The 54,133-nt window shown below is 60.9% G+C and carries 63 protein-coding genes, 3 pseudogenes and 3 riboswitches (1 of these 69 cut by a window edge); of the genes and pseudogenes, 33 read left to right on the top strand and 33 right to left on the bottom strand.

The genetic code is table 11. The annotated features are described in order from the left end of the window. Positions 1-140 precede the first annotated feature (140 nt). Entirely contained in the window at positions 141-290 is a 150-nt protein-coding gene (locus Q8O80_RS00515; protein ID WP_305575807.1) for a hypothetical protein, read from the top strand. A 125-nt stretch (positions 291-415) separates the two neighbouring features. Here Q8O80_RS00515 and Q8O80_RS00520 read toward each other — a convergent pair whose 3' ends face one another. Beyond that, complete coding sequence (locus Q8O80_RS00520) at positions 416-1,510, bottom strand: tyrosine-type recombinase/integrase (RefSeq protein ID WP_305575809.1); 1,095 nt, start codon at positions 1,508-1,510, stop codon at positions 416-418. 124 nt (positions 1,511-1,634) lie between these two features. Between Q8O80_RS00520 and Q8O80_RS00525 the strand changes: the two genes are divergently transcribed. The 7 genes and pseudogenes from Q8O80_RS00525 to Q8O80_RS00550 all read left to right on the top strand — a co-directional run bounded on the left by Q8O80_RS00525 (position 1,635) and on the right by Q8O80_RS00550 (position 5,100). Next, on the top strand, positions 1,635-2,591 hold the full coding sequence (locus tag Q8O80_RS00525; RefSeq protein WP_371136060.1) for a DUF1403 family protein: 957 nt from the start codon (positions 1,635-1,637) through the stop codon (positions 2,589-2,591). An 8-nt stretch (positions 2,592-2,599) separates the two neighbouring features. Further along, positions 2,600-3,271, top strand: a complete 672-nt coding sequence (locus tag Q8O80_RS00530) for an SMC-Scp complex subunit ScpB (RefSeq protein WP_305575813.1) — start codon at positions 2,600-2,602, stop codon at positions 3,269-3,271. A gap of 170 nt (positions 3,272-3,441) precedes the next feature. Continuing rightward, complete coding sequence (locus Q8O80_RS00535; protein ID WP_305575815.1) at positions 3,442-3,876, top strand: hypothetical protein; 435 nt, start codon at positions 3,442-3,444, stop codon at positions 3,874-3,876. A 26-nt stretch (positions 3,877-3,902) separates the two neighbouring features. Continuing rightward, positions 3,903-3,992, top strand: a pseudogene (locus Q8O80_RS00540) (transposase); the annotation flags it as partial. A gap of 63 nt (positions 3,993-4,055) precedes the next feature. After that, positions 4,056-4,301: pseudogene (locus tag Q8O80_RS21480) on the top strand (LysR substrate-binding domain-containing protein); the annotation flags it as partial. Positions 4,302-4,366: 65 nt separating this feature from the next. Continuing rightward, positions 4,367-4,714: a LysR substrate-binding domain-containing protein gene (locus Q8O80_RS21485; RefSeq protein WP_371136061.1), complete on the top strand. Its 348-nt coding sequence runs from the start codon at positions 4,367-4,369 to the stop codon at positions 4,712-4,714. Positions 4,715-4,839: 125 nt separating this feature from the next. Next, the gene (locus Q8O80_RS00550) at positions 4,840-5,100 is read left to right on the top strand and encodes a hypothetical protein (protein WP_305575817.1); all 261 of its coding nucleotides are present in this window, start codon (positions 4,840-4,842) and stop codon (positions 5,098-5,100) included. 117 nt (positions 5,101-5,217) lie between these two features. Here the strand turns inward: Q8O80_RS00550 and Q8O80_RS00555 are convergent, their stop codons facing one another. From Q8O80_RS00555 to Q8O80_RS00600, 10 genes are all read right to left on the bottom strand, one after another. Further along, complete coding sequence (locus Q8O80_RS00555) at positions 5,218-5,535, bottom strand: hypothetical protein (RefSeq protein ID WP_305575819.1); 318 nt, start codon at positions 5,533-5,535, stop codon at positions 5,218-5,220. After that, positions 5,532-6,494 carry a 2-hydroxyacid dehydrogenase gene (locus Q8O80_RS00560; protein ID WP_305575821.1) on the bottom strand — a complete coding sequence of 321 codons (963 nt, stop codon included), beginning with the start codon at positions 6,492-6,494 and terminating at the stop codon, positions 5,532-5,534. Before Q8O80_RS00560 ends, Q8O80_RS00555 begins: the two co-directional genes overlap by 4 nt. A 19-nt stretch (positions 6,495-6,513) precedes the next feature. Continuing rightward, on the bottom strand, positions 6,514-7,287 hold the full coding sequence (locus tag Q8O80_RS00565; protein WP_305575823.1) for an amino acid ABC transporter ATP-binding protein: 774 nt from the start codon (positions 7,285-7,287) through the stop codon (positions 6,514-6,516). Between the two features lie 30 nt (positions 7,288-7,317). Beyond that, a complete protein-coding gene (locus tag Q8O80_RS00570) occupies positions 7,318-8,115 on the bottom strand; it encodes a transporter substrate-binding domain-containing protein (protein WP_305575825.1) in 798 nt (265 codons plus the stop codon). A 36-nt stretch (positions 8,116-8,151) separates the two neighbouring features. Next, a complete protein-coding gene (locus Q8O80_RS00575; protein WP_305575828.1) occupies positions 8,152-8,808 on the bottom strand; it encodes an amino acid ABC transporter permease in 657 nt (218 codons plus the stop codon). Between the two features lie 9 nt (positions 8,809-8,817). Beyond that, positions 8,818-9,489, bottom strand: a complete 672-nt coding sequence (locus Q8O80_RS00580) for an amino acid ABC transporter permease (protein ID WP_305575830.1) — start codon at positions 9,487-9,489, stop codon at positions 8,818-8,820. A gap of 60 nt (positions 9,490-9,549) precedes the next feature. After that, positions 9,550-10,614, bottom strand: a complete 1,065-nt coding sequence (locus Q8O80_RS00585; protein WP_305575832.1) for a LacI family DNA-binding transcriptional regulator — start codon at positions 10,612-10,614, stop codon at positions 9,550-9,552. 79 nt (positions 10,615-10,693) lie between these two features. Beyond that, entirely contained in the window at positions 10,694-11,056 is a 363-nt protein-coding gene (locus Q8O80_RS00590) for a hypothetical protein (protein ID WP_305575835.1), read from the bottom strand. Beyond that, a complete protein-coding gene (locus Q8O80_RS00595; protein ID WP_305575837.1) occupies positions 11,053-11,406 on the bottom strand; it encodes a hypothetical protein in 354 nt (117 codons plus the stop codon). Before Q8O80_RS00595 ends, Q8O80_RS00590 begins: the two co-directional genes overlap by 4 nt. Before the next feature lie 538 nt (positions 11,407-11,944). After that, positions 11,945-12,178, bottom strand: a complete 234-nt coding sequence (locus tag Q8O80_RS00600; protein WP_305575839.1) for a hypothetical protein — start codon at positions 12,176-12,178, stop codon at positions 11,945-11,947. Positions 12,179-12,399: 221 nt separating this feature from the next. On the opposite strand from Q8O80_RS00600, the gene Q8O80_RS00605 reads away from it, so the two are divergent. From Q8O80_RS00605 to Q8O80_RS00620, 4 genes are all read left to right on the top strand, one after another. Further along, complete coding sequence (locus Q8O80_RS00605; RefSeq protein WP_291359101.1) at positions 12,400-12,966, top strand: hypothetical protein; 567 nt, start codon at positions 12,400-12,402, stop codon at positions 12,964-12,966. Continuing rightward, on the top strand, positions 12,963-13,670 hold the full coding sequence (locus Q8O80_RS00610) for a hypothetical protein (protein WP_305575841.1): 708 nt from the start codon (positions 12,963-12,965) through the stop codon (positions 13,668-13,670). Before Q8O80_RS00605 ends, Q8O80_RS00610 begins: the two co-directional genes overlap by 4 nt. Continuing rightward, positions 13,670-14,395, top strand: coding sequence for a protein phosphatase 2C domain-containing protein (locus Q8O80_RS00615; protein WP_305575843.1), 726 nt, complete (start codon positions 13,670-13,672; stop codon positions 14,393-14,395). The genes Q8O80_RS00610 and Q8O80_RS00615 overlap by 1 nt, the downstream gene beginning before the upstream one ends. Positions 14,396-14,471: 76 nt before the next feature. After that, positions 14,472-14,645: a hypothetical protein gene (locus Q8O80_RS00620; protein WP_305575845.1), complete on the top strand. Its 174-nt coding sequence runs from the start codon at positions 14,472-14,474 to the stop codon at positions 14,643-14,645. A gap of 382 nt (positions 14,646-15,027) precedes the next feature. Here the strand turns inward: Q8O80_RS00620 and panC are convergent, their stop codons facing one another. The 14 genes from panC to thiC form a co-directional block, all read right to left on the bottom strand. Beyond that, positions 15,028-15,882, bottom strand: a complete 855-nt coding sequence (gene panC / locus Q8O80_RS00625; RefSeq protein ID WP_305575847.1) for a pantoate--beta-alanine ligase — start codon at positions 15,880-15,882, stop codon at positions 15,028-15,030. Then, on the bottom strand, positions 15,879-17,090 hold the full coding sequence (gene coaBC / locus Q8O80_RS00630; protein WP_305575850.1) for a bifunctional phosphopantothenoylcysteine decarboxylase/phosphopantothenate--cysteine ligase CoaBC: 1,212 nt from the start codon (positions 17,088-17,090) through the stop codon (positions 15,879-15,881). Before coaBC ends, panC begins: the two co-directional genes overlap by 4 nt. Then, positions 17,083-17,853, bottom strand: a complete 771-nt coding sequence (locus tag Q8O80_RS00635) for a type III pantothenate kinase (RefSeq protein WP_305575852.1) — start codon at positions 17,851-17,853, stop codon at positions 17,083-17,085. The genes coaBC and Q8O80_RS00635 overlap by 8 nt, the downstream gene beginning before the upstream one ends. After that, positions 17,846-18,664, bottom strand: a complete 819-nt coding sequence (gene panB / locus Q8O80_RS00640; protein ID WP_305575854.1) for a 3-methyl-2-oxobutanoate hydroxymethyltransferase — start codon at positions 18,662-18,664, stop codon at positions 17,846-17,848. Before panB ends, Q8O80_RS00635 begins: the two co-directional genes overlap by 8 nt. A 42-nt stretch (positions 18,665-18,706) precedes the next feature. After that, positions 18,707-19,444: a 7-carboxy-7-deazaguanine synthase QueE gene (queE, locus tag Q8O80_RS00645; RefSeq protein ID WP_305575856.1), complete on the bottom strand. Its 738-nt coding sequence runs from the start codon at positions 19,442-19,444 to the stop codon at positions 18,707-18,709. Continuing rightward, positions 19,441-19,797, bottom strand: coding sequence for a 6-carboxytetrahydropterin synthase QueD (gene queD / locus Q8O80_RS00650; RefSeq protein WP_305575952.1), 357 nt, complete (start codon positions 19,795-19,797; stop codon positions 19,441-19,443). The genes queE and queD overlap by 4 nt, the downstream gene beginning before the upstream one ends. After that, a complete protein-coding gene (queC, locus tag Q8O80_RS00655) occupies positions 19,797-20,495 on the bottom strand; it encodes a 7-cyano-7-deazaguanine synthase QueC (protein WP_305575859.1) in 699 nt (232 codons plus the stop codon). Before queC ends, queD begins: the two co-directional genes overlap by 1 nt. A 114-nt stretch (positions 20,496-20,609) precedes the next feature. After that, positions 20,610-21,413: a bifunctional hydroxymethylpyrimidine kinase/phosphomethylpyrimidine kinase gene (thiD, locus tag Q8O80_RS00660; RefSeq protein WP_305575861.1), complete on the bottom strand. Its 804-nt coding sequence runs from the start codon at positions 21,411-21,413 to the stop codon at positions 20,610-20,612. Next, the gene (locus Q8O80_RS00665) at positions 21,410-22,387 is read right to left on the bottom strand and encodes a HesA/MoeB/ThiF family protein (RefSeq protein ID WP_305575863.1); all 978 of its coding nucleotides are present in this window, start codon (positions 22,385-22,387) and stop codon (positions 21,410-21,412) included. Before Q8O80_RS00665 ends, thiD begins: the two co-directional genes overlap by 4 nt. A gap of 1 nt (position 22,388) precedes the next feature. Next, positions 22,389-22,988, bottom strand: a complete 600-nt coding sequence (locus tag Q8O80_RS00670) for a thiamine phosphate synthase (protein WP_305575865.1) — start codon at positions 22,986-22,988, stop codon at positions 22,389-22,391. After that, positions 22,985-23,755 (bottom strand): thiazole synthase, encoded by a 771-nt coding sequence (locus Q8O80_RS00675; RefSeq protein WP_305575867.1) that lies wholly within the window; start codon positions 23,753-23,755, stop codon positions 22,985-22,987. Before Q8O80_RS00675 ends, Q8O80_RS00670 begins: the two co-directional genes overlap by 4 nt. A gap of 3 nt (positions 23,756-23,758) precedes the next feature. Beyond that, positions 23,759-23,956, bottom strand: a complete 198-nt coding sequence (gene thiS / locus Q8O80_RS00680) for a sulfur carrier protein ThiS (protein WP_305575869.1) — start codon at positions 23,954-23,956, stop codon at positions 23,759-23,761. Further along, positions 23,940-24,935, bottom strand: coding sequence for an FAD-dependent oxidoreductase (locus Q8O80_RS00685; protein WP_305575872.1), 996 nt, complete (start codon positions 24,933-24,935; stop codon positions 23,940-23,942). The genes thiS and Q8O80_RS00685 overlap by 17 nt, the downstream gene beginning before the upstream one ends. A gap of 7 nt (positions 24,936-24,942) precedes the next feature. After that, the gene (gene thiC, locus Q8O80_RS00690; protein ID WP_305575874.1) at positions 24,943-26,772 is read right to left on the bottom strand and encodes a phosphomethylpyrimidine synthase ThiC; all 1,830 of its coding nucleotides are present in this window, start codon (positions 26,770-26,772) and stop codon (positions 24,943-24,945) included. A gap of 52 nt (positions 26,773-26,824) precedes the next feature. Continuing rightward, positions 26,825-26,940: riboswitch (TPP riboswitch) on the bottom strand. A 68-nt stretch (positions 26,941-27,008) separates the two neighbouring features. Continuing rightward, positions 27,009-27,188, top strand: a riboswitch (cobalamin riboswitch). A gap of 42 nt (positions 27,189-27,230) precedes the next feature. Here thiC and bluB point away from each other — a divergent pair. After that, positions 27,231-27,941, top strand: a complete 711-nt coding sequence (bluB, locus tag Q8O80_RS00695) for a 5,6-dimethylbenzimidazole synthase (protein ID WP_305575876.1) — start codon at positions 27,231-27,233, stop codon at positions 27,939-27,941. Between the two features lie 811 nt (positions 27,942-28,752). Then, complete coding sequence (locus Q8O80_RS00700; RefSeq protein ID WP_305575878.1) at positions 28,753-28,998, top strand: PilZ domain-containing protein; 246 nt, start codon at positions 28,753-28,755, stop codon at positions 28,996-28,998. 353 nt (positions 28,999-29,351) lie between these two features. On the opposite strand, the gene Q8O80_RS00705 is transcribed toward Q8O80_RS00700, so the two are convergent. The 3 genes from Q8O80_RS00705 to Q8O80_RS00715 are packed head-to-tail and all read right to left on the bottom strand — an operon-like array spanning position 29,352 to position 31,819. Then, the gene (locus Q8O80_RS00705; protein WP_305575880.1) at positions 29,352-30,707 is read right to left on the bottom strand and encodes a sensor histidine kinase; all 1,356 of its coding nucleotides are present in this window, start codon (positions 30,705-30,707) and stop codon (positions 29,352-29,354) included. Then, a complete protein-coding gene (locus Q8O80_RS00710) occupies positions 30,704-31,369 on the bottom strand; it encodes a response regulator transcription factor (protein WP_305575882.1) in 666 nt (221 codons plus the stop codon). The genes Q8O80_RS00705 and Q8O80_RS00710 overlap by 4 nt, the downstream gene beginning before the upstream one ends. After that, positions 31,370-31,819, bottom strand: a complete 450-nt coding sequence (locus Q8O80_RS00715; protein WP_305575884.1) for a PepSY domain-containing protein — start codon at positions 31,817-31,819, stop codon at positions 31,370-31,372. It lies immediately after the preceding gene. 170 nt (positions 31,820-31,989) lie between these two features. On the opposite strand from Q8O80_RS00715, the gene Q8O80_RS00720 reads away from it, so the two are divergent. The 6 genes from Q8O80_RS00720 to queF all read left to right on the top strand — a co-directional run bounded on the left by Q8O80_RS00720 (position 31,990) and on the right by queF (position 36,584). After that, on the top strand, positions 31,990-32,409 hold the full coding sequence (locus tag Q8O80_RS00720; RefSeq protein WP_305575886.1) for a hypothetical protein: 420 nt from the start codon (positions 31,990-31,992) through the stop codon (positions 32,407-32,409). A 184-nt stretch (positions 32,410-32,593) separates the two neighbouring features. Further along, positions 32,594-32,742, top strand: a riboswitch (FMN riboswitch). A 136-nt stretch (positions 32,743-32,878) separates the two neighbouring features. Further along, on the top strand, positions 32,879-33,847 hold the full coding sequence (gene ribD / locus Q8O80_RS00725; protein WP_305575888.1) for a bifunctional diaminohydroxyphosphoribosylaminopyrimidine deaminase/5-amino-6-(5-phosphoribosylamino)uracil reductase RibD: 969 nt from the start codon (positions 32,879-32,881) through the stop codon (positions 33,845-33,847). 9 nt (positions 33,848-33,856) lie between these two features. Continuing rightward, the gene (locus Q8O80_RS00730) at positions 33,857-34,468 is read left to right on the top strand and encodes a riboflavin synthase (protein ID WP_305575890.1); all 612 of its coding nucleotides are present in this window, start codon (positions 33,857-33,859) and stop codon (positions 34,466-34,468) included. Beyond that, the gene (gene ribB / locus Q8O80_RS00735; protein WP_305575892.1) at positions 34,444-35,643 is read left to right on the top strand and encodes a 3,4-dihydroxy-2-butanone-4-phosphate synthase; all 1,200 of its coding nucleotides are present in this window, start codon (positions 34,444-34,446) and stop codon (positions 35,641-35,643) included. Before Q8O80_RS00730 ends, ribB begins: the two co-directional genes overlap by 25 nt. Positions 35,644-35,652: 9 nt before the next feature. Next, complete coding sequence (ribH, locus tag Q8O80_RS00740) at positions 35,653-36,129, top strand: 6,7-dimethyl-8-ribityllumazine synthase (protein WP_305575894.1); 477 nt, start codon at positions 35,653-35,655, stop codon at positions 36,127-36,129. Continuing rightward, entirely contained in the window at positions 36,126-36,584 is a 459-nt protein-coding gene (gene queF, locus Q8O80_RS00745; RefSeq protein WP_305575896.1) for a preQ(1) synthase, read from the top strand. Before ribH ends, queF begins: the two co-directional genes overlap by 4 nt. A gap of 78 nt (positions 36,585-36,662) precedes the next feature. Here queF and Q8O80_RS00750 read toward each other — a convergent pair whose 3' ends face one another. Beyond that, positions 36,663-37,304 (bottom strand): hypothetical protein, encoded by a 642-nt coding sequence (locus Q8O80_RS00750; protein WP_305575898.1) that lies wholly within the window; start codon positions 37,302-37,304, stop codon positions 36,663-36,665. Positions 37,305-37,418: 114 nt separating this feature from the next. Here Q8O80_RS00750 and Q8O80_RS00755 point away from each other — a divergent pair, with 114 nt between their 5' ends. From Q8O80_RS00755 to Q8O80_RS00795, 9 genes are all read left to right on the top strand, one after another. Then, positions 37,419-38,978: an ISL3 family transposase gene (locus tag Q8O80_RS00755; protein ID WP_305575900.1), complete on the top strand. Its 1,560-nt coding sequence runs from the start codon at positions 37,419-37,421 to the stop codon at positions 38,976-38,978. Between the two features lie 168 nt (positions 38,979-39,146). Next, a complete protein-coding gene (locus tag Q8O80_RS00760; RefSeq protein WP_305575902.1) occupies positions 39,147-39,377 on the top strand; it encodes a hypothetical protein in 231 nt (76 codons plus the stop codon). Positions 39,378-39,701: 324 nt separating this feature from the next. After that, the gene (locus tag Q8O80_RS00765; RefSeq protein ID WP_305575904.1) at positions 39,702-40,805 is read left to right on the top strand and encodes an amidohydrolase family protein; all 1,104 of its coding nucleotides are present in this window, start codon (positions 39,702-39,704) and stop codon (positions 40,803-40,805) included. Between the two features lie 22 nt (positions 40,806-40,827). Next, positions 40,828-42,045 carry an NAD(P)/FAD-dependent oxidoreductase gene (locus Q8O80_RS00770; protein ID WP_305575906.1) on the top strand — a complete coding sequence of 406 codons (1,218 nt, stop codon included), beginning with the start codon at positions 40,828-40,830 and terminating at the stop codon, positions 42,043-42,045. Positions 42,046-42,072: 27 nt separating this feature from the next. After that, positions 42,073-43,545, top strand: coding sequence for an NAD-dependent succinate-semialdehyde dehydrogenase (locus Q8O80_RS00775; protein ID WP_305575908.1), 1,473 nt, complete (start codon positions 42,073-42,075; stop codon positions 43,543-43,545). Positions 43,546-43,576: 31 nt separating this feature from the next. Then, positions 43,577-44,320, top strand: coding sequence for a sulfite exporter TauE/SafE family protein (locus Q8O80_RS00780; protein WP_305575954.1), 744 nt, complete (start codon positions 43,577-43,579; stop codon positions 44,318-44,320). Between the two features lie 59 nt (positions 44,321-44,379). Beyond that, entirely contained in the window at positions 44,380-44,949 is a 570-nt protein-coding gene (locus Q8O80_RS00785; protein ID WP_305575910.1) for an amino acid synthesis family protein, read from the top strand. Further along, positions 44,946-46,295 carry an amidase gene (locus tag Q8O80_RS00790; protein WP_305575912.1) on the top strand — a complete coding sequence of 450 codons (1,350 nt, stop codon included), beginning with the start codon at positions 44,946-44,948 and terminating at the stop codon, positions 46,293-46,295. The genes Q8O80_RS00785 and Q8O80_RS00790 overlap by 4 nt, the downstream gene beginning before the upstream one ends. Next, entirely contained in the window at positions 46,295-47,212 is a 918-nt protein-coding gene (locus Q8O80_RS00795; RefSeq protein WP_305575914.1) for an ABC transporter substrate-binding protein, read from the top strand. Before Q8O80_RS00790 ends, Q8O80_RS00795 begins: the two co-directional genes overlap by 1 nt. On the opposite strand, the gene Q8O80_RS00800 is transcribed toward Q8O80_RS00795, so the two are convergent. Then, entirely contained in the window at positions 47,213-47,968 is a 756-nt protein-coding gene (locus Q8O80_RS00800) for a GntR family transcriptional regulator (protein ID WP_371136064.1), read from the bottom strand. A 16-nt stretch (positions 47,969-47,984) separates the two neighbouring features. Continuing rightward, on the bottom strand, positions 47,985-48,659 hold the full coding sequence (locus Q8O80_RS00805) for a DUF4286 family protein (protein WP_305575918.1): 675 nt from the start codon (positions 48,657-48,659) through the stop codon (positions 47,985-47,987). 352 nt (positions 48,660-49,011) lie between these two features. Here Q8O80_RS00805 and Q8O80_RS00810 point away from each other — a divergent pair, with 352 nt between their 5' ends. The 4 genes and pseudogenes from Q8O80_RS00810 (at position 49,012) to Q8O80_RS00825 (ending at position 53,262) form a co-directional block, all read left to right on the top strand. Continuing rightward, positions 49,012-49,989 carry an ABC transporter substrate-binding protein gene (locus Q8O80_RS00810; RefSeq protein WP_305575920.1) on the top strand — a complete coding sequence of 326 codons (978 nt, stop codon included), beginning with the start codon at positions 49,012-49,014 and terminating at the stop codon, positions 49,987-49,989. Between the two features lie 22 nt (positions 49,990-50,011). Next, complete coding sequence (locus Q8O80_RS00815; RefSeq protein ID WP_305575922.1) at positions 50,012-50,806, top strand: ABC transporter ATP-binding protein; 795 nt, start codon at positions 50,012-50,014, stop codon at positions 50,804-50,806. After that, positions 50,803-51,624, top strand: coding sequence for an ABC transporter permease (locus Q8O80_RS00820; RefSeq protein WP_305575924.1), 822 nt, complete (start codon positions 50,803-50,805; stop codon positions 51,622-51,624). The genes Q8O80_RS00815 and Q8O80_RS00820 overlap by 4 nt, the downstream gene beginning before the upstream one ends. Positions 51,625-51,811: 187 nt before the next feature. Further along, positions 51,812-53,262 (top strand): annotated as a pseudogene (locus Q8O80_RS00825) (ISKra4 family transposase). Positions 53,263-53,510: 248 nt separating this feature from the next. Here Q8O80_RS00825 and Q8O80_RS00830 read toward each other — a convergent pair. Then, entirely contained in the window at positions 53,511-54,029 is a 519-nt protein-coding gene (locus tag Q8O80_RS00830) for a PAS domain-containing protein (RefSeq protein WP_305575926.1), read from the bottom strand. A gap of 45 nt (positions 54,030-54,074) precedes the next feature. Next, a protein-coding gene (locus Q8O80_RS00835; protein ID WP_305575928.1) for a PAS-domain containing protein crosses the window boundary here: on the bottom strand, positions 54,075-54,133 show its end. The gene runs 397 nt beyond the window's last position; 59 of the gene's 456 nt are visible here — the last part of the coding sequence; its start codon lies beyond the right edge, outside the window — the gene reads right to left on this strand; the stop codon is at positions 54,075-54,077.

Raw genomic sequence — 54,133 nt, forward strand, 5'->3', positions numbered from 1 at the left:
CGCGCAATTGTATCCACGCACTTCATCCCCGCCACCCATCCTCAATCCGAGACGGGCAGTCTGCTCAAACCAAACATCAGGGGGTCAATATTGGACGCCGATAACCCCGCTTAGGGGGTCAAAATTGCACGCCGAAACACATGGAGGCGCTTACGGCCCAGTTCGGATTGCCAAAGCAAAGCGACAATACGCCGTTTGGCGGTTCGGCCTACTGGTTCTCGGATGGCTATGAGATCGCCTTCACCCAGGTGGCGAGTGGCGCCATGGTCAATATCAGCGTCCAGAACTAATCGCGCAGAATTAGGTATTTTAGCATCAGTGCGGGGAGGAGGGCTGCCCCACAAACTGACAGGTACACCGCCATTGATCCGGCAGGTGGAGATATTGCGTCCGTTTCGATGAGTAGGGCAGGGGGCTACAGGCCCGCAGCCTTGGTGAGGTTGACGCGGAATCGGTCGCGCCGGCGTTGATAGCGACGGGTCATCTCGGCTGACACGTGTCCGAGCTGCTTTTGCACATAGCGCTCATCGACCTCGGCCGAGGAGGCGAGACCGGCTCGCAGAGAATGGCCAGCGAACAAGGCGCCCCGCGCATCTTCTGAAAGATCGCCCCGCACGCCAGCCGCGAGTGCGGCCGCCTTGACCAGGCGGGCAACCTGCTTGTCGTTCAACTGATCGGCGCCGACGGCCTTGCCCTTCCCCGTGACCCGGCGAAACAACGGACCGTGGGCGATCCTGGCCAGCTTGAGCCAGGTTTCAACGGCAACGACGGGGCAGGTGGCATCCGATGACCCTCGGCCGATTTCGACCTCACGCCAGCCAGTCTTGCCACGAATATTCAGGACCATGCCCTTGTCGAGGATTTCGATCCAGCCGCGGCTGTCCTCGCTCTGGGCTTCACCGACGTCAAGCCCGACGATTTCCGAGCGCCGAAGACCGCCAGCAAAACCCAACAGCAGCATCGCCCGGTCGCGAATGCCGCGCAGGCAGCCGCGATCCAGGGTTTCCAGCATCGCCAGGAGATCCTCCGGCAGGATTGCCTCCTTCTGTCGCGGCGGCTTGCCGTGGGTGTTGCGAATACCGGCCATGACCGTCGCAATATGGCGATCCGTGCGGTCAAGGACCTGACCACGGTGTGCATAGTTCCAGGAAAGCGCGGAAAGGCGGCGCTCGATGGTGCCAACGGCGTTTGGAGTGCCTGTGGCCTCACCGGTAGCGCAGGCGGTAATGTAGAGGCCCACCGTTTGCGGATCGGGCGGCAGCATGTCGAGGCGCTGACGGCGACACCAGCCAGAGAAGTGCTTCCAATCCGAGGCATAGGCCAGCCTGGTGTTGGCTGAGCTGGCGGCTTCGACATAGTCCCGGGCGCGATCAGCCAGGCCACGCAAATGAACCATTTCGGCGACGGGAACCGACACGGCGGAATTGCCGACGGGTGCCGCCGCTGCAGCAGAGGGCAGGGGGGCGTTGCCGGCGTCGTTTTGAGCGATTTCGTCGGGTTTTGGGGTCATTCTCTCTATAATGAGCATTACGTCCGATAATGCAAGATTATCGGTCATATATATCTGCCGACGGGCGGGGCGCATAATTGCGCATTTGGTCGCTTTAAGCGCCGCAGCGTGTTAGCCTCCGGCTATGAATTTGCGCGCTGATTTGCTCCCTACCGACTCTCTGTCGGTGCCAAAGGTGCCGGTGTGGGTACGACCACGCGGTCTGGTGTTGCACGATGTCGATGCTGCTTATGCGGCGGGGGCAGCATTGAATTCCTTGGATAATCTGGTGCGTCAGGATTTTTCTTGGGCCGGCGCCTGGCGTCAGCGTCTGGCCCTGCAGTGCGCTGCCGCGGCGGTAAACCTGATCGGTCGACGAGAGGACGAATCCGCGTTGCGCGACGCCCATTGTCTACGCGGCATGGGCGACGATCCTGGCCCCTCCGGTCACCTTCTGATGGCCTGGCGCCGATTGGCCAGCCGCACGACCAGTTGCGATGAGCAATCCGTGCGCCCGGTCGCCGAACAGCATTTTGCTCTGCGTTGGGATGACGCCCTCGCCGAGGTGGTGGCCAATGCGGAGGATATCGTGGTGTCGTCGCGGCCGGCGCCAATACTGGCGGCCGAAATCGCCGCTGCCGTCTATCGGGCGCGGCCCGATGCCGAGCTGCTGGCCTTCTGGCTTGCCGACATGCTGCTCGTCCAGAAGTTCAGATGGCCCGTTCCGGTGCCGCTGCTTATGGGGCAGGTGTCTTCGCCGGTCTTCAAATCGGGCGAACACCGCAAGCGAATCCGGCCGGGAGGCGAAGGCTGGGGCAGGGCCGTATTCTTAGCCTACGCGACGGCTGCGGCGGAGGCTTGCGATCTCGGGATTGAGCTGGCGCAGCGCGCGGCAACACTGACTGCGGTGGCGCCGAAGTTGCGCGCCAAGGGTTCTGGCGACGTCATCCAACTGCTGCTGTCGGATGACGCGGTGCCGGGGTCCTGGTCGAGCTCAAAACTGTCGGCGCGCGGGGCCAGACGGCTGTTCGATCGGCTGGGTGAATTGGGCGCCGTGCGCGAGCTCAGCGGCCGGCCGACGTTTCGGCTGTATGGGTTGTGAGGGCGCGCATGGCCAGGCGCAAACGGACAGATGCGGAACCACCAATCTTCGATGCCGAACTGGTCGATATGCCGGCCGAGCTGCGCTGGCGCGAATGGATGAATCGCGTCGAGGCGGTGCTGTTCGCGGCGCCCAAACCGGTCGAGCGGGAGGCGCTGGCCCGCGTCATCGGTCGCGACGCCAACATTGATCTGCTGATCGATGACATCCGCGAAGCTCTGCGCGGCAAACCCTATGACGTGGTCGGTGTCGCTGGGGGCTGGGCGTTCCGCACCCGAACGGCCTATGCTGATGCGATTGCCACTTCTGCTGCTGTGCTGGACCGTGGGGTTGATCTGACCCAGAACGAGGCCATGGTGCTGGTATCGATCGCCTATCACCAGCCGGTGACGCGGGCAGGGGTGTCGGAAATCCTCGGGCGCGAAGTGTCGCGCGATGTGATCGGGGCGCTGCGGGACAAGAATATGATCACCGCAGGACCGCGCAGCCCGACGGCGGGGGCGCCGTTCACCTATGTGACCACCAAGGGATTTTTGGAGCATTTCGGATTGGAAACGCTGCGGGACCTTCCGGAAATCGAGGCGCTCAAAGATGCTGGTTTGCTTAGCGCCCCCACTCCCGACAGCACAAGTGACCAGAGTCCCTCTTTTGGTTTTTCCGCGGACAAGGATGAAATTTAGCTGCGGATAGATTGACCAGAGGCGTCAACCTTTGTGGTGGATCTATACGCTCCCATAGGTGCATTTCTCGCACTGATCGCGACCTTCGGAGAAAGACAATGCCTAGATTCGCTGCGGGTCGTCTGATCTGGAAAGAGCCAGACACATGGAGAGCACGGGTCGGAGACTGGTTGAAACCCACGCTCCACGCGACCCGATTGGCCAAACTTCTGAAACGTGGGCCACTGAATAATCTCTCGGACGATCCGGAGTGGCTAGATCTTCTTTCTTCGGTGTCGAGCGTGGATTTTGAGTCCTCAGCAGAAGAGTTGGGGGATGCACTTATTGAATCGACGCTCCGGACCTATCATGGGTGTCGCGTCGTCGACGCTGGCGTTTTTCACCGTGAAGGGCTGCGGCTCAACGATCCAAATATCCTCGCCGAGCAGGTTCGTCGGCTTGTTCATGAAGACGATCGCTTAGCGTGGTTGCGACCAGATATAGAGGAGCGGATATCGAATTTCGACTCCCGGGAGCGTGACACTGGGAGGCTCTATGTTTGTGCGGATGACAGGCCTCAGTTGGATAACATTGGGCTGCTGCCGGTTTTGAGGACACCGAGTTAAGGTGTTTTTGGAACTGGAGAGTTTTGATGGAAAGACGCAAGTTCAGCCGGGAGTTTAAGCTCGAGGCTGTCAGGCTGGTCAGGGAACGTGGCGTTGCGGTGGCGCAGGCGGAGCGCCTGCTTCAGAGTTTGGAACCCCACTTTGAAGAAATTCGAATTGAGTTGGCAGCTCTAGCTGAAATGAAAGACAGCCCTTCGGGCACAATTCGGATCACCGCAGGCGAGCACCCGGCTATTTCAGTCTTGCAGCCGGCCCTACGGAAATTTCTTCTAGCCAATCCTGATGTGCATGTCGAAATTATCGTAGATTACGGCCTTACCGATATCGTCGCAGAGCGCTACGATGCCGGTGTCCGGCTGGGCGCGCAGATCGCTCGTGACATGATCGCGGTGCGTATCAGTCCCGATATCACGATGGCCGTCGTTGGAGCGCCCGGATATCTTAAGCGCTATCCCGCTCCAATTCGACCTGAAGATCTGACCGCGCATAATTGCATCAACATCCGATTGCCAACCCTCAAAGCCTGTTTCCCTGGGAATTCGAAAAGGATGGGCAGGAGATCAAGGTCAGGGTTGATGGACAGGCTGTCTTCAATGACATTTCCATGCGCATGTCCTCAGTCCTTGATGGAGTTGGTCTCGCCTATATGCCCGTCGATCAGGTGCAATCATATGTCGACGAGGGTCGGTTAATCCGCGTACTCGAAGACTGGAGCCCCACCTTCACCGGCTACCACCTCTATTATCCGAACCGCCGTCACCACTCGCTGGCGTTTTCCGCCTTCGTCGATGCCCTGCGCTACCGGGGGCCGGCCGCAACTGCATCGCATGGCGCATAGCTGCAATTCAGTAGCCTTCCTTATCGGCCCAATCGCGACAGGCTGGGTAGTGCTACGGACCTGGACACCCTATTCTGGACGTGTCCCCGACGGACAACCCATCAATGGCATGCCCAAGAGATCGTATGAAATTCCGTCTCAACCTGACTTTAGGCGCTGTGCTGGTCGCTGGCCTATTGGGCCTTGACGCCCTGCCCGCATTTGCGGAGCCCAACAGGGTGACGTTCCCCGATATTGACGCCCTCGAGCACTACACCACGGTCATCGGTGCCGATATCCGTGTCCGCGTTTTCATCGATTGGCTCGTGAAGCTCTTCGGAGACATCTCCGCAACGCATCACGTTTTGGAGCCGAAGTGCCGCGATTCTAGACAATCGCCTGCTTAGCTTTTGCGGTCCATTGTTGTTGTTGTGTGACTTGTCCTTGGCAAACTCGCAGGAGGATCTTCCGCGAATCTTGCTTGCACGCCGCCCAATCGGCACTGCGTCAACTGTTCGAATTTGTCATGCACCGACAAATACATGATGGTACAGTCGGCCTTCCAGCATCGTCAGCAGTTCGGCGGTCAGCGGCTTGCTGGCCGCGCGGACATCGGAGGCCAGCATGACCTCCAGGGCTGCCTGATCATCAAAACGCATCGTCAGCAGCAATGCCACCGGCGGCGCCATTGGGTCCGCAGCGTACGGGAAGTGTACGTCAATCTCGCGGGCGCCGGGGAATTGTTGCCACAGGGGCATCAGCTTCTGGCGGACATGGGCGTAAAATGCGTCGCGGTTTTCGGGCGCAACAACACCCTCAAAAGTGGCTACCCGGGTGATCATTGGCCGCGCCCCGATAATGGCACGACACTGGTGGGCGGCGTGCGGCCAGCAAAGAATGCTGAAAGATTGTCGAGCACCAGCTGACCCATGGCCATGCGGGTCTGCACGGTGGCGCTGCCCTGATGCGGCAGCAGAACCACATTATCCAGTGCGGCAAAGCGAGGGTCGATCTTGGGCTCGTTCAGGAAGACGTCCAGTCCGGCTCCGGCAATCGTGCGGTTTTCCAATGCCGTGAGCAGGGCGTTCTCGTCAATGATGCTGCCGCGCGCGATATTGACGAGAAATCCCTCAGGGCCAAGGGCGGCCAATACATGTGCGTCGATCATCGATGCGGTCTGGCTGACGCCGGCCACGCAAATGGCCAGCACGTCGCTCCAGCCAGCAAGCTCACCCGGCGAGGCGAAGCGTTCCCAGTTTTGTTCGATCTGCCGTGGCGAGCGGTTGAAGTAGCCAATCTGCATGCCGAAGGCCGTCGCGCGGCTCGCCAGGGCCGCGCCGATCTGGCCAAGTCCAACCACGCCCAGACGCTTGCCGCGCAGGCTCTGCCCCAGTGCCAGCCTGGTGCCCGCGGCCCATCGGCCCTGCCGCACAAGACGCTCGCCGGTCCCGAACTGGCGGAGCGTCGCGATGATCAGACCCATGCCGATGTCGGCCACATCGTCGGTCAGCACGTCCGGCGTCGTTGAGACATGGACATTGCGCGCGGCGGCAAGGTCGAGATCAACCTTGTCGGTGCCCACGCCATTGATGGCAACCAGACCCAGATTGGGCAGCTTGTCGAACCACTCGCGCGACAGCCCGGTGCCCCCGCCCGTCACCACAGCACGAATATCGGTCAGCCGCGCGTTGACCGCCTCCTGTGCGTGGGGATCGTAGAGGCGCAGGACCTCGAAATCGGCGTCGAGGCGCGCTTCGATCTGATCGAGCATTGGCTCGACCAGCAAGATGGTTTGGGGCATGGAATGGGTCCGCAGAGGGTCAGTGGCCGATCTGGCCGAGAAAATTGCGCGTGCGTTCTTGCTGGGGGTTGGAGAAGAAGGCCTCGGGCTCTCCCATCTCGACAATCTCGCCATTGTCCATGAACACCACGCGGTCGGCGACCTTGCGGGCAAACCCCATTTCGTGGGTCACCACGATCATGGTCATGCCCTCCTGAGCCAGGTCGATCATGGTGTCGAGAACTTCATTGACCATCTCGGGGTCGAGCGCCGAGGTGGGCTCATCAAACAGCATGATCTTGGGATTCATGCACAGCGCGCGGGCGATCGCCACGCGCTGCTGCTGGCCACCCGACAGCTGGGCGGGGAACTTGTCAGCCTGTTCAGGAATGCGCACCCGTTCAAGATATTTGCGCGCCGTCGCCTCGGCTTCGGCGCGAGACACCCCGCGCACCTTCATGGGCGCCAGCATGCAGTTCTGCAGAATGGTCATGTGGGGAAACAGGTTGAACTGCTGAAACACCATGCCCACGTCGCGGCGCACCTGCTCGACGAATTTGGGTCCGGCGGTCAGCTCGATGCCATCCACAATGATGGTCCCGCCCTGCACGGGCTCAAGCTGGTTGATGCAGCGGATCAGGGTGGACTTGCCTGACCCCGAGGGGCCGCACACGACGATTTTCTCGCCGCGTGCGACCTCGAGATCGACGCTCTTGAGGGCGTGATAAGTGGCGTACCACTTGTCCACGCCGACCATTCGAACAGCAGGCATCTCGTCAATGCGCACTTGCGTATCGGCTGCTATGGCGGTCATGGCAATGTTCCTGCTGTTCGAGAGGCGTGACTATTCGGCGGAAACGAAGGCTGGCAGCGGACCGCCGACCCATTTCTGATGCAGCGCATCGAGTTCACCGCTGGCCTTGGCCTTGACGAGGAACGCGTTGACCGCTGCGAGCAGATCGGCATCGCCGGGACGCACGGCAATGGCCTGGCTCTGACGCTTGAGCGAGAACTTCACGTCGAACCGGTCGGGGGCAACCGACTGGATCTGGGAGATGACGACATTGGAAGCCCCCATCAGGCTGACCTGACCGGAAAGCAGCGCCTGAACGGCGGTGGAATCGTCATCAAAGCGCTGGATATTGGCGGTCTCGGGGGCAATCGCAGTGATGGAGGTGTCCTGGGTGGAAGCACGTGCCACGGCGATGTTCTGGTTAGCCAGGTCCTCGGCCGAAGCGGCCTTGGTGTTGACGTCGCCAAACACGAAGATCTCGATACCGGCATAAGGCGCCGAGAAATCGACCTGCTTGGCACGTTCCTCGGTAATGCCGAGCGAAGCGACGAGCACGTCGACCTGGTTGGACACCAGATAGGGAATGCGGTTGGGGCCGGTCACCGGCACCAGATTGACCTCGACACCCAGATCCTTGGCCAGCAGGCGGGCGACGTCGGCGTCATAGCCGTCGGGATTACCCTGCTCGTCCAGAATGCCGAAGGGCGCAAAATCGACCAGCATGCCGATATTGATGTTGCCGCGGGACTTGATGGTCTCCAGCGTTGACTGCGCCATGGCGACGGCTGAAAAGCTCGTGGCCAGCGCAACAGCGCCGGCAAGAGCAAGTGTCTTTTTTAGAAACGTCATGATTTTCTCCTACCTAAAAACATGTTGTTCTTGCGCCTAGCGCCGGTTCGCGGCGGCGAAGCGAAGCTCCACTGACCTGGCAAGCATGGACAGCGGCCAGCACAGGATGAAGTACAGGAGCGCCACCACGCTGAAGACGGTCAGTGGCGCGAAAGTCGCGTTGTTGATGATCTGTCCGGCCCGGGTCATCTCGACAAAGCCGATGATGGAGGCCAGCGACGTGCCCTTGATCAACTGCACCAGAAAGCCGACAGTTGGCGCCACGGCAATCCGCGCGGCCTGCGGCAGCACGATTGAGGTCATGGTGTCGCGATAGCCAAGTCCCAGCGCCCAGGCGGCTTCGGACTGGCCCGAGGGCACCGCCTCGATGCAGCCGCGCCAGATCTCCCCGAGAAAGGCACTGGCGTGCAGCGTCAGCGCAATCGCGGCGGCGATCCATGGGTTGATGCCGATGCCGAAGATGTTGAGCCCGAAGAACACCAGGAACAGCTGCATCAGCAGCGGTGTGCCTTGAAAAATGCGGATGAAGACCAGCGCAGAATAGCGCAGCACGCGCGGCTTTGACGTGCGCGCCAGGGCAATGAGCAGCCCGCCGACTGCGCCGCCCGCAAAGGCGACGGCCGACAGTGCAATCGTCCACTGCACCGCCATGACAATGAACAAGAACTCGTTCGGTCCGAATGCTCTGATCATCGGTGTGCCCTATCGTGTCGTGGGGTAAGTGAAGGCCAGCCGCTGGATAAGCGAGAACAAGGCCGAGAACCCGAGGGACAGCACCAGGTAAATCCCCGTGATCACCAGATAAACCTCGAAGGCGGCAAAGGTCTGCGACTGGATATTGTTGCCCGCTGCCGCCAGATCGGTGGCGGAGATGGCCGAGACCACGCTTGATGTCAGCATCAGATAGATGAACTGGCTGGTCATCGCCGGATAAATGGTGCGCATGGCCGGCTTGAAGACGACGTAGCGGAAGATCTGGATGGGCTTCAGACCCAGCGCAATGCCCGCCTCGATCTGCCCCTTGCCGATGGATTCAATGCCTGCGCGAACGATCTCTGTCGCATAGGCGCCCACATTGACCGACAGGGCTATCAGCGCGGCGGTGTTGGGATTGAACCGCAGGCCGAGTCCGGGCAGGGCGAAGTAGATGAAGAAGATCTGGATCAGGAATGGGGTGTTCCGGATGATCTCGATATAGGCGTTGATCGGCCAGACCACGTAGCGAGGTCCGGCGGTCTTGCCAATAGCACAGGGCACGGCAATCAGCGTGCCGAACACGATAGCGCCGACAGTCAGCTGGATGGTGATCAAGGCGCCCTCGATCAGCTGATCGAAATTGGCGAAAACCGGCGCGAAATCGAATTCATATCCCATACGCGCTCCTCCCAGAACGATCGACTTGGTTTGGGCCTCAAGACCTCAAGTTAGATCGATCTAAATTACTTGCCAGCGGCGGTCAAGTCGTTCGCGGCAGGGGCCGACCGAACCGCGCTCGACGAAGTGGGTGGGCACCAGTTCAGTGCGGATGGGGGCTTTGGGCGCTTGCATCCGGCGCAGCAGCAGTTTTGCGGCAATGGCACCGACCTGCACCGGTTCGGTCGCAACCGAGGCCAGTGCTGGTCTGACGAGTTCAGCTTCAGCCACGCTGTCGAAACCGACAATGGAAATGTCGCGCCCGGGCAGCAGCCCGAGGTCGGCAAAGCCCTGGTGCAGGCCCAGGGCGATGACGTCATTGTGGCAGATGAGGGCCGTGGGTGGCGTCTCTACCTGCAGGATTGACTTGGCGGCTGCCCTGGCGGCTGCGTGCGTAGATTCTGCTTCGATCGTCTCCCGTGTCGGCAATTGGGCTATGGCCATCCGTGACCGAAAAGCCTCAATACGCTCGTAGTGCGCTGAGTGATGGAGGCTAGACGCGACAAATCCAATGTGCCGGTGACCAAGTTCCAGCAAACGATCAATGGCTTCGCGCATGCCGCCTATCACGTCCATGCCAGCGTAGTCACCAGTAGTGCCGGACACCTTGCGCAACACTTGCACCAAAGGAATGTCACAGCGCTGCACGTCCTCCATCTGCGCGCCGACCGTATCCATGGCCGGACAAATGATGAGGCCATCGACGCCATGCTCCCGCATGCGCTGGACAAAGGTGTCCTGCTTGACCGCCGACTCGTTTGAATTTGCAAGGAATGTGGACAATCCCGCTTGTTCCAGGACGCCCTCAATCCCGCTGAGCAAAACTCCAAAAAATGGGTTGGAAAGATTAGGTACGACGACACCCACAGTTCGGCTTTGCGAAGCACGCATCCTCGCCGCGCCCAGATTGTAAACATAGCCTAGCTGCGCCATTGCCGCTTCAACCAGTTGACGGGTGCTCGCGCTCACCAGGGGACTTTTTCGAACCACTAGGGATGCCGTTGCGCGCGATACGCGAGCAACCCGAGCCACGTCCTCTAACGTCGGCCTGCGACGTCGCTTTAGCCCATCGTCGGGTAGTTCCATTGAAGACCCCTCCACTTTAGATCGATCTACTAGATCGTCGTGTAGGCCCGGTAAAGCCCAGAATCTGCGATGAGGCCCGCTACGCTACGGTCACCGAGATCATTCGATCTTGACCGTGGGAAGAGTTGAGGTCAGCGTCATTAGATTCACAGGGGGCGAGCTCCAATTCGGGCGCTACGTTGCGCCCCCATGCGGGACCAAACTTCTTTTTATGGATCAGGTTGTTGTCGGTCGCCGCCGTGATGAAGGTCAGGCCGCCGACCGTAACGAGCGGACCACCATTGTTGGGCGTGCCAATGGTGAAGGGCAGCATGGAGGGAATGCCGAACGGGCCGTTAGCACGGGCCTGGCCGAAGGACCGATCCCAAAGCGTTTTGCCGGTCTTCAGATCAATGGCCCGAATCCCGCCATAAGGCGGCTGCTTGCATATCAGCCCCGTCACGTCAGGGCGCCAGCCTCCGCGTTGTCGTGCTTGCCGGATGAATCTGTAATCGGGGTCAGGCCGCGATCTTCCGCCTCTTTGCGTACCGCGCTCAGGATCGACTGCGACGCTGCCCCAGTCCGAGCCGCCATTATAGCCAGGATACTGGATATATGGTCGGTCGAGCATTGGCGGCGTATACTCGCCCTTGTAGCTCGCCTGTCGAATAGCAGCATCAGAAAGAGTGTAACGGCCATCTCTAACTCGCTCCAAAATAGGCACATTCGGCCAATCTCTTGGGCAAGCTCGTCCATCGATTTATGGCGAATGAATTGCCAGAGTTCCTCATCGTATTTATCCATGCCAGTCATGACCGAAATTCAATAAGACGAAGACGAAAAACAGCGGGACGAGATATTGCAGCGGATGCTTGAGACGCCGCCGAAGCCGCATAAACAGGAATCAGACGAAAAATCGGAACCATTGCAAGCCATGCGTGTTGAGAAGACGCCCCCCGACGAAAGGTAACCTGCAAAGGCTCCTTGGACTCGGTTAGAAAGAGATGGCCCCGGGTGCAACCGGGGCCAACTTTACCAAATGGTAACTACGTTCTGGCACGCTCTTTGATAGGTGCGGAGCGGGAACCCTGCGCCAGAGAAGATTGCCGAAAGGCAATCTTCTCTGTTGATCAACAAACCTGGCCGTGGCGTTCTCTGGTGGCGTTGTGTCGCGAAATCTTAGAAATGCCGCGCGCGCCTTGTGAATTACCCAGGTCAACAACGCACGCTCTCCCGCAATGAATCTGTTTGGATTGTACATTCGGATCATGCCAGAGCAAAAAGACCACGCCTGCGAAATCAATTTGCCTGGGGAAATGTCTTCCCGGTAAGGGCTTTCAGTCGGGCGAGTTTACATCTGCTGCCCTTGGACCCCGACATTGATGACGACAAGATCGAGCGGCTTGCGCGTGAGAAGGGCGTCGGCACTTTTGAGCGTCCACGCCCGGTAGGGAAGGGGCCTGACGGATGACCGAGTATTTCGGCGGCTGCAACATGCAACATAGTCATCATGTCCTTCGATGATGATCATCAGGCTGGTGTTGATGTCGATGGGGGGCATGATGACTATGGTAATGGTGCTCACCCTGATACCGAACAATGAGCATTGAAATTGGGCCACCACGATGAGCAGTGGCGCCTTTTTTCTGGACATCCGGGACCAAAAATTGGGGATGAGTGGCACACGGGCGGAGGTGCTGGGGCGCCACCAGCTTCCGGTCTAAGGCGATGATAAATTTGACCAAAAGTTGCGTTTGTGTTTTACTGTCCTTAGTCCATGGACACAGGACACGAATGTGAGGCGTCGTGAAAAGTCAGGATATCGTCATACTTCTCAAGCTTGCCAGCCTTGAGGAACTGAAGGCAGACCAAGCCGAGTGGTTGCGCTGGGTCCCGATTGGCGAAGACCCTTTCTCGGTCCGCAATCTCGCCGCGTCCCTTGGCATCAGCAAAAGCGAAGTCAGCGCCTCCATCAATCGAAGCCTGTCCTCCGGACTGGCATTGAAGGATCGCGAATTCAACCGGCCAAAACCCTCCCGACGCAACCTGCTTAAATTCATCGTCGGTGGATTGAAATACGTGTTTCCGGCAAAACCCGGTGCCATTCAGCGCGGCATCCCCACGGGCTTCGATGCACCCATGCTCAAAGGCCGTTTAATGAGCGCCGGTGAGCGCATTCATGTCTGGCCCTATGCCAAAGCCAGCGAGTCAGGACAATCTGTGGAGCCACTGTTCCCTAGTGTCCCACAGGCCGTCTTGAGTGACCTACGGCTACATGAATACCTGGCCCTGGTCGATGCCATCCGTCTTGGCAATCAGCGCGAGGCAGGCCTTGCCGAAGAACTCCTTTCGGAAAGGCTCATGAAGAGATGAATTCCATTCAGGGCCAACTTCTGGAGATGCTCCGTACTGTCGCCGTTGCCCTCGGCGATGATCTGCGCAAACGACTGGTATTCGTGGGTGGATGCACGACTGCAGCCTTCATCACCGATCCCGTAACGCTGGAAGGGGTGCGTGCAACCGACGATGTCGACCTGATCGTCGATCTGGCAGGCTATGCCGCATGGACTCGCCTCCAGCACACACTGCGCGAAAGGGGGTTTACGGAAGCACCCGATGACAAAGTCATCTGTCGCATGCGCCTTGGGGAACTGCGCGTCGATTTCATGCCCGATGACCCTGATATCCTGGGCTTCAGCAATCGCTGGTACCGGACGGGCATAGAGACCGCCATCAACTACGCACTGGAGGACGGACCGGATATACGCATCCTCACGCCGCCCCTCTTCATAGCCACGAAACTCGAAGCCTATTACGGGCGCGGAGAAAATGACCTGCTAGGCAGCAGGGACGCCGAAGACATCCTACTCGTAGTCGATGGCCGCGAAGAGCTTTTCGATGACATTCAGAGTGCGCCTGAAGAGGTCAGAACCTATATAGCAGCTCAGTTTCGGACCTTCATGGCCGAGGCGGGCTTCGATGACTTTCTAGAGGGCAACATCCTTGGCCCGGTCGGCCGGTCCGAGCTCGTGTATCAACGGTTCCTGAAAATCAGCAAACCGGATAGCGAGGCCTGATGGCGTTCGAGGTGCGCTGGAACAGCCGGACTGGCACGGGAACGCCAGACAATCGGGACTTCGGCGGCGTCGGCCTCCGAGGTGCCGCCGCAATTGCCATGATCGCCGATGGCGCCACAACAAGACCACAGAGCGGTGCCCTGGCGGAAAGACTGGTGCGCACCATCATCGAGCGGTTCATGACCGAAAGCGGGTCGGTCACCCCGGAAATTCTTCGGGGCTGGCTGAGCGCATGTCATCAGCCACTCACCCATGTATTTTCAGCGGCGTCGGCCAGCTATCTCATCCTCTATAAAGAGACAAACGGCACCGCATTCACAATGCATGCCGGCGATTGTCTCATAGGCTCGGTCCGTGGTGCCAATGCCATTACCTGGCTGGTCCAACCGCATACGCTCGCCAATGCGATTACCACCAGCATGGACATTGCGGATATCGCGGCCAGTGAACTCAGACACCGACTGACGCGAAGTTTTCGGCACCGCGAATTCATGCCGCCTACAGAAACGATACTGCCGCCACTTGATGGGCCCCTCGTGCTGGCAACAGATGGGTTCTGGGCAGATGCTGATCATGATGACCAATTGCGCATGATGACCGGCCAGGCTTCCGATGCCCACGGCGATCGCGATGACTCGAGCATTCTGCAAATCTGGCCATCACAAGAAGACCCAGCCCCCGAATTCATCGTGGATGCAGGCCAGAACTTTCTTCTCTGCCGCTAGAGGCAATAGCATCGCGTTCTCGCGCGCCCCGGTCTTCACCCTGCCTACCCCGAATACCGTACGCATGACTTCTGAGATGATCGCGCGCATCGACGCTTGGATCGCGCACCAACCGGGCTATGTCAGCCGTCAGGATGCCATCCGGCACTGCGTGGCTTTGATTCTATGTGCGCCCACCCACGAGCGGAGAATTGGCAGCCCGTCCGGCGCGACGGCGCAGGACACGGGCGGCAGCGACGCGGTCGACTAGGAACTGTCTGCGAAGCGAGATTACTGTCGCGACGATCATAACGCGCGAACGCGCGCCAAAATCGGCGCCAACTTTGGAAAGCGCCACCGTTCCGGGTGCCGCGAAGACAGAAGATTATCTTCCAACCGGCCCAATTAAATGCGCAGCGGATTCGCATAATATCTCTGTATGGAACCGCAGAAGTGGGCCGGAACCCGACCGACCGCCTATGGCGTCCAAGAAACGCTAGCGGACGTCCAACTCAACGGGGCTCAGCGCTCAGATCAGCCCAGCAGAACTTGACCACCCGCCCCCCAGATCGGCGGCAGATCACATCCTGCGAATTCCCGCGAGGGCGTGCAATGCGTCCAGGTCTCTGCCTAGAATGGCTCCGCACGAAGTTCTACAGACCTGGTGGAACAAGCAGATTGTCGATCAGTCGGGTGGATCCGAGACAGGCGGCCACGGCCAACATGGCGCCATCGCTGCCGACATTATCGAGCGATTGCAGGGTGCCCGGGTGGCAGACCTCCCAATAGTCGAGCGTGATGGCGGGTTCCCGCTGGAGCACGGAGCGACCAATTGCAGCCAGCGCCGAGGCGCGCCGTTCGCCAGCGTCAAAGGCGGCCCTTGCCGCCTGCAGGCTGGCCTGGATGGCCGGCGCGGCACGGCGTTGCTGGGTGCTCAGATAGCGATTGCGCGAACTCAGGGCCAGGCCGTCGGCCTCCCGCACGATGGCGCCCCGCACGATCTCGACCGGCAGGTTGAGATCGCGCACCATGCGTTCGATCACCGCGCATTGCTGGGCGTCCTTCTGGCCGAAGGCCGCAAAGTCGGGCTGCACGATGTTGAACAGTTTGAGCACGATGGTGGTAACGCCGCGGAAATGCCCCGGTCGCGTGGCTCCACAGAGCGGGGTCGACACGGCCTCTTCGACGACAAAGGTCGAGGCGCCCTCCCGATAGAGCTCGGCGACCTCCGGTAGGAACAGCGCATCGGTTCCGGCCGCCTCAAGCAAGGCAATGTCCTGCACGATGGGGCGGGGATAGCGGTCCAGATCCTCGGCGGGCCCGAATTGCAGCGGGTTCACGAAGATGCTGGCAATCGTGGTCGCTGCACGCTGCCGGGCCAGCGCGATCAGGCTGAGGTGGCCGGCATGGAGCGCCCCCATGGTCGGCACGAAACCAATCGGCCCGGCACTGGCCACAGCCGTGCGCCACGCCCGAACCTCTGCCATCGAATGCAGGATAATGGTCATTTGATCAGGTCCCAAAGGCGGCCGGCCAGGTCTGACTTGCTCATGACCGGCAAGGCCGTGGCCTGCCCGCTGCGCGCGAACAGCACCCCGCCATTGGTTGATACCGAAAAGCCCGTTGAGCTGGTCTGGCCGGTGGCGGCCACGCGATTGGCAAACAGAAAGTCCAGATCCTTGCTCTGCAACTTGCCCAGGCCATTGCCCTCAACATCGTCGGTTTCGGCAGCAAAGCCGAGAAACCATTGCCCGGTGGCGGCCTGTTTGAGAGCCTTGAGCACGTCCACTGACGGCACCATGTCGAGCGCCATGGCTTGGCTGACGCGTTTGAGCTTGTTGCTGGCCGGGGTCGCTACGCGATAGTCGAGCACCGCGGCTGTGGCGATGACGCCATCAACCTGGGGCAGAAATGCCAGCGCGGCGGCGGCCATTTGCTCTGCGGTGTGGACCTCCACCAGCGTGAGCCGCTCTGCCGCCTGCGGTGGCGGGATGGGCCGGACGACCCCTTTGTCAATCCCCAGCACATAGCGGACGCTGGCGCCGCGACACAGCGCCTGCTCGGCCATGGCGGCGCCCATGCGGCCGGTCGAATGATTGGTGATGTAGCGGACCGCATCGATCGGCGAGGTGGTCGGACCGGCGGTGATCAGGACCGTGGTGCCAGCCAGATCCTGGCGCGGGCCGGCCAGGGCGTCATTGATCGCGGCGACAATGGTGTCGACCGGGGCCAGCTTGCCCATGCCCACTTCGCCACAGGCGAGCACTCCGCTGGCCGGGGCAATGAACTGCGCGCCGCGTCCGGCCAGTGTTGCGGCATGCTGCTGCACCACGGGATTGTCCCACATGACGGTGTTCATGGCAGGGGCGATCAGGATCGGCGCCTGGGTGGCCAGGGCGACAGTGCTCATCAGGTCGTCGGCCAATCCCAGGGCCAGTTTGGCCATGGTATTGGCGGTTGCCGGCGCCACCACGAACAGATCAGCCCAGCGCGCCAGATCGATGTGCTCGGTACCCGTCACGCCGGGGCCGAACAGGGCCGAGCGCACCGGCCGGCCGCTGAGGGTTTCAAGCACCAGCGGCGTTACGAACTGCAGGGCGCTCGGCGTCGCCAGGCATTGCACGCTGTGGCCCTGTTTGGTGAGTTCGGACACCACATCGGCGATCTTGTAGGCTGAAATGCTGCCGCTGACGGCGATCAGGATATTGCTAGCCATTGGACTGTCCATAACGGAAGAGGCCGAGGAGGGTGAGGTCCGGCTCCAGCCGGAAGCGCGGCGGCAGGCGCAGCAGACGGGTGCAGCCGCCGGTGGCAATCAGCGTTGCGTTCTCAAGGCCTGCATCGGCCAGCAACCGATCGGTCATACCCTCGATCAGGGCTTCATAGCCTTGTAGGACGCCGCTCTGAATCTGGGTTTCGGTGGTGTTGCCCACCGCATTGTCGGGCCGCGTCAGCTCGACGGAAAACAGTTTGGCGGCCCGGGCCTGCAGGGCGCGCCAGCTGGTTTCCAGCCCGGGCACGATGGCGCCACCAAGATAGGCCCGGTGCTGGTCGAGCAGACAGAATGTGGTGGCGGTGCCGGCATCAACGATCAGCAATGGTGGCTCGGCAAGGCCCAGCGCGCCCGCGATATTGGCGAGACGATCGGCGCCCAGTTGCTCGGGGTGGGGAATGGTCAGCTCGAAGTCGCGCTGCAGCCGCGCGCTGACCGAGAGCAGCGGCAGGTTTTTGCAGGCCTGCGCCACAACCGGTTCCAGCACCGGGACGACGGTTGAGAGGACTACCCGGTCGGCCATGGCCCAGATGTCCTGTCCAAGCTGCTCGCGGAACAATTGGGTCAGCAACACGCGATATTCATCGGCCGTGCACTGGCCATCGGTGCGCAAGCGCACCTCGGCAACCCGCACGCCATCAGCGCGGAACAGGCCCCCCACGGTATGGGTATTACCGATATCGAGCAGCAGCCAGTGTTCAGACAATCGAGGGCTCCTTGCTGGCCTTGCCCTGCGGGCCCTTGAGCTCGGCGACATAGGCGCTGGCAGCCTGGCGGATCACCGATGCCACGTCGGCCTTGGGCACCGCGAAGCTTGGCGGCGGTTCCAGACCCAGGCCAATCAGATCATTGACGACCAGCACCTGGCCGGAGCAGCCGGCGCCCGAGCCGATACCGATGGTGGGGATGGTCAGCCGACGGGTGATTTCGGCGGCCAGTTCGGGAACAAGCACTTCGAGTACAATGGCGAAGGCGCCGGCCTCCTGTAACGCCAGTGCCGCGGCGATCAAGGCTTCGGCGTCGGCAGAACTTTTGCCGTGGCGGTAATAACCGCCGAGCTGATTGACGGCCTGGGGTGTGAGGCCGATGTGCCCCATCACTGGGATACCTTGTTCCACCAGGCGCGCAACAGTGGGCGCGGCAGTCGCCCCTCCCTCGATCTTGACGGCCTGGCATCCGGTCCGCTGCAGCACGGTGACCGCGCTGCGCAGCGCGGTTTCGGGATCACTCGCGGTGCCGAACGGCAGGTCGGTGACGATCAGCGCCCGAGACGCGCCCCGACAGACGGCAGCAGCATGGTGGATCATATCTTCTATCGTCACCGGCAAGGTCGTCTCGTAGCCGAGCACCACGTTACCAAGGCTGTCGCCAACCAGGATCATGTCGATGCCGGATTGATCGAGCAGGCCTGCAGTGACGTGGTCATAGGCCGTTAGCATGGCGATCGGCTCCCCAGCATCGCGTAGCGCCTGGATGTTGCGGATAGTTAGGCGGGCCGAAACGGGCTTTGCCGACATGTAATATCCTCGCGAGTTCAACCGGATTCGTGGGCGCATTGCCTAGACGCCGCGCTTGTTGCCCCAGAGCAGCACATGAAGTTGCGGCAACACCCGCGCTTCGAACCATTGGTCGTGGGTTACCTTGTCCACCAGCCATTCCATACGCTGAATTACCCCGTCCATGTCGACGTGCCCATCACCAACATCGGGCGAGGGCGGCGTGTGATTGCCTGGCTGGAGGTAGATCGGCAGGTGCGAAAAACGGGCCGCGACGTTTCGAGCGTAGACATAGTCATTGTCATCGAAAACAACCAGCTTGAGCGACGTGAGTGGCCTTCCTTGCGCTGCCGTCAGGCACGCCTCGAAACTCGACCAGTCGGTGCTCATCTGGCTCGACGGCGGTTTTGGACTCAGGACCAGCGTGTCAAGCGTCGAAAACCAGTCCTGCGCCACTGACCCTTGGGTTTCCAGCGCGAAGGTATACCCCTCGCGGTGACCACGTTCGATCAGCGGGCCGAGCGGCTGGATGGCCGGATTGCCCCCAGACAGCGAGACCATCAGCGGTCGGCCTCCCGATAGGGTGCGCACCTGCCCCCAGATCTCTTCCACCGACATCGCCTGCCAGTCGCCGCGGAAGCGATTGTCCACAGCATGCAGGCTGTCACACCAGGCACAGCGATAGTCGCATCCGCCGGTCCGAACGAATACGGTCGGCAAGCCCATCAGCATGCCTTCGCCCTGGATGGTCGGACCAAATATCTCGCTAATCCGAATGCTGCGCGGTTCACTGCGCGTCATGGCCGATACTCGGCCCATGTTTTGGCGGTTTCGCTGATACGCACCGCCGAGGTCTCTGGCAGACGCGCACTGCACCAGTCAAAGAAGTGCTTTGCCAAGCACTCGGCCGTTACCCGGTCGTGCCCCAGCACATCATTGAGATGGCGATGGTCGAATGCCTCATCGATATAGTGTTTGAGCACCGACAGATCGTGATAATCGCGGACAAAGCCATGCTCGTTCAACTCGCCCGCCGACAGTTCAACTTCCACGACATAGTTGTGCCCATGCAGGCGCGCACATTGATGGCCAGCCGGGAGGGACGTGAGCTGATGGGACGCCGAGAAATGGAATTCTTTGGTGATATGAAACATCATGGGTTTCTTGTCTGCACGGCAGCGCGCCAGAAGTCGGTATCGGCATAGTCTGTTGGATCTTCCCGTTGGGCCAGGTGGAAAGCTTCGCGACGCTCAACGCAGGTGCCGCACCGTCCGCAATGCGTCTCGCCGCCCTTGTAGCAGGACCAGGTCTGAGCAAATGGCGTGGCGTGCCTGGCGCCTTCAGTGACGATATCCGCTTTGGAGGCGTTTACGAATGGCGCGTACAGGCGAACCTTGGCATAGCCGTCGAGTGCCCGGTTCTGCATCGCCTGGAAGGCGTCAATAAAGTCAGGCCGACAATCTGGATAGATGAAATGATCGCCCCCGTGAACGGCGATGCCGACAGCCGCGGCCTGCCGCGCGGCTGCAACGCCGAAGGCAATTGCCAGCATGATGGCGTTGCGATTGGGGACCACTGTGACCCTCATCGACTCCTCGGCATAGTGGCCATCGGGAACGGCAACATCGTCGGTGAGCGCGGACCCACTGAGCTGTCGGCCAATGTCACGGATGTCAATTGTCTGGTGCGGGACGCCAAGCCGTTGCCCGCATTCAGCGGCAAAACTGAGCTCCTTGCTGTGCCGCTGCCCATAGTCGAACGATACCAAACCAGTGAGGGTCTGCTCGGCAGCCACCTTGTGAGCGAGCGAAACCGAGTCCAATCCGCCTGAGCAGATGACCAGCGTCTTCATGTTGAGGATCCTTGTTTTGACCGGGTAAGGCTACGACCGGGAAGTATTTGACGCTCCCTCTACCCCAAGATGAGGTGCTTGTGAATGGGTGCGGCAGAGACCGCGGCATCTTGACTAGCGGCCCCCATGCCAGCGATCAACGTGCAGCAGTCGTGCTCCGGACCCCAAGGCTTGGCTCGGCGCTGCCGCGATGGCCTGCGAGATGAAGTGCTTGGCCTGGGTAATGGAGGCGATAAGCGGGCAGCCGCGGGCCAGACCAGCAGCGATTGCGGACGAGAAAACGCAGCCGCCGCCATGGAGTTCCCCTACCTCCAGGCGTTCTGAAGTAAAGCGCATGGTACCATTGGCATCGACCAACAGATCCACGCTCTGCTTGCCCGTACCATGCCCCCCCTTGATCAGCACGGCCTGGGCGCCCATCCCCAGCAATACCTTCGCCTGATTGACCATGGCGACCTCGTCCTGAGCAATTGGCGAGTTGGTCAAGGCGGCCGCCTCGGGCAAGTTGGGGGTGAGCAGGCGGGTCCTCGGCAAGAGACGGGTGATCAGCGTGTCCAATGCCTGTTCTGATAACAGGCGGGCGCCGCTGGTGGCGGCCAGCACGGGATCGAGGACGATGGGGCCGGCACTATATCCGGCCAGGCTTTGCGCCACCGCAGTGATGATGTCGGCATTGCCGAGCATGCCGATCTTGATCGCGCCAACGGCCAGATCAGCGAATACGGCCTTGACCTGGACGGCCACCATTTCGGCGGGTATTGTATGCACGGCTTCCACGCGCATGGTGTTCTGCGCCGTCACCGAAGTGATGGCGCTGGTCCCAAAGACACCAAATGCCGCAAACGTCTTCAGATCGGCCTGAATCCCGGCGCCGCCGCCGGAATCCGAACCGGCGATCGTCAGCGCGACCGGAATCAAGACTGCTCTCCAATCAACGCCACCAGCGCCAGTCTGTGCCGGTCCAGGGCCTGCAGTAGCCCCGCAGCTCGAAGCGCCCGCTGCCCGCTGTGGCAGCACAGAACTATGCGCTTGTCTCCGGCCGTGCTGGACAGGGCACCAGCATCCTCCGGAAGGACGCGCAGCGCACTGGGATGGGCCAGAACCGGCGCTTCATCGACGCCTCGCAGGTCAATGACAACATCGTCCAGCGTGATGTCAGCCAGCCCGATGAATGGCGCGATGTGATCGGGCTCCGGGCAATCGGCAAAACTGAAACCGCCAAATTGCAGGCTCTGGCCATCGAAACTGACTACCCGCCCCAAGACGCTGGGCTTGAGATCGAGCAGAACATGGAGTGCCAGGTGCGCTTGAAGGCTACCCAGCATCGCCACGGCCGATCCGAGAACGCCGATACTGGCGCAATTGCCTACCGCAGCAGGTACATCGGGAAAGACTGCACGATAGCTGGGCGCTCCGCCGCAATAGGCGCCGGCATAACCGGCCAAACCTGCCACGGACGCGCTGATCAGGGGCCGGCCTGCGGCATGGCAGGCGTCGGAGAGACTATAGGTGACTGCAAAGCTGTCGGCAGCATCGACTACAAGGTTGGCACTGGCGACCAGTCCGGTTGCACTGGCCGGTGTGAGGCGTTCCATCCTGGCCGTTACCTCAATATCGGGATTGGCGCGCAGCACGGCCTTGCGCGCTGCTTCGGCCTTGTGCGCCCCAATATCTACCATACTATAAAGGTGTTGGCGGTGCAGATTGCTGAGATCAACATGGTCGTGGTCGACAATGACGATGTGCCCAACACCGGCGCCTGCCAGGATATGTAGTACTGACGATCCAAGGCCGCCAGCTCCCACCACCACCACGGTGGCGGCCGCCAGCCGAGCCTGTCCGGCTACCCCTATTTCGCTTAGCGTCATCTGCCGGACATAACGATCGCTCATCTCACGCTCCAGTTGCGGCCAGCCAAGCGCTGGTCTGACCCGCAGGGTCGGGGTGACGCACAATGTCGCCAACAACCGCAACGCAATCGGCCCCGGCCGCCAGGCAAAGCTTGGCCCGCGGGACCGTCAGCCCGCCAATGGCAACCAGCGGCCGCGTACCGACCAGTCTTTTCCACTTGCTGATCCGCTCCAGCCCCTGGGGCGCCCAGGGCATTTGCTTGAGCTGAGTGGGATAGATGGGGCCCAGAGCCACATAGTCCGGGGCCTCGATGAGAGCTCTCTCAAGTTCGGCGCGGTCATGTGTGCTGATACCCACGCGGATGCCGGCGCGGCGCAGTGCAGCAATGTCGGCCTGGGCCAGATCCTCCTGTCCCAGATGCACGAAATCGCATCCGGCATCGAACGCCAGTTGCCAGTAGTCATTGACCACCAACTGCGCGCCCGCAGCCGCGCAGGCGACGCGTGCCTGCGCGATCTGGGTCCGCAGCGCGGGCTCGGAACAATCCTTGATCCGCAGTTGGACCAGTTTTGCGCCCCAGCCCAGCAGCCGCCCGACCCAGTCCGCACTGGGGACCACGGGATAAAAACGATCGAGCATCATGCCAGTTGTGCCTTGCCCACAACCGGGGTTGAGGGCGCCGCCATATCGCGCGGCTCCATGGGCGAGGCAGCATAGGCCATGCGGCCCGCCTCTATGGCCAGCGCAAACGCCTCCGCCATGCGCACCGGATCGCCCGCCTCGGCGACTGCGGTGTTGAGCAGCACTGCGTCATAGCCCAGTTCCATTGCCGCCGCCGCATGCGATGGCACGCCCAGGCCCGCGTCGATCACCAAGGGTACATCGGGGAAATGGGCGCGCATGGCCTTGAGCCCAAAGAGATTATTGAGCCCGCGCGCTGATCCTATCGGCGCGCCCCAGGGCATCAGCACCCGGCAGCCGACATCGATGAGCCGTTCGGCCACCACCAGATCCTCGGTGGTATAGGGAAAAATCTCGAACCCGTCCGCTGCCAGGATGCGTGCTGCCTCGACCAATCCGAAGACGTCCGGCTGCAGCGTATCGGCTTCCCCGATCACTTCGAGCTTGATCCAGTTTGTGCCGAACAGTTCGCGCGCCATGTGCGCGGTGGTCACCGCCTCCTTGACCGAATGACACCCGGCCGTATTGGGCAATACGCGAACGCCCATTGCACTGATGAACGACCAGAACGCCTGGCCAGCGCGCTGCTCGCCGCCTTCGCGTCGCAGCGAAACGGTGACAACTTCGACCCGCGACGCGCGGATCGAAGCCTCGAGAATTTTGGGCGATGGGTAGCGGGCAGTGCCCAGCAGCAATCGGCTGGACAGCGCAACACCATAAAAATCCATGGTTTAGCCTCCCTGCATGGCGGCGAGCACTTCGACATGGTCGCCATCGGCAAGCGGCGTCGATGGGCGCAGTGCTTTGGGAACGAACCGTCCATTGAGGGCGGTGGCGACGACGGCATCCTTGTAGCCCAGCGCTTCGAGCGCCTCGACAAGCTGGCTGGCGTTCAGATTGTGCTCCGTGCCATTAAGCAGAATGCGCATAGCAAAGCTCCGTATTAAAATGGGGATCAAGCGCCACGTTGGCCGCGATTTGAGCCATGACGGGCGCCATCAGGAAGCCATGGCGAAACAGGCCGTTGACGCGGATCACGCGACCGGCTCGCTCCACCTTGGGCAAATTGTCGGGCAGGGCGGGGCGCAGAGCGGCCCCCTGTTCGAGGATTTCGGCCTCGCCCAGCGTGGGGTGCAAGGCAAAGGCGGCGCCGAGCAATTCGAGCATGGAACGCACGCTGACCGGTCCCTGCGCCTCGCTTTCCAGCATGGTCGCGCCCAGCATGAACACGCCTTCGCCGCGCGGCACGACATATAGCGGCAGGCGAGGATGCAGAAACCGAACTGGGCGGGACAGTTTCAGACTGTGCGAGCGGATCACCACCATCTCCCCGCGCACACCGCGCAAGGCGGGCATGTCGGTGCGCCCGCCAAGGCCGCGGCAATCAAACACGAGATCGCCAGCCGTCGCCTCGGGCACAACTTCGGTTCCCAAGTGGATCGCCACGCCCAGCGATGTCAGCCGTTCCGCCAGCGCGGCCAGAGCAAGTCGCGGATCGAGATGGGCCTCGTCGGAAAAATACAGTGCCTTGCCGAAGCGCTCGGCAAGGTCGGGTTCCAGCGCCGCAATGCCGGCCGGGTCGAGCCAGTCAAAGCCTTCAGTGCGTTTGGCAAAGCGGTTGAGCTCTGCCACATCGCGCGCCGGCGCAACCACCAGCGTGCCTTGCGACACCGTGCCCGGAAAGCGCGCACGCCACCAGGCAATGGACTGGATGCCCAGCCGGCCGATAATGGCCTCGGTCGAGGCCATCTCGCACCACGGCGCGAGCATGCCACCAGCAAGCCAGGAGCAGCTGCCCGGACCGAGCCGGGGATTGCGTTCGAACACCTCGACCGCATGGCCGCGTTCGGCCATGACCAGCGCGGTGGTCAGACCCGCCACGCCGGCCCCGATGACTGCAATGCGCATCGGGCCGCTACGGCTCAAGCCGCACGTAGACATTGGCACCCTGATCGATGAACTCACGTGACTTTTCCGCCATGCCATCCTTGCGGGCGGCCAGGTCACGGATGTCCTGCGTGATCTTCATCGAGCAGAATTTGGGTCCGCACATTGAGCAGAAATGCGCCGACTTGTGTGCGTCCTTGGGCAGGGTCTCGTCGTGGAAGCTGCGCGCGGTGTCCGGGTCAAGCGAGAGATTGAACTGGTCCTGCCATCGGAACTCGAACCGGGCCTTTGACAGCGCATCGTCGCGCAATTGCGCCGCCGGGTGCCCCTTGGCCAGATCGGCCGCGTGCGCGGCGATCTTGTAGGTAATCACGCCGGTCTTGACGTCATCGCGATTGGGCAGGCCGAGATGTTCCTTGGGCGTAACGTAGCAGAGCATGGCGGTGCCAAACCAGCCAATCATCCCTGCGCCGATGGCCGAGGTAATGTGATCGTAGCCCGGTGCAATATCGGTGGTCAGCGGCCCCAGCGTATAGAACGGGGCTTCGCCACATTCATGCAACTGCTTGTCCATGTTCTGCTTGATCTTGTGCATCGGCACATGGCCAGGGCCTTCAATCATCACCTGGCAACCCTTGCTCCAGGCCACCTTGGTCAATTCGCCGAGCGTTTCGAGTTCGGCAAACTGGGCCGCGTCATTAGCGTCGGCAATGGAGCCGGGTCGCAGACCGTCCCCGAGGGAAAACGACACATCATACTTGGCCATGATGTCGCAGATGTCGCCAAAATGCTCGTAGAGAAAGCTCTCCTTGTGGTGCGCCAGACACCAGCTGGCCATGATCGCGCCGCCGCGTGACACGATGCCTGTCACACGATTTGCGGTCAGCGGCACATAGGCCAGCCGAACCCCGGCGTGGATGGTGAAATAGTCAACGCCCTGCTCACACTGTTCGACCAGCGTGTCGGCGAACATCTCCCAATCGAGCTTGGCGGGATCGCCATTGACCTTTTCGAGCGCCTGGTAGATCGGCACCGTGCCGATCGGAACGGGCGAATTGCGGATGATCCACTCGCGGGTGGCGTGGATATTGCGGCCAGTCGACAGGTCCATCACCGTGTCTGCGCCCCAGCGAATGGACCAGACCAGTTTCTCGACCTCTTCCTCGACCGAAGACGACACCGCAGAATTGCCGATATTGGCGTTGATCTTGACCAGGAAATTGCGCCCGATCACCATCGGCTCAATTTCTGGATGGTTGATGTTGGCCGGAAGGATTGCACGGCCGCGGGCAATCTCGTCGCGGACGAATTCCGGGGTGATCATGGGCGGAATGGCGGCACCAAAACTATTGCCATCTGCCAGGCGCGCCTCAGCGCCATCCACCATGCTCTGTCGCCCCAGATTCTCGCGCTCCGCGGCGAAGATCATTTCCCGGGTGATGATGCCAGCGCGGGCATAGTCGAGTTGGGTGGTCCCTCGGCCGGCCTTGGCCCGCAGCGGTGGATTGGCGACGGGGAAACGGGCAACAGCGCGCTGGGGGGACACGTCGCCATCGTCTTCCGGTTTGATGGAGCGGCCTGGATAGGGTTCGACGTCGCCGCGCTCGGCAATCCAGTCTTGCCGCAGGCGCGGCAGGCCGCGCTTGAGGTCGATGGCGATGGCAGGATCGGTATAGGGGCCGGATGTATCGTAGATCCGGAACGCCGGGGCCGCCGGATCGTCAACAGCGACCTCGCGGAATGGCACCCGAACGTCGCTAGCGCGCGCACTAGTGACATAAACTTTGCTGGAAGCCGAAAGCGGCGTGGTGGATACGCCAGTGGCCCCAAGGGCCTTGGTATCGAATGGTTTGTTCACGAAGGGTCTCCATGTTTTCTCGTGAAAACGGAAACCCGGGAAGCAGCTCTGGTGGCGGATAACGATCCCGTCCCTTCGCCGGCATTACCCGGATCAGGTTCAAAGGGTTCGGCCTCGCAGCCATCTCAGACCAGACTCTTTCGAACCTGGACTCCCCTCGGACAGGAGAACAAAGGGCCATCGCCCTGCCAATGTCAAGCAAACGACAGCCGACTTGCAAGTTGTCTGTCGAAGGCGTTACACAAGCCATATCTGGTGCCCGCCGACGCGGGAGAATCGGGAACGCGGTTGTAATCCGCGACGCGCCCAGCGCTGTGCGGGGGACCTTGCGAGTATATGCCACTGGCCGCGGCCGGGAAGGTGCCCGCCGGGGTTGATCCCAAGTCAGAAGACCGGCCAGGTGACCGTTGAAGCTGGTTGGACCCCAGCTCCTGTGTTTTTTGAACAGGGGCAACGCCATGCCGGACGCAATTGATCTGCCTGAATTTCAACCACGCCTTACGACGGGCGAACCGTTCTCCGACGCCGAGCGCGAGGCCGTTTATCGCGCCATCTATAGCCGGCGGGATGTGCGCGGCCAGTTCCGACCCGATGCTGTCGCCGATGACGTGCTGCTGCGAATTCTGGACGCGGCGCACCACGCGCCCTCTGTCGGTTTCATGCAGCCATGGGATTTCCTAGTGGTACGCGACGCCGAAAAGAAACGGCAGGTTGCCGGAATCTTTGCGCGAGCCAATGTGGAGGCAGCGTCGATGTTCCCCAAAGATCGTCAGGACTCTTATCGGGCTCTCAAACTCGAGGGCATCACCAGCGCGCCGGTCAATATCTGCGTGACCTGCGATCGCACGCGCGGCGGTCCGGTCGTGCTGGGCGCCACCCACATGCCTGACATGGACCTGTTCAGTACGGTTTGCGCTGTCCAAAACCTCTGGCTCGCGGCCAGAGCCGAGGGCCTGGGCGTCGGTTGGGTCAGCATTCTAAAGGAAGCCGAGGTCAAGGCGGTCCTGGGGATCCCAGATTCGGTCCGAATGGTCGCCTATCTGTGCGTGGGCAGGGTTGAAAGCTTCTTTGCCACGCCCGAACTGGAGCAGAAGGGTTGGCGGACGCGGGTTCCGCTTGAAGACCTCGTGTTTGAAGATTGTTGGGGTGTGAAAGGTCTGCCTAAATAGCGATTCGGCCTACGAACGTGGCAAGCTAATCTCGAAAGCGTGGGGTACTAGCGAACCAAAAGTTGCGGGGCCATCAAAGCGCACCATTTGAACGGCACCGTCCAGTGAAGCGATTGATGGTGTAAATAGTTATTGAGTATTTTGCTGAAGCAGGCGTCGTTTTACGGGAGCGTGTTTGAATGCCCTCATGGCTCACACTCGCCAAAGACCATCTGGAACGGGCGCGGGCCGTGTTGCCCAAGAGAACTCTACAGAATCGGCCAAATTATTAGGTATCTCGAATTTGTTGGCACTTGGCTTTTTAGAAGACAAGATATCGATATAGTATGATTATAATTATAATATATTTTAGAGTCGCATAAATATGCTGTTCGGTCAATTTGGCGTAAATTCAGAAGAATTGGTTACGCAATGAATTGTTAAATTGCCTTCGGACAATTGACTTAATTGGTACGGAGACTTGTTGTGGGCCGGATTTCTCGGCGTTCGTATACAGCTAGGGGATTAATAATCCTCGCACTCACTGTGACGACTTGGCTTTTGTTCGCAATCGCTTTCGGCTCCGCAATGCTATTGCAAGGGCGCTTTTCGAGTTCTTATAGGGCGCTACACTGGGTTTTCCCCCCGAGTATTAAGGCATACCGGGCACGCTATTCTGGCGCATACGGGGAGCATTGACAGTGCGGGCGGTGCTTTCTGCAACGGATGCTCTCAGTCAGCTGCATTGCAAACGTATTACGTGGCTGTCGCAAGCAAATTTTGACGTTTTGCTGACATCCTGTCTAAGGATCGCCTAGCTCGATTGGGAAGCATGGAAAACGGCATTAGTCAGCGACGGGTGTTATGGGGAGCGCGAGTTGTCTTCAATGACGGCCGCTCAACAATCGACTGCATCGTGCGCAGCATTTCAGAAACGGGCGCCTTGTTGAAGGTGGCGTCGGTTATCGAAATACCAGGCGAGTTCATTCTCGATATCAAAAATCGCGGCCTTTACCAGTGCCGCATAGTTCGTGCTGGTGTCGATGAGATAGGCGTCGAATTTCTACCTACGCCATAAGGTCTGTCGCCTTGGGTGCGACGGCGGCGCGGTTGTGTCCGCCCTAGCGTGCGAGAGGATGGCGTCAGGCGGCGCGATGACGGCTTTACCCCAATTCGACCGGTCTTCAGGGGCCATGGACGTGATACGATCCGCATCGCGATAAGAAGCTAAGTCGCGGATTGCCCCCTTGGTAATCCGGCGCACTTGTACCTCTTGCCGCGGAGCTACTGGACGCCGGAGGTGAGGCGCGAGGTCAGGCGCTTGTCGAACGTCTAGCGGAAATGCGGAAAGCAATACGGGTGGCTGACGGAGCTTGGCACCGTCGTTGAAAACCTTTTGTCCCTGGTCCGAATGGATAGATGTTTTGGCAGTCACCTCTGCTCGCGATTGGCCGTACACGGCATTCGCACCTTTACAGAAAGCCCCCCCAAATCAGCTCGCCCAAGTTCGATGGCACCCCCGTTCATTTCGACGATCTCGAACGCGATGGAAAGCCCGAGACCCGTTCCTTGTCGGGATTCATCAAGGCGATGCCCGCGCCTGCCGAGAGCACTTATCTGCGTGCTGCTAACGCCTGTGCCATCATCGGCAATGTGCAGTTCAGCCCAGCCGGCGCCGCTATGAACGGCAATTTGGACTTTGCTCTTGGCCCACTTGGCGGCATTCTCGACCAGGACACCGACGAGTTCCAGCAAGTCGTTTGCGTCGACGTTAACCGATACGTCCTCATCGATATTCACCGTCCAGGTGACACCGCGTCCAATATGGGCTTGCCTGACTACTCCCACCGTCCGGGAAACGGCCACTCCCAAAGAACTATTTAGTACTTCTGAGGACGTTCGCAGGCGAAGTCTGGCCAGCCTCAGCTGATAGTCGATGCGGTCGGACATTTCCCCCCGGATTTCAACGACGCGCTCGGCGGTCCCTTTGTCCCCCGATCGGCTGAGCTCGTCGGCGATCGACCCGAGCACCTGTAGTGGCGTTTTGAGGCCATGGGCCAGGTCTGCGGCCCGCGTCCGCGCAAATTGGACGGACTTTTCCCGCAGCGACAGCAGTTCGTTGACTTCGGTTACCAGGGGCACGACCTCGGCTGGATAAGGACCGACTAGCTGCTCGTCAGTTCCGCGTCGAACGCGTTCGACGCCTCGCCGCACAAGATCCAGCGGCGCCAGCCCGATACGCACAACAACGATCGCGCCGGCCACGATTGCGGCCCCCAAGGTTGCAAGAGCCAGGATCAAGTCGGATCCGAAATCGGCAATGGTCTGATCCAGGATGCTGCGGTCCTGGGCTACCCAGATGACCAGTTTTTCCATGGTTGGATCGCCAAAATCGATAACCTTGACGACGGCCGCCAAGGTCTGGTTCTCGGGGCCGGCCAATACTGGCATTGCATCTGACGGCGATGGCAGCTCGAGCACGTGATCCCAGAGGGAGCGCGAGCGGGCTATCAAAGAGCCGTCCTCTGTCTTCACCTGCCAATAAACGCCGCTGTAGGGCTGCGCATAGCGCGGATCCGGCAGCGTATGTGGTACCGTCGCTCCGTTCGGACCAATCTCTATCACTGCCACCAACCGTTCGAAGGTGGCTTCGAGATCAGCCCTGGTCTGCCGCTCAACGCTACCTAGAAACAGGTAAAACAGCACCAGGCCGGTCACCACGACGGTCAGAACTACCCATACGGCGGCGCCCACCAGCAGGCGAGTTCGCAGCGAGGAGCTGGTCACGGGTCCGGGCTCTCTACATAATAGCCGAATCCCCGGCGCGTTTTGATGACGTCGGAACCAAGCCGTTTCCGCAAGCGTCCCACTAGCACCTCGACCGAATTGGACTCGCGATCAAAATCCTGACTATAGAGGTGCTCGATGATCTCCATCCGAGGCACGATTTGCCCCCGTCGATACGCCAGTAGCGATAGCAGCCGGTATTCCTGGGGCGGGACGAACACCGCCATACCGTCTCGCATCACCTGCATAAGTCGAGTATCGAGCACGATATCTCCCAACTCTATCCGTGACGAGGCCAGGCCACCAGCACGGCGAAGGATGGCGCGGAGTCGCGCGACGACTTCCTCGATGTGAAATGGCTTTACCACATAGTCGTCAGCGCCGGCTTCCATGCCTTCGACCCGTTCGTCCCATTGCCCGCGCGCAGTCAGGATGAGCACGGGAATGACGCGCTTCGATTTGCGCCAGCGCTTCAAGATGGTCATGCCGTCAAGGGTCGGCAGGCCAAGATCGAGAATGATGGCATCGTAGGGTTCGGTGTCGCCACGGTACCATGCGATTTCCCCGTCATGCTCGATATCGATAAGAAAACCCGCAGCCTGGAGCGCCTCGTCGAGCGAGGCGGCTATTCTGGTGTCGTCTTCAGCAACGAGGATGCGCAATTATTTGATACCAATTTGACTGCCGGCTTTCGCGTCATAGTAGAAGCGCCGCAACAGACCGTCGGTTCCCAGTACTTTGACTTCGTAAACCAGAACGTTGCTAACGTTATACAGCCTCGCGTCAATGACACGGGCGGCCGTGACCTGGCGTAGCCGTTCGAGAATGGATTCGAAGGGCAGCGCTTCAGCGCCAGCCACAGCATCGAGCACAAAGTCCTCATCGGACTGTTTGTTAGCGTCATTGTCCTGGCCACCCCGATCCGCAGCACTTGCCGCGCCGACGTTGCCATCATTCCCCCCGTTGCCGGGGGGCTGGCTGTCGGATTGCGTGGCATTGCCGTTCGCGTGCTCGGCCCCCTGGCTATTGCCGTTGCCCTGCCCGTGCACCGGCCCGCTGCACAGGGCAACCGCAAACGACAAAGCAAACAAAATCTGACGATGGCTGGTCATCGGTTCTCCATGGTCTCAGCTTTAAGGCCCAGAACATGACCGCTGCCTAACGTCCGACGCCACGTGACGGTCATGCGGGCGTCATTAGTGTGCCAGAAGTCGACCGGCGCGCGATTCGATGTCGCGCAGGGCCGTGTCGCACCGTTAACCTAGAAAATCTGGAGATCGAAATGAAGAAGTTCAAATCCTCGACGACCGCCCTGCTATTTGGCGCTGCCACCATGGTGTTCTCGGGCTCGGCCTTTTCTCAGGAACAGGTTCTTGTCACATTCGAGGGCGATCTGGCGACTGAGCTCGGGCTTCTGGATCAGACGATACTCCCACTTCCCTACGATCTGGCCACAAGCGTCTGTGACGAGATCATCGACGGTGCCTGTACGGCGGAAGGATCGACCGACGATTTGATCGCCTTCCTGGAAGAAACCCAGGACGACACCGGCGGCGACGATGAAACGAATTCCGCAAGCGCCTTTGCGCCAGGTCAACTGAAGGAAGAGGGCGAATCTGCCCGGGAATACGCGCCAGGTCAGGTCAAGGAAGAGGGCGAGTCGGCCCGCGAGCATGCGCCGGGACAGCAGGGCCGCAACTAGGACCGCAACGATCATTATACAAGGAGGGCGGCCAGGCTGCCTTCCTTTTCCGAAACTGCCGATGGGTTCGTTGACAGCCGGCTTCGGAGCCGCCCGGTATCGCAAACACACCGTTCAGCAGAGCCTGGCTTGCGCGCGTGGGCCGCGCCAACTATATGGCAGGTGTCAGTCGTTGTGATCTGACAGACGTTCTCAGGGCGGGGTGCGATTCCCCACCGGCGGTGTTTGCGCTTTGGCGCATCAGCCCGCGAGCGCTTGCCTATCAAAGGCAAGGTCAGCAGACTCGGTTCAATTCCGAGGCCGACGGTATAGTCCGGATGGAAGAGAACACATGATCGGGTGACCTCGTTTCCGCTTTCAGGGAACGAGGTGAAGCCTGTCATTTGGCCCTGGGCAGCGTCTTGGTTTAGCAAGACGGTTATGCATGGACAGGGCACAGAGTTCCCCAGTTTGGCCATTATCGAGCAGCGTGATCGCTGCCGCCTTCGGCTATGCGGTTGAGCTGGCCAGCCAATGGCAAGGCGCCACGGCGCCCAATCCTCCCGTCGCCTGCGTCCTGCTCGATGCGTCAGGCGAAACGCTGGCCGCAGCGGCCCATCAGCGGGCCGGTGGACCGCATGCCGAAGCGCTCGCCGTCTCGCAATGCCGTGCCAATGATACGGTCCATCGCATCCATACGGTGGTGGTGACCCTCGAGCCCTGCAATCACACGGGACGAACGCCGGCCTGTACGGGCGTGATACTCCAAACGCCGGCGCGTCACATATGGATTGGGGCCAGAGATCCCAATCCGCTCGTTGCCGGTGGGGGTGGCAACTATCTTGCCCATGCAGGCCGCTCAGGACATGCCCTGGCTGACCTGGACGATCCGGCCGCACCCAAGCTCGCCGAGGCGGTGACCCGCCTGATCGCGCCCTTCGCCAAGCACGTTACCACCGGCAAACCGTGGGTGACGGTCAAGCATGCACTCGATCGCGATGGCAGCATGATTCCACCCGCGGGGCAAAAAACCTTCACCTCTGATGCGTCACTCGATCTGGCGCATCAATTGCGCAAGCGGGCCGACGCGGTCATTACGGGGTCCGGAACTATCCTAGCCGATGCCCCCCAGTTTACCGTCCGAAGGCTGCCAGATTTCCCGGGCAAGCGACGCCATCTGGTCATCCTCGACCGGCGTGGTCGCGTCCCGCCGTCCTATGTCGAGGCGGCGCAGGCTCGCGGCTTCCTGGTGTCGATAGAAGCCGACCTTGCCACTGCGCTGACCGAGCTCGGTCAGGCTGGATGCCTCGAGGTTCTGGTCGAAGCCGGAGCCGAACTCACCCAATCCATACTGACCAGTCCGCTCTGGGACGAACACGTGTTGATACGTCAGCATCCTGATCCCACGGCGGATGACCGTGTCACCGTCCGCTACCGGACCAATTCCGAACCGCATTGAGAGGTATCCATGTTTTCCGGCATCATTGAACGATTGGCTCCCGTGACCGGCGTCAGCCAGCAGGGGCGAACGCGCGTCCTGGTCCTGCAGTCGGGTTGGGATGACCTTTGTCTTGGTGAGAGTGTCGCGATCAACGGGGTTTGCCTGACAGTCACCCATCTCGAGACAGGTGGGGCGGCCACATTCTTCGTCAGCCCGGAAACTACATCCCGCTCGAGCCTGGGTCGGGTCGCCGAAGGCGACCGGGTGAATCTGGAACGCTCCGTGCGCCTGGAAACCCGGCTATCGGGCCACCTTGTCCAGGGCCATGTCGATGGAACCGCGCGTCTGGTCACGGTGACCCCTGAAGAGGGAGCCTTTCGGCTGGAATTGGCGCTGCCTGCAGCGCTGGCCCGCTATTGCGTGGAGAAGGGCTCGATCGCGCTCGACGGCATCAGCCTAACCATCAACAGCGTCAGTCCTGCCGCCGATGGCTCGACCATCATCGGCATCACCATCATTCCCCACACTTGGGAACACACCAACCTGCACGCCGCCTGCTTGGGCGACGAGATCAATGTCGAAGTCGACGTGATTGCGAAATATGTGGAGCGCCTATGTCAACCCTATCCCAAGCCCTAGACCGACTGCGTCAAGGCGGCATGGTGATCCTCGTCGATGACGAGGACCGCGAAAACGAAGGTGACCTGGTCGTCGCTGCCGAGTTTGCGACCCCTGAGGCCGTCAATTTCATGGCGATTCATGGGCGCGGTCTCATCTGTCTGGCTTTGACCGGGCAACAGGTGGACCGCCTGCAGCTGCCGGCCATGACCACGGCCAACAGAGCTCGCCGATCGACCGCGTTCACGGTTACGATCGAGGCGCGAGATGGCATTACCACCGGCATTTCTGCCTATGATCGATCCCGGACGATAATGGCCGCCACGAACCCCGGGGCTGAAGCTGCGGACGTGGTGTCGCCAGGGCACGTCTTTCCGCTTCGGGCGGCCGAAGGCGGCGTTCTTGTCAGGAACGGTCATACCGAAGGGGCTATCGACTTAATGCGCCTCGCCGGGCTTCAACCCGCAGCCGCTATCTGTGAAGTCATGCGCGATGACGGCGAGATGGCCAGGCGCCCCGATCTCGAACTGTTCGCCGCCCAACACGACCTGCCCATCCTGTCCATCAGCGATCTCGTCGCATATCGCTGCAAGACCGAGGTGCTGGTCGAGCAAGTGGCTTCGGCCGATTTGCCATCGGCCTTTTCCGGCGATGCGATGCGGGTGCATGCGTTTCGTAGCCTGCTGGACGGCACGGAACATCTGGCGATGGTCAAGGCGCCCATGTCCGGCGTGCCGCTCGTGCGGGTTCACTCGGAATGCCTGACGGGGGACGCTCTGGGCTCGCTGCGGTGTGATTGCGGCGCCCAGCTCCAGGAGTCGCTGCGCATGATCGGCGAGTCAGGCGGCGTCCTGATCTATTTGCGAGGCCAGGAGGGCCGCGGCATTGGTCTCGCCAACAAGATCCGCGCTTACGCCCTGCAGGATAAAGGCCGCGATACCGTCGAGGCCAATACCGATCTTGGCTTTGCAGCCGATGCCCGCGACTACGCCATCGCCGCCCAGATCCTTCGGGCCCTTGATGTCGTTACCATCACCCTGCTGACCAACAATCCGCAAAAGGCCGAGACGCTTCGGGCCAACGGCATTGACGTGCGAGAGCAGCAGTCCCTGATCATCGCCCCCAATCCGTTCAACCTGCGCTACCTGCAAACCAAGCGCGAGAAGTTGGGCCACACCCTCACCCATCAAAACTGAAAGCTGGATATGACCGATACCAATGCTTCCCCTGAACTCCGGATCGCCATCGTGGTGAGCCGGTTCAACGCAGACGTCACCAACGGACTGTTCTCTGGTGCCCGTGCCAGCCTTGCCGAGCATGGCGTCGACTTGTCAGAAAGTGACGTCTATTCCGCGCCCGGCGCCTTCGAAATTCCCCTGATTGCGCAGACCCTCGCGAGGACCGGCAAATATGACGGCGTGGTCTGTCTGGGTTGCGTCATCAAGGGCGATACTGCCCATTTCGAATACATCAGCCAGGCGGCCAGTACCGGTTTGATGACCGCCTCGTTGGCGACGGGCGTGCCGCTGACCTTCGGCATCCTGACGACCTATACCGACGAACAGGCAATCGTGCGCAGCCGTGACGATGCCCACAACAAGGGCCGCGAGGCCACGCTCGCCTGCCTCGAGGCGATCCAGACCCTTGCCGCCGTTAACCAGCACTCAGGTGTCACGCGATGATCTGCCTGCCAGACAATCTCCAACTCGGCGCTTCGAGCATCATACCGGCCAACCCCGAAGAGGCGCGGTTGGATCGTGTGCCCAATCCCCAATCTGATGTCCACTACGTGACGCGATTTACGGCGCCCGAGTTCACCTCGCTCTGCCCGGTCACCGGACAGCCGGACTTTGCTCATATCGTTATCGACTTCGTTCCCAATCAATGGCTGGTGGAATCCAAGTCGCTTAAACTTTACCTCACCTCGTTCCGCAACCACGGGGCATTTCATGAAGATTGCACCGTGGCGATCGGACGCCGAGTCGCCGAGCTGATTGAACCGCACTGGATGCGGATTGGCGGTTACTGGTACCCGCGCGGTGGAATTCCGATCGACGTTTTCTGGCAATATGGGACGCTGCCGCCCAATATGTGGGTGCCCGAGCAAGGCGTTCCAACCTATCGCGGACGAGGCTAGAGGTCCCCAACGCTAGACTTTATCGCCAAGCGGATCCGGCCAATTGCTTGACGTGGGGCCTCGGGGCGTTGGCCAAGTTCAGAACGACTGGTGGAAGCCGATGGCAGTGCCCGCGGCCGAGGCACCCTTGATATGGCCAGCATCGAGCCGGTATTGCAGGCCGACCTGCAGATGACCCGCTTGCAGGGGAACCTTATAATTGACGCTGAGGTCTAGCTCTCTGCCGCCCGGAGCAAGGTCGGCACTCGCCTGCCGATGCTCGATCGTTCCATCGGCGGCGCGAGCGACGGGCAGTTGAAGTCCCATCGTACCGTTCTCTATCCGCAAGGGCTGCGCTATCGAAAAGCCCACCTGGTCGTTGACGCCGAAGACAGTGTTCATTCTCGCGCCAACCTCGAAGCCAGAAAATTGGACGTCTGACAGCGACGTCACCAGGCCGGACGTCGAACCGGTCGGCCTGGCCAGACCATATTCCAGCGGGCCAAACACCTCGAAACCGGGCGCTACCATCTGATCAACGCCCAGATGTGCCGTTCCGGTGGCGCTACCGCCACCCAATCCGAACGTCGTGTTCTGCCCCAAGCCCAGCAGGCTGCCCTGTTCGCCAAGATAGCTGACGCCGAGACTGACCCGGCTGGCCTCGCCGCCCCAGGCGACATTGATGCCGGTACCGGCAACGCCGTTCTCTAGGCCCCCCGCGCCTTGTCCAGCAAAGCCCATGGCGGTGATCGGCGCCGGATAAGAACCCCCAATCGGCGTCCAATAGGGGCTCTGACTCACTCTCGATGATATTTGATGGCGAGGTGGTGCTGTTTTCCAAGAGGAATCAGCACCATGGCGATGAATATGCGGATTTCGTCCTTGATCCCGGCTGGACTGGTCGTCGAGAGCGTAACCGAGATAGAAGATGGCATCATAGTTTTGGCGCGGGCGGCGGAACCTGAGAGGCCTTGCCCGCTGTGCGGAATTCGCTCAAGACGCATTCATAGCCGCTATGTCCGGACCGTTTCCGACCTGCCTTGTGCCGGCCGTCGGGTTGAACTTCGCTTTATGGCCAGACGTTTCGTTTGCGGTGCGCCATTCTGCCGGCGGAAGATCTTTGCTGAGCGCTTTGCCGATGACGTTGTAGCAGAGCGCTCACGACGGTCGTCGCGGCTGGAGTGCATAGTCCATCATCTCGGGGTGGCACTTGGAGGACGGCCGGCGGCAAGCTTGGCCCGGCGGCTGATGGTGCCCGTCAGCAACGATACGCTGCTCAGGGTGGTACGGCGCCGGGCCCGCCAGCCAACTCAGATTCTGAAGGTTGTGGGCATCGATTACTGGGCCTGGCGCAAGAACCATCGGTACGGTTCCATCGTCTGCGACCTAGAGCGGCGGCGGATCATAGCACTGTTGCCCGATCGGGAAATCGCCACCGTGGCTGCCTGGCTCGCCGATCATCCGGAAATCGACATCGTCTCCCGTGATCGCGGTGGTGGCTATGGCGCTGCTGCAGCAAGGGCGCTGCCCCAAGCAATCCAGGTTGCCGACCGCTGGCACTTGATGGAAAATGCCAGTGCTGCTTTTACCGATTCCGTGCGCAAGTCCATGCGCTTGATCCGGGCCGCAATTGGCGCCGCCACTACAATCAACCCCGAACTGCTGACCTCGGCCGAAAGGCTGCAATATGATGGCTATGTCCGGCGCGAGGAGATGAGCACGGCGATCCTCAAGCTTGCCGGCGAGGGTATTGCGATCAAGCAGATCGTCCGACTGACCGGCCACAGCCGGAAACTCGTGCGGCAGGTCATCCGCGGTCAACCCAACGAGATATTCCGGGTCCGACAGAGTTCGCTGGAACCTTGGTTGCTCTGGCTGGACGAGCAATGGCGTTCAGGCTGCTGCAACGGTGCCGAGCTGTGGCGCCAGCTGAGGGGAAAAGGCTTCCAGGGCTCCCTGCGCGTTGTGGGTGAATGGACAACGCGTCGCCGGAGAGCCGAGATGACCTCAGATCGGCAGTTGCACAGGGTGCCGTCCGCAAGAACCATCGCGCGGTTGATGACCACCGCCCGCGATCATCTGAGCAAGGCAGAAACCGTCACTGTCGCCGCCATCGAGACCGGCGTTCCAATGCTTGCAGAGGCGCGTCGGATCGTCGACGACTTCCACGTTATGATCCACAAGAAGGATGTCGCCCAGCTCGATCCGTGGATCGCCGAGGCCAGCCCCAGCCTGATCGCCTCCTTTGCCAAGGGTGTCACCAATGACAAAGCCGCCATCCGCGCGGCGATCACCCAGCAATGGTCCAACGGCCAGGTCGAAGGGCAGATCAACAAGCTCAAGCTCGTTAAACGTCAGATGTACGGCCGCGCCAAGCTTGACCTGCTCCAGGCCAGACTTATGGGAGCGACATGATCCTGCGATCATCGAATGTGCGTCAGAGCCCTTATCCGGCGCCGATTGACACCATTATCGCTCCAACTTGGAAAATCGTGACGAACGGCGCTGTGATCGACCGGGAGATGAAGCGCGGATATGGTTCGTGCAACACTAACTTGATTTGTTTTTCGGCAAGGCGTCGCCGTGCCCAATTACAAGGACGGCGCGATCGAAGCAGGATTTGCACTCGGTCCCGAAGACATGCATGGCATTTACCAAACCATCCGACGCAAAGTTCGCGCGCGGGAGCTGCTCCTGCATTCGCTAATCCCCGATGAAACCAACAGACGCGTTCTCGTCAACAGCACCAAAATCTCGCTCGAAATAACCCGTCGATGGCTTGCTTCTCAGTGGCAATCAACATGGGTCGCGTGATGTTCGTCGATTGCTCATCACCAGTTCGGGATCGCGAAGAATGGAGAGTGCAGTGGCCTGTCTCGCCCCAGACGGGCCGCATTGGTTCGCTGCAATGACCGGCGCAAGTTCTTCCGCAGAGCGCTTTTATGTTCTTTGCGTCCCGCGGTCAAAGAATGTAGCCATCTGGGCGGCTTGACATATCGTAATCTTGTCATACAAGAGAGCTCTGGTTTTTACGAGGGGGTCCATGTGCGGGCGGCAGTTGTCAATTTGGGGTGCATCGTAAGCGGCGACTGGCGCAGGCCATTAATTGTCGGCGACAGCATCGTGATGCAGGATGGTTTGATTCAGAGCGTTGGCACCGTCGATGCTGCCGCGCTCGCTTCCTGCGATGTGGTGGTCGATGCCGGCGGAGCAACAGCCATGCCGGGGCTGATCGACTCGCATGTCCACATCACCTTCGGCGACTACACACCGCGCCAAAAGACCGTGGGCTATCTCGAAAGCTATCTCCATGGCGGTGTTACCACATCGATCAGCGCCTCGGAGGTCCATGTCCCTGGCCGCCCGACCGATCCGGTGGGGGTCAAGGCACTGGCGATCGCGGCGCAGCGGTGTTTTGCCCATTACCGCCCTGGTGGCATGAGGGTGTGGGCGGGGTCGGTGATCCTTGAGCCCGGCCTTACCGAGTCCGACTTCGCCGAACTTGCGTCTGCCGGCGTCTGGCTTGCCAAGGCCGGTTTCGGGGCCTTTGCCGACCCAATGGAATATAAGCCGCTCGTCGCGATGGCACGAGCCTATGGCATGATCACCACCATGCATACGGGTGGCGCGTCGATCCCCGGATCGTCGCCAATCAATGGTGAGCACGTATTGGCGGTTGATCCGCATGTGTCCTTCCACATCAATGGCGGACCGGTCGCCATGCCGGATGGGCATTTCGAGCGCGTTGTGACCGAGAGCCAGGTGGCACTGCAGCTTTGCACGGCTGGAAATCTGCGGACGGCGCTGTTGTGCACGCGCCAGGCGCTGGCGCACGATCAGTTCGACCGGCTGCTGATCGCGACCGACACCCCTACCGGCTCGGGCATCATGCCGTTGGGCATGTTCTATACCATCACCCATCTGTCGAGCCTGCTCGATTTGCCGCCCGAAATGGTGATTGGCGCGGCGACGGGCAACAACGCCCGCGTTTATGGCCGCAATTCCGGCTTCCTCGAACCCGGCAAGGATGCCGACCTGGTGCTGATCGATGCGCCGCTTGGCGGTACGCAGGGCACCGCGCTGGGCGCACTGCGCCATGGCGATCCGGTGGCCGTGGGCGCCGTGTTCAGCGAGGGCGTGCCGCGCTTCGTCGGGCGCAGCCGCAATACTCCCGCACCCACGCGCGCCATCCGCGTCGCCGAGAACCGCCTGCCGCGCGACTTTAGCGGCGCTGCACACTAACCCAATTCCAAGGAGAAAGCCCATGTCCGACAAGAATCGCGTGATCATCAGTGGCGGTGGCCCGGTGGGACTCATCTGTGCGCTGAGCCTGGCGCGACGGGGCGTGCCGGTCACGGTGTTGGAGCGCTTTTCGAGCCTGCAGGAAGACCCGCGCGCGGCCACGACTCATCCGGCAACGCTGGAACTTCTGGGGGAACTAGGGCTCGAAGAGGAGGTGCGTGCGGCCGGTCTCGTGTCGCCGATCTTCCAGTTCTGGGATCGCCCCAGCGGCGAACTCGTCGCCGAGTTTGATCATGCGCTGATCGCCGATGAAACGGCCTATCCTTATGTGGTGCAGTGCGAGCAGTTCAAGACGGCGCAGATCGTGCTCAAGCATCTGCAAGACGAGCCTTTCGCCGAAGTGCTGTTCGACCATGATGTGGTGAGCTTTGTCGCGCATGACGACCGCGTTGAGGTGACAGTCAAGACGCCTGATGGACAGCGCCAGTTCGAGGGCCGATATTTGGTGGGAGCCGATGGTGGACGATCGACGGTGCGCAAGGGCGCCAATATCGAGTTCGACGGCTTCACATGGGCCGAGCAGTTTCTGGTACTCAGCACGCCCTTCGACTTCGCAGCCAATCGCGGCTATAGCTTCCGCAGCTATTTTGCCGACCCGGATGAATGGTGCAATTGCTTCAAGGTGGCGGCCGACGGCCCGCCGGGCCTTTGGCGCACCGTGTTTCCCACGTCGCCCGACCAGACCGACGCCGAGCTCCTGTCCGATGAGGCGGTGCATGCGCGGCTGCAGCGGTTCTTTCCCAAGGACGGCGGCTATGAGATCGTGCATCGAAACCTCTATCGCGTGCACCAGCGCGTGGCCAAGACCTTCCGGCAGGGAAGGATCCTGCTCGCCGGCGACGCCGCGCACGTCAATAACCCGATCGGCGGCATGGGGCTCAATGGCGGCATTCAGGACGCGGTCAATCTGGGTGAGAAACTGGCGCGCGTCTGGCACGGCGCGTCCGACGCGCTGCTCGATCTTTACGACTTGCAGCGCCGCAGCCTGACCGTCGAGTTCGTGCAGGCGCAAACCATTCAGAACAAGAAACGCCTGGAAGCCAAGGACCCCGAAGCCCGCAAGGCCAATCTGGACGAGTTGCGCCGCATCGCGGCCGACCCGGTCAGCGCCAAGGACTATCTCATGCGCGCTTCCATGCTGGAGGCCAACCGTAAGCTCGCCGACCTGCAGGCAGCTTGATCGGCATTCCCAACGAAAGAAACGAAATTGCAGCAAGATTTCCGCGACAGCCCGCTGTTTCGCCAGCAGCTCTATATCGCCGGCTCCTGGGTCGATGCCCAGTCCGGCAAGACGCTGGAGGTTGAGGACCCGGCGACCGGCAAGGTGATCGGCACCATTCCCAATGCCGGCGCCGCCGAAACACGGCAAGCAATCGAAGCCGCGCACGAGGCGTTCAAAAGCTTCAGCCGTACGACGGCCGGCGAACGGGCCGAGATGCTGCGGCGCCTACACCAGCTCATTCTCGACAATCGCGATGAGCTGGCGGGTATCCTGACGCTGGAACAGGGCAAGCCTTTGGCAGAGGCCAAGAGCGAGATCAGCATGAGCGCCGCCTACGTGCTGTGGTTTGCCGAGGAAGCACGCCGCGTCTATGGCGAGATCATTCCCTCGCCCTGGCGCGAGCGGCGCCTGCTGGCGACGCGCCAGCCGATCGGCGTCGTCGGCGCCATCACGCCGTGGAACTTTCCATCCTCAATGCTGGCGCGCAAGATTGCGCCCGCATTGGCAGCAGGGTGCACCATCGTCTGTAAGCCGGCAACGCAAACGCCCTATTCGGGTCTCGCCTGGGGCGAGCTCTGCGCCCGGGCGGGTTTCCCACCAGGCGTTGTCAATGTGATCACTGGCTCAGCGCGCGAGATCGGCGGCGAACTCACTTCCAATCCGCTGGTGCGTAAAATCACCTTCACCGGCTCCACCGAGGTCGGCAAAGTGCTGCTCGGCCAGGCTGCCGAGACCGTCAAGAAGGTGTCGATGGAGCTCGGCGGCAATGCGCCCTTCATCGTTTTTGACGACGCCGATATCGATCGCGCGGTGCAAGGTGGTATTGACGCTAAATTTCGCAACACCGGACAGACCTGCGTCTGCGCCAACCGCTTCTATGTTCAGGCCGGTGTCTACGACACGTTCGTTACAAGACTATCGGCAGCGGTGGAGCGATTACGCATCGGTGCGGGTGTCGAAGACGGAGTGGAACTGGGGCCGCTAATTGACGCCGATTCTGTCGATAAGGTGGAAGAGTTGCTGACCGACGCCGTCGCCAAGGGCGGGCGGGTGATGACCGGTGGCCAACGGCACCCGTTGGGTGGCAATTTTTTCGAGCCCACCGTCGTCGCGGACGCTACTTCGAGCATGCGCTTTTCGCGCGAGGAGATTTTCGGGCCGCTGGCTCCGGTGTTCCGCTTCGAGACCGAAGAAGAAGCCATTCAGCTCGCCAACGATACCGAATACGGGCTCGCCTGCTACTTTTATACCCGAGACCTGGGTCGCGCCTTCCGGGTGTCGGAAGCGCTCGATTACGGCATTGTGGGCGTCAATGAGGGGCTCGTGACCACTGAGGTCGCGCCCTTTGGTGGGGTCAAGGAATCCGGCATGGGCCGGGAAGGATCGCGCCACGGTATCGAGGACTACCTCGAGATGAAATACGTCTGCATGGGCGGTCTGGGTTTTCCAGTCGCCTGATGATCCGAACCGAGGAGAGTAGGTTTTGCCCGTGTTCGAATTGGTCATCGTCTTCATCTGCCTGGCTTGCGGCGGAATTCTGAAAGGCGCGACCGGCGCAGGGGCACCGATCCTCGCCATTCCCGCCATGGCGGCGTTTCATGACGTACGCTTTGCCATAGTCATCATGACGGTACCGAACCTCGTTACCAATGTGATGCAGGCCTGGCAGAACCGGAAGCACCATTTGCGAGCCAGCTTCCTCGTACCTTTTCTGGTATCAGCGGCTGTCGGCGTGGTGCTGGGTACCTGGGCGCTGGTGGGGCTGGATTCGCGGACCCTGTCACTGGTCGTGGCCCTGGCCGTGCTGCTCTATCTGGTGCTGCGGGTGACCAAGGCCAACTGGCAGCTGAGCGCGCCGCTGGCCGCGCGGCTGGCTGCGCCATTCGGGTTCGTGAGCGGTGTGGTACAAGGATCGGCAGGTATCTCCGCGCCCGTCTCGCTGAGTTTTCTCAACGCCATGCAGCTCGACCGGCTGACTTTTATGAACACCGTGTCCTTGCTGTTTGTGACCTTCGTCACCGTGCAACTCCCGGCTCTGGCCTTCACCGGCGTGCTCACGTTCGGCGGCTTTCTCCTCAGCTGTGCGGCTTTACTGCCAATGTTGCTCGGCATGTCCTTTGGCACCTTTATAAGCCGGACCGTGTCGCGCGCGGCCTTTGACCGACTCATCATGCTGTTGCTGGCCGGCCTAGCCGCAAAAATGCTTTGGGACGTGCTGATCTATGTTAGATAAGATTGACGGACATATTATTGTATGACAAACATCTCTGAACCTTTAGCTGGAGCTGCCTCATGGATCTCATAATCCGCCGCACTTTAACACTGATCGACGACAAGCGGGTAGACGCAGGACGGCGCGCTGAGATGCCGCTGCGCAAGGTTGCGGTGATTTACATGCTCGAAAACCCCTATATAGGCCGCTATGTGGAAGATCTATCGCCGCTGATCGAAGCCAGTGAAGGGCTGGGCCGGGACATGGCGCAAACGGCGCTCAAGGCGCTCGACGGCATGCCGGTGCAAAGCTATGGGAAGGGCGGGGTTGTGGGCCTTGGGGGCGAGCAGGAGCATGCCAATGCCCTCCTCACCACCACATTTGCTAATCCGTTTCGCGAAGCTATCGGTGGCGCCCAAGCCTGGATTTCCTCCATGACCAAGGTGGCGGCGCCGGGGGCGGTGATTGACGTGCCGATGAACTGCAAGGACGACGTCTATGTGCGTTCGCACTATGATGGCATGACGCTGCTCATTCCCGATGGTCCGATGCCGGACGAAGTAGCGATCATCTTCTGCATGGGCACGGGCGGTCGCATTAATGCCCGCGTCGGTGGCCTGCGCTACGAAGATATTCCGGCCTCGGCATGAGCCAGCCTGCGGCGTCCCATCTAGTGCTGGAGGGCCCTCATGAACGGTACCAGTCTGGCGCCACGACGCCGACTGATGTGCTGGATGGCTATCTTTCGACCGTCTCGGCGAGGGAAGGTGAGGTCAAGGCCTTCACCGTCATCAATGGCGATGGGGCAATCGCCGCGGCCGCAGCGTCGACAAAGCGCTGGGCGGAAGGCAAGCCACTCTCTGCGATCGACGGCATGGTGATCGGCATCAAGGATGTTATCGAAACTGCCGACATGCCGACCGGGCAGGGCTCGCCGATCTGGGAAGGCTTTCACACGAGGCGCGACGCTGCTTGCGTGCAGGCGCTGCGCGAAGCAGGCGCCGTGGTGCTGGGTAAGACCACGACAACCGAATTTGCAACGCGTCACAGCTTTGCCGATACCCGCAATCCGCACGACACAGCCCGTACGCCGGGCGGTTCCAGCAGCGGCTCGGCGGCTGCAGTCGGCGCTGGCATGCTGGATGGGGCGCTGGGGACGCAGGTCGTGGGGTCGATCCTGCGGCCATCGAGCTATTGCGGGGTCGTAGGCTTCAAGCCCAGCTTCGGCGCCCTCAACCGGGGTGGCGCCAATGATCAGCTGAGCCACAGTTGTCTAGGAACGATCGCCACGACGCTGAGCGGCGCCTGGGCGCTGGCAACGGCGATTGCCGAGCGAGTCGGCGGCGATCCCGGGCATCCGGCGCTGCGCGGCGACACCAAGCTTTCGGAGGCACGGCAGCCGCGCCGGCTGGCCTTGCTGAGGACAGCCGGCTGGTCGCAACTGGAGCCTGGAGCGCGCGCGGCGCTGGATGCGGAACTGCGCCTGTTGCAGGGTGCCGGGGTGGAGATTATTAGCGACGCGAAGGACACCGACCTCGCCGCTCTGGAAACAGCGTTGGCCGAGGCCTGGCCGCTGACGGAACGCATCCTGTCTTGGGAATTCTGCTGGCCGCTGCGCAGCTATCCCTATGGGCAACTGAGCCCGATCATGCAGGCGCGCTTATCCGCGGGCCTGGAAATGACCCTCAATGACTACGAAGAGGCCCTAACACGGCGCGCGACCATTCGGCAGGCTTATGAGCGCGTCGCGGAGCGGGTGGACGGTTTTGTCACCCTTGCTGCGACGGGCGCGGCGCCGCGGCTCGACGACACGACTGGCAGCCCGGCCATGAATGTTCCGGCCTCGCTCCTTGGCGTGCCGGCCGTATCGCTACCGATCCTCAGCGATGGCGGCCTGCCGCTCGGCCTGCAACTGATCGGCAGCAGGGGCGGGGACGCTGATCTGATGGCTCGGGCCCGCTGGCGCCTCGAGCTCAACGTCAACGGAGTTTGCTGATGTATAAGCTAATGGTTGCCGATGTGGATTCCCCATCCTATTTCGTCGCCACCGCTGCAGTGAAGCTGGGATTCTTCAAGGCGGAAGGAGTCGAGGTCGAGTTCGTGCCTGAATATGGCGCCAAGAGCGGGCCGGAAAAGCTGCGCGATGGCACCATCCACTTTTTCGGCGGGCCAGCCTTTGCCGCCACCCGGGCTTTCCCGATGTGGCAGGGCGCCAAGCTACTCTGCGCGCTGTCGCAATACTCCTACTGGTTCATGGGCATTCGCAAGGACATCGACATTGCCCCCGGCGATATCCAGGCACTCAAAGGCCTGCGTGTCTCGTCCTCGTTCAAGTTTCCGCGAACTGCGCTGCGGCACATGTTTGCCGAAGCGGGGCTGGCGTCGGACGATGTCCAGATCGTCGAGAGTCTCGCAACGCAATCGGAATGGCACAGTCTCGACGGGGTCCGGGCCATCGAGCAGAACCACGCCGATGCCTTCTGGGGCAATGGGATGCGCCTGGCGCTGGCCGAAAAGGCGGGCCTCGCCAAACTCCATCTCGATCTTCGGCGTGGTGACGGCCCGGAGGGTGCTCGCTTCTACAATTTCGCCGCGCTGACAGCGACCGATGCCTTGATCGAAAAGGAGCCCGAGGTCGCGGCTGCCGCAGTGCGTGCCGTCCGGGCGACGCAGGCTGCACTGCGCGCCGATCCGTCGCTCGCACGGCAGGTGGGCGATGAGTTGTTTCCCAAGGACCAGGCCGAGCTCATTCCGGTTCTGGTGGAGCGGGATAGCCCCTATTACGACGCGAGCATCGGGCCCGAGGCGCTGGAGGGGTTGAACCGCTTTGCCATGGCCAATGGTCTCAGCGACCGTGTACTGGCGGATGACGAGATCGTCGCAACTCAGTTCAGCCGCTTCTGGACCCGCTGATCAGCTGGCGCCGCGCAGCCGTTCGCCGGTGCTTTCGAGCGAGATTTGCCGCACCGCCGCTTCGCGGGCCATGGCGACGTGATTGGCCGCGGCCTTTTCGGCGCGCTGCGTGTCCCGTGCCATGATCGCGTCGGAGAGCTCCTGGATTTCGGCGACGCTGAACGTGAGACGGCCCGGCTCGCTGAGGGATTTACTGCGCAGAAACGCGACGCGGGCCATCAGCTGCCGCACGACGCTTTGCAGCACCGGATTGCCGGCGCCGCGCAACAGGATCTCGTAGAAAAGGCTCATGCTGCTGAGGAGCTGGTGGCGATTCTCCAACTGCGCGGCTTCGCCGAATTCGCGGGCAGCAACCATAAGCTTTTCGAATTCAGTTTGTGGCGCGCGCTCGATAAAGGCCCGGACTACGGCCGTTTCAAAAATAGCGCGGGTCTCGTAGATGGCTTCGGCCTCGGCAACGGTGATGAAGGCGACCATAGGGCCACGGCGAGATTCCACCGTAATCAGTTGCTCGCTTTCGAGCTGCCGTAGGACTTCGCGCACCGAGGTGCGGCTGACGCCCAACGCTTCGCAGAGCTCTCGCTCGATAAGGCGCGTGCCGGGCGGATACCAGCCCTCGATAATGGCCATGCGCAGCTTGTCGAGTACCTGTTCGCGCAAGAGGGCGCGAGGCTGAACGATACGCAGATCTGGCATGTCCGAAGCCCCCAACTCTCCCGCGCGCAACCGATCTGCTGGTCCCGATACTTTATCCATGTTCGATCTCCGAGGTCTAGGCCGCAGGTTGCGCCAAGAATCGCTGACGGCGCTTTGTGAATACCATGTACGTGCCGCGAAACCAGCTTTCGGCGGCGAGCTGATCACGCCAGGGCGTGGTACGGGCGGCGGCCCGCGCGGAACTTTCAAGTGCATCGGCGGAGGCGAGGTGGTGCAGCGCCAGGTGCGTATAGCTCTCAGGCGCGCCATCGACGATCTGGTAACGGCGGACACCGAGCCATTGCGGCTCTTCGAGCAGCCTGGGCACGTGATCCTGAGTGTACCAATCGTTGAAGTCGGCTTGCCGATCTTCGGGCACGGTGAAGAATACCGAATAGAGCACCAGGCTCTCCAGCATCTGGGCTTCGCTGATCCCCTCCTGCTGCTGCCAACTCAAGAGCCGGCCGGTATAGCGTGTGAAGCCGGAGACATCGCGCAACATGCGCGCGGTGCGCTCGCTCGGTTCGCCCTTGATGCGCTTATACTGGTCAGTTTGCAGCGCCTCCGGCGACTCCATGTCATAGACCGCCAGAAAGCCCGGACCGTCGTTGCGGCAATAGCGCTGAGCCCCGAGAAATCCCGGCGCGGCCATGCGGATTGGGATGTGCTCGGTATCGTACCAATCGTGAAAGTCGGCCTCCCAGCTGGGATCGGGAGTCATCTCGGAAAACAGTACGCCGCCTGGTCGCATCTTAACTCTCTTGACGTTCGTCATCTTGTATGACGATACTATGTCATCTTGTATTTTGGTTGTCCAGTGAGGGCAGCCAAACCAAACGCCACCGATGCGTACTGGATAAAAAACAAGCGAGGGCAATGCGAGCGCAAAAAGTGATCAGCATCTGGACAGGGCTTGTAGTATGTCATACTGTCATACAAAACGACAGGGGCTGGTCTTTGTCTTTGCTGCGCACGGTCGAAGAGCTTGCCGCAATGATGCGGCTAGGGCGAACTGGCGAGCCGCATAAGTGGCCCTGGTTCGAGTTGGAGAAAAGCGCGCCGGTTCAGGGGGACCGCGCGATCATTAAGGGAGCGATTATTACATGAAAAAGCTAGTGAGCCTGACCGCTACGGCACTTCTCGTCACCACTGCCTTTGCGCACGCGCAGTCACTCGAGCCGTTCCGCTACGGTACGGTTGCCACCAAGGGTGACGCCGGCTTCGTCTACATGGCGGCCGAGGACGGGTTCGATGACAGCTTCGGCATTGACATCGACATGCAGTCGTTCAAGGGCGACTCTATCCTGCTGCGCGGCCTGCTGGCCGGTGAACTCGATGCTTATATCGGCAATCCCGGCGGCCCGATGATCGCGGCCAGCAAGGGCGCCGACATCAAGATCATTGGCTGCCCATGGCCGGGTCTGACCTATGCGCTCTTCACCAAGCCAGAAATAACGTCGGTCGAGCAGCTGGCTGGCGGCACTATCGGTGTTTCCGCCCCCGGTTCTCTGCCGGATCTATTCTCGCGTGCCGTGGTCAAGTCGGCCGGTCTCTCGCTCGACGACGTCAACTTCACGGTCGCTGGGAGCGACTCAGAACGCGTGGCGGCCGTTTCGGCCGATCTTATCACTGCTGCGCCGAGCTCGAGCGAATTCAACGCCAAGGCGCCGGAACTAGGCCTCCATATGCTGGTGCATGCGCGCGACGTCGTGCCCGAGTATGTGCGCTTCTGCATCATGACCCGCGGCGACATCGTGCGCGATCGCCCCGACTACATCGCCAAGTTCCTTGCCGCGCAGATGAAGGGCTTCAGCTATGCCCTCGAAAACAAGGACGCGACTCTTGCTCTTTCCTATGAAAAGGCAGAGATGCCCGAAACCGACCAGGCGCCTGTGCTGATCTACGACGAGGTGGTCAAGTTCGGTGCGGTCAATCCCGAGATGACGGTTGAAATCGACAAGCTCGAATGGCTGAGCGGCCTTCTTGCCGAGACCGGCAACATGGATGCTGGCTATGATCCCACAATGATCGTCGACACGAGCGTGCTTGAAAACGCCAAAGCGCTTCTCGCGGCCCAATAACGACAGAAAAGGAGACCTTGCAATGGCACTGGTCGAAATCCAGAACGTCACCAAGACGTTCAAAACCAAGGTGGCTGGTGCTCAAGGCGAGGTGCACGCGCTGAGCGGGGTCTCCTTTTCCCTCGAACGGGGTGAGATTGTTGCCATCACCGGGGCGAGTGGCTGTGGCAAGACCACTATGCTGCGTATCATCATGGGCCTCGAGCAGGCTAGCGGTGGCTCTGTGATGGTCAATGGCAAGAAGGTCAACGCCTGCGGTTACGACCGTGGCATGGTGTTTCAGCACTCTGAACTGCTGCCCTGGCGCAGCGCTATTGAGAATGTAGCGTTCGGGCTCGAACTCAAGGGCATGGACAAGCCAACCCGGGTGGCCGAAGCCGCGCGATATCTGGAGCTCGTTGGTCTCAGTCACGCCGCCGAGCGCCTGCCGCATCAACTGTCGGGCGGTATGAAGCAGCGCGTGGGCATTGCCCGGGCGCTTGCCATCGGGCCTGACGTGCTGCTGATGGATGAGCCGTTCGGCGCGCTAGATGCGCAAACCCGCGAGGGCCTCCAGAACGAACTCCTGGCCATCCAGGCCAAGACGCAGCAGACCATCATTCTGGTTACCCATGACCTCGACGAAGCCGTGCTCTTGGCCGACCGCGTCGTGGTCATGAGTCGCGGGCGGGTCGCCGAAATGCTCGATGTACATCTGCCCCGACCGCGCCCCAGCCTTGCCGCGTTACGCGGCAATCCTGAATTCGGCAACAAGCGACTGCGCTTGTGGGAGCTGCTGAAGACCGAAATGGACGCCGATGCGAGAAAGGCCGCATGATGACCACCGACCACACCACCGTGCCGGTTAGCATTCGCATGGACCTTGTCACGATCCTGATGAGCCGCCGGTTCATCACCCTCACCTCGGTCGCCATCGCGCTGTTGCTTTGGGAATTCTTTGGCCGCCAGGTCAATCCGCTATTCGGGTCCTATCCTTCCGCGATTGCAGTTGCAATGGTCGAGCTCACCCTTAGCGGACGGCTGCCCAGCGCCTTCTTCCAAAGCCTGCAGCCCTTCGTAGTCGGATTCAGCATCGCGGCCATCCTAGGCATTCCGATTGGTATGCTGCTCGGTCGGTTCCGCTTCATGGAAGCCGCCTTCGGCATCTATGTTACGGCGGGCAATGCCATGCCGCTAATCGCGATTACGCCGCTCTTCATGCTCTGGTTCGGACTGGGCTTTACCGTCAAGGTCGCTATCATTGCCACGCTGTCGTTCTTTCCCATCTGCATGAGCACCTGGTCCGGCGTCAAATCCATTCCCAAGTCGCTGATCGAAGTGGGCGAATCCTTCGTTGGCTCGCGCCGGGCGATTTTGCAGAAGATCGTCCTGCCGGCCTCCGTGCCCTATATCATGGCCGGCATCCGGCTTGCTGTCGGCAAGGGCATCATCGCCATGATCGTGGCGGAGTTCTTCACCGCGCTTTCGGGTCTGGGCGGCATCATCCTCACGGCTGCCAACAATTTCGAAACCGCCGAAATGTTTGCTCCGATCATTGTGCTATTAACATTTGCCATTATGCTCAATGCATTCGTGCAATGGCTGGAACACGTAATCGCACCCTGGCATGTCCAGGTTACGGGTCAGGAAGACTAATAATAGAACTTCCACCGACGCGGTTCACTCATGGCACTTATCTCGGTCATTTTTTGCTGCATGAATAGTTGAGGGCGGATGTGTCATCGCCCGAGACCGGGAACTTCTCTGGGGTGAGAGCGGCCACGATCTGTTAGGACGGACTGCGTCATCACCACCTTCTTTGGCCACAGAGGTGCTGATGACAATGGAATGGACGATTTCGATCGAGGGGACAAATGAGTTCGGAGACACCAGCCGCCGAGAGTTCCGGATCGACAAAGCGATGAACGCCTTCGTGGTGGGGACCTTGGCCTGTCGATCGACGACGGCAGCAAGATCATGGCCACCCTACAAGCAGCGGTCGTGACCCACGAGGTCGAGGCCTACACGCTGTTCCGAAGGGTCTGCCCGGATTGCCAAACCATTCGGTTAGTCAAGGACTATACGACGCGCCGCATTCGAACGGTCTTCGGCACGGTGGAGGTTCGCAATCCCCGCTGGTTGTTGTGCCGGGACTGCCATCCAGGAATGGACGCTGCGTTCGCGCCTCTCAAGGAAATCTGTCCGGATCAGGCAACGCCCGAGCTGATGGAACTGACGGCACGGCTGGGAAGCATGATGCCATATCGGCAGGCCGCCACCATGCTCGCTCAATTCCTGCCCGTTGAGCCGACTGAGACGCATGCTACAGTGCGCAAGAGGACAATCCGTATCGGCCAGCGGCTCGACGAGCAGATAACCAGGGAATCGTGGTGTGCGAAAACGCAGATGGATGAAGACGTCAGCTCGAGATGCAGCTTCCTGGTGACCGGCGCAAAGAGTTCGTTATCAGCATTGATACCGCTCATGTGCGCAGTGCCGACAAGCACTTAGCGAGAAACTTCGAGATCGTAGTTGCCCGCTGCGGGCGTGGTGGGCGGGGAGATTCGGGCGGCCGATATTTCACCACCAGCAACACCGGCCAACATGCGATGCGGGATCGCGCCCTTCACGCGCTTCGCCACGAGGGGTATTGCGGCATTGGCAATGTGACCGTGATTTCCGATGGCGCCGAGATCCTCAAACGATTGCCTCGTGCGATGCCAAAACCGACCACCCACATCATCGACTGGTTCCACATCGCCATGAAGAGTCAACCCATGCAGCAGATCGCAGATCACATGGCTCGATCCTGCTTTGATCCAGCCGGTGCGCTGCCGTCTATCGGAAGGGAGATTAAAGCCGTGAAGTGGCGTCTTTGGCACGGAACACGTGGATCGCACCATCGGCGACCTCGAGCAGCTTGTCGCTAAATTCAAGGCCAGGCAGGAAGAAGGGGCACTCGTCGACGCGCGCCTTCATAACCTCTGCGCCCAGCTCCTTACCTTCATCCGCTCAAACCGCAGTGCGATCGTCAACTACGGCAAGCGCTACCGATCTGGCCTTCGCGTTGCCACGACCCTTGCTGAGTCGGCGGTCAATTCGCTGGTGGCCAAACGAATGGCGAAGAAGCAACAGATGCGCTGGACTCAGCACGGTGCCCACATGCTGATGCAGGTTCGAACAGCCGATATGAACGGCGAGCTTCGCGATCGGCTTCGCGCAAGATTTCGGCTGCCTGAACCTCAGGTGCCTTCGTTGTACAATCCAAAAGCACCGCTACTCCGAGCCGCATAAGCCCAGAGAAGTTACCGGTGTCGATAGGATCGATGTCGACCAGCACGAACGATAGCCATGCGCGTCGGCTGCGTCGCGATAATCGTCCCATAGGGGGTCATGCATGATGTCCGTTGCGATCACAGCTTCCCGTCGAAACGCAGCCGTGCCGCATGATCCCGCCTTGGGGCCGATGCGGGCGCCATTGATCGCCGCTGCGTATGCCTTCGCCAGACTTGGCGCCGGCCATGCCGCAAGCGACCTTCGTTCTAGTCAACCAGCATGACCGAGCCGAAAATCCCGTTCAGCTGTGATTCGACCAGATACTTGAGCTGCTCCAGCACCTCCTCGAGCGGCGCGCTCATCGCGATCATCTCAAGAATATGCGCCTGTCCGTTGCGCAGGACGTCGGCTTGCTTACGCGCCGTGATGTCGTGCGCGATGCCGATCAGACCCGTGATCTGGTTCTGGGCATCGCGCAGGGGCACCTTGGTCGATGAGAGCCATTTCGTGGCGCTAGAGGAGTCAACGATCGACTCCTCCTGGTCGATCATCGGCACCTCGCTGTCGAGGATGCCTTCCTCGACAGCCCGAAACGTCCGGGCAACAGCGGTAGGATGGATGTCAAAGTCCGACAGGCCGATCATATCGCTGGGCTTTGCTCGGCCGCTATCGGAGGCGATAGCCTTATTGGCAATCAGGAAGCGGCTCTGTGTGTCCTTGACCCAAAGATAGTCCGGTACCCAGTCGATCAGAGTTTGCAGCGACAAAAAACGTTCATCCGCCACGATGCGGTTGGCTTCGTGCTCTGTGACATCCTCGTGTGTGGCCAGCTAGCCACCGCCCGGCATCGGTTCGTGACAGACGCGGATGCTTCTGCCGTCCTGAAGCT

Origin of the sequence: Devosia sp. (assembly GCF_030689745.1) — a bacterium.
Classification (GTDB): domain Bacteria; phylum Pseudomonadota; class Alphaproteobacteria; order Rhizobiales; family Devosiaceae; genus Devosia; species Devosia alba.

What these genes read in the sequence shown, in the direction of transcription:
- Q8O80_RS00525 (WP_371136060.1), top strand. Translation starts at nt 1,635, where the DNA reads ATGAATTTGCGCGCTGATTTGCTCCCTACCGACTCTCTGTCGGTGCCA.
- Q8O80_RS00755 (WP_305575900.1), top strand. Translation starts at nt 37,419, where the DNA reads ATGGCGATGAATATGCGGATTTCGTCCTTGATCCCGGCTGGACTGGTC.
- thiS (WP_305575869.1), bottom strand. Translation starts at nt 23,956, where the DNA reads ATGCGCATTCTGCTTAATGGCACGGAGCACAATCTGAACGCCAGCCAG.
- Q8O80_RS00810 (WP_305575920.1), top strand. Translation starts at nt 49,012, where the DNA reads ATGAAAAAGCTAGTGAGCCTGACCGCTACGGCACTTCTCGTCACCACT.
- Q8O80_RS00715 (WP_305575884.1), bottom strand. Translation starts at nt 31,819, where the DNA reads ATGACCAGCCATCGTCAGATTTTGTTTGCTTTGTCGTTTGCGGTTGCC.
- Q8O80_RS00785 (WP_305575910.1), top strand. Translation starts at nt 44,380, where the DNA reads ATGGATCTCATAATCCGCCGCACTTTAACACTGATCGACGACAAGCGG.
- Q8O80_RS00750 (WP_305575898.1), bottom strand. Translation starts at nt 37,304, where the DNA reads ATGGGCTTTGCTGGACAAGGCGCGGGGGGCCTAGAGAACGGCGTTGCC.
- Q8O80_RS00550 (WP_305575817.1), top strand. Translation starts at nt 4,840, where the DNA reads ATGAAATTCCGTCTCAACCTGACTTTAGGCGCTGTGCTGGTCGCTGGC.
- Q8O80_RS00675 (WP_305575867.1), bottom strand. Translation starts at nt 23,755, where the DNA reads ATGGATTTTTATGGTGTTGCGCTGTCCAGCCGATTGCTGCTGGGCACT.
- Q8O80_RS00560 (WP_305575821.1), bottom strand. Translation starts at nt 6,494, where the DNA reads ATGCCCCAAACCATCTTGCTGGTCGAGCCAATGCTCGATCAGATCGAA.
- Q8O80_RS00720 (WP_305575886.1), top strand. Translation starts at nt 31,990, where the DNA reads ATGAAGAAGTTCAAATCCTCGACGACCGCCCTGCTATTTGGCGCTGCC.
- queC (WP_305575859.1), bottom strand. Translation starts at nt 20,495, where the DNA reads ATGAAGACGCTGGTCATCTGCTCAGGCGGATTGGACTCGGTTTCGCTC.
- Q8O80_RS00685 (WP_305575872.1), bottom strand. Translation starts at nt 24,935, where the DNA reads ATGCGCATTGCAGTCATCGGGGCCGGCGTGGCGGGTCTGACCACCGCG.
- Q8O80_RS00565 (WP_305575823.1), bottom strand. Translation starts at nt 7,287, where the DNA reads ATGACCGCCATAGCAGCCGATACGCAAGTGCGCATTGACGAGATGCCT.
- Q8O80_RS00610 (WP_305575841.1), top strand. Translation starts at nt 12,963, where the DNA reads ATGAATTCCATTCAGGGCCAACTTCTGGAGATGCTCCGTACTGTCGCC.
- Q8O80_RS00580 (WP_305575830.1), bottom strand. Translation starts at nt 9,489, where the DNA reads ATGGGATATGAATTCGATTTCGCGCCGGTTTTCGCCAATTTCGATCAG.
- Q8O80_RS00805 (WP_305575918.1), bottom strand. Translation starts at nt 48,659, where the DNA reads ATGCGACCAGGCGGCGTACTGTTTTCCGAGATGACTCCCGATCCCAGC.
- Q8O80_RS00795 (WP_305575914.1), top strand. Translation starts at nt 46,295, where the DNA reads ATGTATAAGCTAATGGTTGCCGATGTGGATTCCCCATCCTATTTCGTC.
- Q8O80_RS00800 (WP_371136064.1), bottom strand. Translation starts at nt 47,968, where the DNA reads ATGGATAAAGTATCGGGACCAGCAGATCGGTTGCGCGCGGGAGAGTTG.
- bluB (WP_305575876.1), top strand. Translation starts at nt 27,231, where the DNA reads ATGCCGGACGCAATTGATCTGCCTGAATTTCAACCACGCCTTACGACG.
- panB (WP_305575854.1), bottom strand. Translation starts at nt 18,664, where the DNA reads ATGTCGGCAAAGCCCGTTTCGGCCCGCCTAACTATCCGCAACATCCAG.
- Q8O80_RS00515 (WP_305575807.1), top strand. Translation starts at nt 141, where the DNA reads ATGGAGGCGCTTACGGCCCAGTTCGGATTGCCAAAGCAAAGCGACAAT.
- Q8O80_RS00575 (WP_305575828.1), bottom strand. Translation starts at nt 8,808, where the DNA reads ATGATCAGAGCATTCGGACCGAACGAGTTCTTGTTCATTGTCATGGCG.
- Q8O80_RS00585 (WP_305575832.1), bottom strand. Translation starts at nt 10,614, where the DNA reads ATGGAACTACCCGACGATGGGCTAAAGCGACGTCGCAGGCCGACGTTA.
- queD (WP_305575952.1), bottom strand. Translation starts at nt 19,797, where the DNA reads ATGTTTCATATCACCAAAGAATTCCATTTCTCGGCGTCCCATCAGCTC.
- ribH (WP_305575894.1), top strand. Translation starts at nt 35,653, where the DNA reads ATGACCGATACCAATGCTTCCCCTGAACTCCGGATCGCCATCGTGGTG.
- Q8O80_RS00815 (WP_305575922.1), top strand. Translation starts at nt 50,012, where the DNA reads ATGGCACTGGTCGAAATCCAGAACGTCACCAAGACGTTCAAAACCAAG.
- queF (WP_305575896.1), top strand. Translation starts at nt 36,126, where the DNA reads ATGATCTGCCTGCCAGACAATCTCCAACTCGGCGCTTCGAGCATCATA.
- Q8O80_RS00620 (WP_305575845.1), top strand. Translation starts at nt 14,472, where the DNA reads ATGATCGCGCGCATCGACGCTTGGATCGCGCACCAACCGGGCTATGTC.
- Q8O80_RS00770 (WP_305575906.1), top strand. Translation starts at nt 40,828, where the DNA reads ATGTCCGACAAGAATCGCGTGATCATCAGTGGCGGTGGCCCGGTGGGA.
- Q8O80_RS00790 (WP_305575912.1), top strand. Translation starts at nt 44,946, where the DNA reads ATGAGCCAGCCTGCGGCGTCCCATCTAGTGCTGGAGGGCCCTCATGAA.
- queE (WP_305575856.1), bottom strand. Translation starts at nt 19,444, where the DNA reads ATGACGCGCAGTGAACCGCGCAGCATTCGGATTAGCGAGATATTTGGT.
- Q8O80_RS00670 (WP_305575865.1), bottom strand. Translation starts at nt 22,988, where the DNA reads ATGATGCTCGATCGTTTTTATCCCGTGGTCCCCAGTGCGGACTGGGTC.
- Q8O80_RS00730 (WP_305575890.1), top strand. Translation starts at nt 33,857, where the DNA reads ATGTTTTCCGGCATCATTGAACGATTGGCTCCCGTGACCGGCGTCAGC.
- Q8O80_RS00555 (WP_305575819.1), bottom strand. Translation starts at nt 5,535, where the DNA reads ATGATCACCCGGGTAGCCACTTTTGAGGGTGTTGTTGCGCCCGAAAAC.
- Q8O80_RS00595 (WP_305575837.1), bottom strand. Translation starts at nt 11,406, where the DNA reads ATGACTGGCATGGATAAATACGATGAGGAACTCTGGCAATTCATTCGC.
- coaBC (WP_305575850.1), bottom strand. Translation starts at nt 17,090, where the DNA reads ATGGCTAGCAATATCCTGATCGCCGTCAGCGGCAGCATTTCAGCCTAC.
- Q8O80_RS00700 (WP_305575878.1), top strand. Translation starts at nt 28,753, where the DNA reads ATGGAAAACGGCATTAGTCAGCGACGGGTGTTATGGGGAGCGCGAGTT.
- Q8O80_RS00820 (WP_305575924.1), top strand. Translation starts at nt 50,803, where the DNA reads ATGATGACCACCGACCACACCACCGTGCCGGTTAGCATTCGCATGGAC.
- Q8O80_RS00570 (WP_305575825.1), bottom strand. Translation starts at nt 8,115, where the DNA reads ATGACGTTTCTAAAAAAGACACTTGCTCTTGCCGGCGCTGTTGCGCTG.
- panC (WP_305575847.1), bottom strand. Translation starts at nt 15,882, where the DNA reads ATGACCATTATCCTGCATTCGATGGCAGAGGTTCGGGCGTGGCGCACG.
- Q8O80_RS00665 (WP_305575863.1), bottom strand. Translation starts at nt 22,387, where the DNA reads ATGAGCGATCGTTATGTCCGGCAGATGACGCTAAGCGAAATAGGGGTA.
- Q8O80_RS00615 (WP_305575843.1), top strand. Translation starts at nt 13,670, where the DNA reads ATGGCGTTCGAGGTGCGCTGGAACAGCCGGACTGGCACGGGAACGCCA.
- Q8O80_RS00530 (WP_305575813.1), top strand. Translation starts at nt 2,600, where the DNA reads ATGGCCAGGCGCAAACGGACAGATGCGGAACCACCAATCTTCGATGCC.
- Q8O80_RS00520 (WP_305575809.1), bottom strand. Translation starts at nt 1,510, where the DNA reads ATGACCCCAAAACCCGACGAAATCGCTCAAAACGACGCCGGCAACGCC.
- ribB (WP_305575892.1), top strand. Translation starts at nt 34,444, where the DNA reads ATGTCAACCCTATCCCAAGCCCTAGACCGACTGCGTCAAGGCGGCATG.